54 protein-coding genes, 3 tRNA genes and 1 pseudogene (2 of these 58 cut by a window edge) are annotated in these 56,354 nt (G+C 63.5%); 36 read left to right on the forward strand and 22 right to left on the reverse strand.

Features of this window, described 5'->3' with window-relative positions:
* The 3 genes from serS to NLI84_RS00240 all read left to right on the forward strand — a co-directional run.
* Window positions 1–165, forward strand: the 3' end of a protein-coding gene (gene serS / locus NLI84_RS00230) for a serine--tRNA ligase (protein ID WP_255987323.1). The gene continues 1,122 nt to the left of window position 1, outside the view; only the last 165 of its 1,287 coding nucleotides appear in the window; its start codon lies beyond the left edge, outside the window; it ends in the stop codon at window positions 163–165.
* Between the two features lie 97 nt (window positions 166–262).
* Complete coding sequence (locus NLI84_RS00235) at window positions 263–688, forward strand: NfeD family protein (RefSeq protein WP_255987324.1); 426 nt, start codon at window positions 263–265, stop codon at window positions 686–688.
* A gap of 25 nt (window positions 689–713) precedes the next feature.
* Window positions 714–1,655, forward strand: a complete 942-nt coding sequence (locus NLI84_RS00240; protein WP_255987325.1) for an SPFH domain-containing protein — start codon at window positions 714–716, stop codon at window positions 1,653–1,655.
* A gap of 49 nt (window positions 1,656–1,704) precedes the next feature.
* Here NLI84_RS00240 and NLI84_RS00245 read toward each other — a convergent pair whose 3' ends face one another.
* The 4 genes from NLI84_RS00245 to NLI84_RS00260 form a co-directional block, all read right to left on the reverse strand.
* A complete protein-coding gene (locus tag NLI84_RS00245) occupies window positions 1,705–2,004 on the reverse strand; it encodes a PilZ domain-containing protein (protein ID WP_255987326.1) in 300 nt (99 codons plus the stop codon).
* A 160-nt stretch (window positions 2,005–2,164) separates the two neighbouring features.
* Complete coding sequence (gspE, locus tag NLI84_RS00250; RefSeq protein ID WP_255987328.1) at window positions 2,165–3,631, reverse strand: type II secretion system ATPase GspE; 1,467 nt, start codon at window positions 3,629–3,631, stop codon at window positions 2,165–2,167.
* The gene (gene gspD / locus NLI84_RS00255) at window positions 3,628–5,754 is read right to left on the reverse strand and encodes a type II secretion system secretin GspD (protein ID WP_284699760.1); all 2,127 of its coding nucleotides are present in this window, start codon (window positions 5,752–5,754) and stop codon (window positions 3,628–3,630) included. The genes gspE and gspD overlap by 4 nt, the downstream gene beginning before the upstream one ends.
* A gap of 11 nt (window positions 5,755–5,765) precedes the next feature.
* Window positions 5,766–6,629, reverse strand: a complete 864-nt coding sequence (locus NLI84_RS00260; protein ID WP_255987331.1) for a type II secretion system protein N — start codon at window positions 6,627–6,629, stop codon at window positions 5,766–5,768.
* A 173-nt stretch (window positions 6,630–6,802) separates the two neighbouring features.
* Here NLI84_RS00260 and NLI84_RS00265 point away from each other — a divergent pair.
* The 5 genes and pseudogenes from NLI84_RS00265 to NLI84_RS19195 form a co-directional block, all read left to right on the forward strand.
* A tRNA-Val gene (locus tag NLI84_RS00265) sits at window positions 6,803–6,878 on the forward strand.
* Between the two features lie 37 nt (window positions 6,879–6,915).
* Window positions 6,916–6,992: transfer RNA gene (locus tag NLI84_RS00270), tRNA-Asp, on the forward strand.
* A 215-nt stretch (window positions 6,993–7,207) separates the two neighbouring features.
* The gene (locus NLI84_RS00275) at window positions 7,208–8,470 is read left to right on the forward strand and encodes a PAS domain-containing protein (RefSeq protein ID WP_255987332.1); all 1,263 of its coding nucleotides are present in this window, start codon (window positions 7,208–7,210) and stop codon (window positions 8,468–8,470) included.
* 68 nt (window positions 8,471–8,538) lie between these two features.
* Complete coding sequence (hrpA, locus tag NLI84_RS00280) at window positions 8,539–12,429, forward strand: ATP-dependent RNA helicase HrpA (protein ID WP_255987333.1); 3,891 nt, start codon at window positions 8,539–8,541, stop codon at window positions 12,427–12,429.
* Window positions 12,430–13,163: 734 nt separating this feature from the next.
* A pseudogene (locus NLI84_RS19195) lies at window positions 13,164–13,250 on the forward strand (PEP-CTERM sorting domain-containing protein); the annotation flags it as partial.
* Between the two features lie 45 nt (window positions 13,251–13,295).
* Here the strand turns inward: NLI84_RS19195 and NLI84_RS00290 are convergent.
* The 5 genes from NLI84_RS00290 to NLI84_RS00310 form a co-directional block, all read right to left on the reverse strand.
* Window positions 13,296–13,613 (reverse strand): YkgJ family cysteine cluster protein, encoded by a 318-nt coding sequence (locus tag NLI84_RS00290; RefSeq protein WP_255987336.1) that lies wholly within the window; start codon window positions 13,611–13,613, stop codon window positions 13,296–13,298.
* A 74-nt stretch (window positions 13,614–13,687) separates the two neighbouring features.
* The gene (locus tag NLI84_RS00295; RefSeq protein ID WP_255987337.1) at window positions 13,688–14,518 is read right to left on the reverse strand and encodes a sulfurtransferase; all 831 of its coding nucleotides are present in this window, start codon (window positions 14,516–14,518) and stop codon (window positions 13,688–13,690) included.
* A 22-nt stretch (window positions 14,519–14,540) separates the two neighbouring features.
* Entirely contained in the window at window positions 14,541–14,930 is a 390-nt protein-coding gene (locus NLI84_RS00300; RefSeq protein WP_255987338.1) for a hypothetical protein, read from the reverse strand.
* 82 nt (window positions 14,931–15,012) lie between these two features.
* The gene (locus tag NLI84_RS00305) at window positions 15,013–16,191 is read right to left on the reverse strand and encodes an acetyl-CoA C-acetyltransferase (protein WP_255987339.1); all 1,179 of its coding nucleotides are present in this window, start codon (window positions 16,189–16,191) and stop codon (window positions 15,013–15,015) included.
* Window positions 16,192–16,305: 114 nt separating this feature from the next.
* Window positions 16,306–18,021, reverse strand: coding sequence for a PHA/PHB synthase family protein (locus NLI84_RS00310; RefSeq protein WP_255987341.1), 1,716 nt, complete (start codon window positions 18,019–18,021; stop codon window positions 16,306–16,308).
* A gap of 273 nt (window positions 18,022–18,294) precedes the next feature.
* Here NLI84_RS00310 and pbpG point away from each other — a divergent pair, with 273 nt between their 5' ends.
* Window positions 18,295–19,284, forward strand: a complete 990-nt coding sequence (pbpG, locus tag NLI84_RS00315) for a D-alanyl-D-alanine endopeptidase (protein ID WP_255987342.1) — start codon at window positions 18,295–18,297, stop codon at window positions 19,282–19,284.
* 51 nt (window positions 19,285–19,335) lie between these two features.
* Here the strand turns inward: pbpG and NLI84_RS00320 are convergent, their stop codons facing one another.
* Both NLI84_RS00320 and trxC read right to left on the reverse strand, forming a co-directional pair.
* Window positions 19,336–19,728 (reverse strand): YbaN family protein, encoded by a 393-nt coding sequence (locus NLI84_RS00320; protein ID WP_255987344.1) that lies wholly within the window; start codon window positions 19,726–19,728, stop codon window positions 19,336–19,338.
* Window positions 19,721–20,140, reverse strand: coding sequence for a thioredoxin TrxC (gene trxC / locus NLI84_RS00325; protein WP_255987345.1), 420 nt, complete (start codon window positions 20,138–20,140; stop codon window positions 19,721–19,723). Before trxC ends, NLI84_RS00320 begins: the two co-directional genes overlap by 8 nt.
* A gap of 292 nt (window positions 20,141–20,432) precedes the next feature.
* Here trxC and NLI84_RS00330 point away from each other — a divergent pair, with 292 nt between their 5' ends.
* Genes NLI84_RS00330 through NLI84_RS00345 form a run of 4 tightly spaced genes read left to right on the forward strand, consistent with a single transcriptional unit; the run spans window position 20,433 to window position 23,292 of the window.
* Complete coding sequence (locus tag NLI84_RS00330; protein WP_255987346.1) at window positions 20,433–20,756, forward strand: ArsR/SmtB family transcription factor; 324 nt, start codon at window positions 20,433–20,435, stop codon at window positions 20,754–20,756.
* Entirely contained in the window at window positions 20,753–21,181 is a 429-nt protein-coding gene (locus tag NLI84_RS00335; RefSeq protein ID WP_255987347.1) for a YeeE/YedE family protein, read from the forward strand. The genes NLI84_RS00330 and NLI84_RS00335 overlap by 4 nt, the downstream gene beginning before the upstream one ends.
* A gap of 7 nt (window positions 21,182–21,188) precedes the next feature.
* A complete protein-coding gene (locus tag NLI84_RS00340) occupies window positions 21,189–21,608 on the forward strand; it encodes a DUF6691 family protein (RefSeq protein ID WP_255987348.1) in 420 nt (139 codons plus the stop codon).
* Between the two features lie 28 nt (window positions 21,609–21,636).
* Window positions 21,637–23,292, forward strand: a complete 1,656-nt coding sequence (locus tag NLI84_RS00345) for a SulP family inorganic anion transporter (RefSeq protein WP_255987349.1) — start codon at window positions 21,637–21,639, stop codon at window positions 23,290–23,292.
* Window positions 23,293–23,333: 41 nt separating this feature from the next.
* On the opposite strand, the gene pyk is transcribed toward NLI84_RS00345, so the two are convergent.
* Window positions 23,334–24,770, reverse strand: a complete 1,437-nt coding sequence (gene pyk / locus NLI84_RS00350; protein WP_255987350.1) for a pyruvate kinase — start codon at window positions 24,768–24,770, stop codon at window positions 23,334–23,336.
* Window positions 24,771–24,936: 166 nt separating this feature from the next.
* Window positions 24,937–25,011: transfer RNA gene (locus NLI84_RS00355), tRNA-Arg, on the reverse strand.
* Between the two features lie 497 nt (window positions 25,012–25,508).
* On the opposite strand from NLI84_RS00355, the gene NLI84_RS00360 reads away from it, so the two are divergent.
* From NLI84_RS00360 to NLI84_RS00370, 3 genes are all read left to right on the forward strand, one after another.
* On the forward strand, window positions 25,509–25,892 hold the full coding sequence (locus tag NLI84_RS00360; RefSeq protein WP_255987351.1) for a VOC family protein: 384 nt from the start codon (window positions 25,509–25,511) through the stop codon (window positions 25,890–25,892).
* A gap of 456 nt (window positions 25,893–26,348) precedes the next feature.
* Window positions 26,349–26,792, forward strand: coding sequence for a DUF1801 domain-containing protein (locus NLI84_RS00365; RefSeq protein ID WP_255987352.1), 444 nt, complete (start codon window positions 26,349–26,351; stop codon window positions 26,790–26,792).
* A 277-nt stretch (window positions 26,793–27,069) separates the two neighbouring features.
* A complete protein-coding gene (locus NLI84_RS00370) occupies window positions 27,070–28,668 on the forward strand; it encodes a carbohydrate-binding protein (protein ID WP_255987354.1) in 1,599 nt (532 codons plus the stop codon).
* A 398-nt stretch (window positions 28,669–29,066) separates the two neighbouring features.
* Here the strand turns inward: NLI84_RS00370 and NLI84_RS00375 are convergent, their stop codons facing one another.
* The 5 genes from NLI84_RS00375 to NLI84_RS00395 all read right to left on the reverse strand — a co-directional run bounded on the left by NLI84_RS00375 (window position 29,067) and on the right by NLI84_RS00395 (window position 32,582).
* Window positions 29,067–29,981, reverse strand: coding sequence for a Tim44 domain-containing protein (locus NLI84_RS00375; RefSeq protein WP_255987355.1), 915 nt, complete (start codon window positions 29,979–29,981; stop codon window positions 29,067–29,069).
* A 148-nt stretch (window positions 29,982–30,129) separates the two neighbouring features.
* Window positions 30,130–30,345: a hypothetical protein gene (locus NLI84_RS00380; protein WP_255987357.1), complete on the reverse strand. Its 216-nt coding sequence runs from the start codon at window positions 30,343–30,345 to the stop codon at window positions 30,130–30,132.
* 76 nt (window positions 30,346–30,421) lie between these two features.
* A complete protein-coding gene (locus NLI84_RS00385) occupies window positions 30,422–31,249 on the reverse strand; it encodes a carbohydrate ABC transporter permease (RefSeq protein ID WP_255987358.1) in 828 nt (275 codons plus the stop codon).
* Entirely contained in the window at window positions 31,246–31,698 is a 453-nt protein-coding gene (locus tag NLI84_RS00390; protein ID WP_255987360.1) for a GNAT family N-acetyltransferase, read from the reverse strand. The genes NLI84_RS00385 and NLI84_RS00390 overlap by 4 nt, the downstream gene beginning before the upstream one ends.
* Window positions 31,695–32,582 carry a carbohydrate ABC transporter permease gene (locus tag NLI84_RS00395; RefSeq protein WP_255987361.1) on the reverse strand — a complete coding sequence of 296 codons (888 nt, stop codon included), beginning with the start codon at window positions 32,580–32,582 and terminating at the stop codon, window positions 31,695–31,697. Before NLI84_RS00395 ends, NLI84_RS00390 begins: the two co-directional genes overlap by 4 nt.
* 240 nt (window positions 32,583–32,822) lie before the next feature.
* Here NLI84_RS00395 and NLI84_RS00400 point away from each other — a divergent pair, with 240 nt between their 5' ends.
* The 14 genes from NLI84_RS00400 to NLI84_RS00465 all read left to right on the forward strand — a co-directional run bounded on the left by NLI84_RS00400 (window position 32,823) and on the right by NLI84_RS00465 (window position 45,488).
* A complete protein-coding gene (locus NLI84_RS00400) occupies window positions 32,823–33,722 on the forward strand; it encodes a polysaccharide deacetylase family protein (protein WP_255987362.1) in 900 nt (299 codons plus the stop codon).
* Between the two features lie 258 nt (window positions 33,723–33,980).
* On the forward strand, window positions 33,981–34,451 hold the full coding sequence (locus NLI84_RS00405) for a hypothetical protein (protein WP_255987363.1): 471 nt from the start codon (window positions 33,981–33,983) through the stop codon (window positions 34,449–34,451).
* A gap of 75 nt (window positions 34,452–34,526) precedes the next feature.
* Complete coding sequence (locus NLI84_RS00410) at window positions 34,527–34,844, forward strand: MafI2 family immunity protein (protein ID WP_255987364.1); 318 nt, start codon at window positions 34,527–34,529, stop codon at window positions 34,842–34,844.
* Window positions 34,845–34,905: 61 nt separating this feature from the next.
* Complete coding sequence (locus NLI84_RS00415) at window positions 34,906–35,541, forward strand: RusA family crossover junction endodeoxyribonuclease (RefSeq protein WP_255987365.1); 636 nt, start codon at window positions 34,906–34,908, stop codon at window positions 35,539–35,541.
* Between the two features lie 138 nt (window positions 35,542–35,679).
* Window positions 35,680–36,117 carry a nucleoside deaminase gene (locus NLI84_RS00420; protein WP_255987366.1) on the forward strand — a complete coding sequence of 146 codons (438 nt, stop codon included), beginning with the start codon at window positions 35,680–35,682 and terminating at the stop codon, window positions 36,115–36,117.
* A 153-nt stretch (window positions 36,118–36,270) separates the two neighbouring features.
* Complete coding sequence (locus NLI84_RS00425) at window positions 36,271–36,642, forward strand: MAPEG family protein (protein WP_255987368.1); 372 nt, start codon at window positions 36,271–36,273, stop codon at window positions 36,640–36,642.
* Window positions 36,643–37,106: 464 nt separating this feature from the next.
* Window positions 37,107–39,311 carry a type VI secretion system Vgr family protein gene (locus NLI84_RS00430; RefSeq protein ID WP_255987370.1) on the forward strand — a complete coding sequence of 735 codons (2,205 nt, stop codon included), beginning with the start codon at window positions 37,107–37,109 and terminating at the stop codon, window positions 39,309–39,311.
* Between the two features lie 6 nt (window positions 39,312–39,317).
* Entirely contained in the window at window positions 39,318–40,733 is a 1,416-nt protein-coding gene (locus NLI84_RS00435; RefSeq protein ID WP_255987372.1) for a DUF2169 family type VI secretion system accessory protein, read from the forward strand.
* Window positions 40,734–40,738: 5 nt separating this feature from the next.
* Window positions 40,739–41,095, forward strand: coding sequence for a DUF4150 domain-containing protein (locus tag NLI84_RS00440; protein WP_255987373.1), 357 nt, complete (start codon window positions 40,739–40,741; stop codon window positions 41,093–41,095).
* The gene (locus NLI84_RS00445; RefSeq protein ID WP_255987374.1) at window positions 41,092–42,060 is read left to right on the forward strand and encodes a hypothetical protein; all 969 of its coding nucleotides are present in this window, start codon (window positions 41,092–41,094) and stop codon (window positions 42,058–42,060) included. The genes NLI84_RS00440 and NLI84_RS00445 overlap by 4 nt, the downstream gene beginning before the upstream one ends.
* Window positions 42,061–42,085: 25 nt before the next feature.
* Window positions 42,086–42,538: a hypothetical protein gene (locus tag NLI84_RS00450; protein WP_255987375.1), complete on the forward strand. Its 453-nt coding sequence runs from the start codon at window positions 42,086–42,088 to the stop codon at window positions 42,536–42,538.
* 19 nt (window positions 42,539–42,557) lie between these two features.
* Window positions 42,558–43,514 (forward strand): hypothetical protein, encoded by a 957-nt coding sequence (locus NLI84_RS00455; RefSeq protein WP_255987376.1) that lies wholly within the window; start codon window positions 42,558–42,560, stop codon window positions 43,512–43,514.
* Between the two features lie 12 nt (window positions 43,515–43,526).
* Complete coding sequence (locus tag NLI84_RS00460; protein WP_255987378.1) at window positions 43,527–44,033, forward strand: outer membrane protein assembly factor BamE; 507 nt, start codon at window positions 43,527–43,529, stop codon at window positions 44,031–44,033.
* Window positions 44,034–44,147: 114 nt separating this feature from the next.
* Window positions 44,148–45,488 (forward strand): hypothetical protein, encoded by a 1,341-nt coding sequence (locus NLI84_RS00465; RefSeq protein ID WP_255987379.1) that lies wholly within the window; start codon window positions 44,148–44,150, stop codon window positions 45,486–45,488.
* Between the two features lie 34 nt (window positions 45,489–45,522).
* Here the strand turns inward: NLI84_RS00465 and NLI84_RS00470 are convergent, their stop codons facing one another.
* Together NLI84_RS00470 and NLI84_RS00475 are read right to left on the reverse strand one after the other, a co-directional pair.
* Window positions 45,523–45,711: a hypothetical protein gene (locus NLI84_RS00470; RefSeq protein WP_255987380.1), complete on the reverse strand. Its 189-nt coding sequence runs from the start codon at window positions 45,709–45,711 to the stop codon at window positions 45,523–45,525.
* A 147-nt stretch (window positions 45,712–45,858) separates the two neighbouring features.
* A complete protein-coding gene (locus tag NLI84_RS00475) occupies window positions 45,859–46,767 on the reverse strand; it encodes a LysR family transcriptional regulator ArgP (protein ID WP_255987381.1) in 909 nt (302 codons plus the stop codon).
* Between the two features lie 151 nt (window positions 46,768–46,918).
* Between NLI84_RS00475 and NLI84_RS00480 the strand changes: the two genes are divergently transcribed.
* From NLI84_RS00480 to NLI84_RS00495, 4 genes are all read left to right on the forward strand, one after another.
* The gene (locus NLI84_RS00480; protein WP_255987383.1) at window positions 46,919–47,473 is read left to right on the forward strand and encodes a LysE/ArgO family amino acid transporter; all 555 of its coding nucleotides are present in this window, start codon (window positions 46,919–46,921) and stop codon (window positions 47,471–47,473) included.
* 106 nt (window positions 47,474–47,579) lie between these two features.
* The gene (locus NLI84_RS00485) at window positions 47,580–49,055 is read left to right on the forward strand and encodes a TIGR04222 domain-containing membrane protein (RefSeq protein WP_255987385.1); all 1,476 of its coding nucleotides are present in this window, start codon (window positions 47,580–47,582) and stop codon (window positions 49,053–49,055) included.
* A gap of 97 nt (window positions 49,056–49,152) precedes the next feature.
* Complete coding sequence (locus NLI84_RS00490) at window positions 49,153–50,664, forward strand: helicase HerA-like domain-containing protein (protein WP_255987387.1); 1,512 nt, start codon at window positions 49,153–49,155, stop codon at window positions 50,662–50,664.
* A gap of 16 nt (window positions 50,665–50,680) precedes the next feature.
* On the forward strand, window positions 50,681–51,004 hold the full coding sequence (locus NLI84_RS00495; RefSeq protein WP_255987389.1) for a hypothetical protein: 324 nt from the start codon (window positions 50,681–50,683) through the stop codon (window positions 51,002–51,004).
* Window positions 51,005–51,141: 137 nt separating this feature from the next.
* Here the strand turns inward: NLI84_RS00495 and NLI84_RS00500 are convergent, their stop codons facing one another.
* Both NLI84_RS00500 and NLI84_RS00505 read right to left on the reverse strand, forming a co-directional pair.
* Window positions 51,142–51,858, reverse strand: coding sequence for a transporter substrate-binding domain-containing protein (locus NLI84_RS00500; RefSeq protein WP_255987391.1), 717 nt, complete (start codon window positions 51,856–51,858; stop codon window positions 51,142–51,144).
* A 69-nt stretch (window positions 51,859–51,927) separates the two neighbouring features.
* The gene (locus tag NLI84_RS00505) at window positions 51,928–52,587 is read right to left on the reverse strand and encodes a phosphatase PAP2 family protein (protein ID WP_255987393.1); all 660 of its coding nucleotides are present in this window, start codon (window positions 52,585–52,587) and stop codon (window positions 51,928–51,930) included.
* Between the two features lie 153 nt (window positions 52,588–52,740).
* Between NLI84_RS00505 and NLI84_RS00510 the strand changes: the two genes are divergently transcribed.
* Entirely contained in the window at window positions 52,741–53,685 is a 945-nt protein-coding gene (locus tag NLI84_RS00510; protein ID WP_255987395.1) for a DMT family transporter, read from the forward strand.
* A gap of 89 nt (window positions 53,686–53,774) precedes the next feature.
* A protein-coding gene (locus NLI84_RS00515; protein ID WP_255987396.1) for a DUF8508 domain-containing protein crosses the window boundary here: on the forward strand, window positions 53,775–56,354 show its 5' portion. It continues 117 nt past the right edge of the window; 2,580 of the gene's 2,697 nt are visible here — the first part of the coding sequence; it begins with the start codon at window positions 53,775–53,777; its stop codon lies beyond the right edge, outside the window.

Genomic DNA, 56,354 nt, shown 5'->3' on the forward strand with positions numbered 1-56,354 from the left:
GAGAACGGCAAGAACGAACTCGTCCATACGCTCAACGGCTCCGGCCTTGCCGTCGGCCGCACGCTGGTCGCCGTACTGGAGAACTACCAGAACGCCGATGGCTCGATTACCGTGCCCGCGGCCCTGCGCCCTTATCTCGGCGGACTGGCCACGCTGCAAGCATGATCGCAGCGATGCCGGATACAGGAAGCGCGCCTTGGGGCGCGCTTTTTTTGCCATTGATCGGCTATGCTTACGTGCTAGGCCACGTGGAGCGAACTACATGACTGAACTCAGTACCTGGCTGGTGCTGGCGTTGTTCCTGGTCGGGCTGGAGATCGTCTCGGGTACCTTCTATCTCCTGGCCATCGCTGCGGGCTTTCTGGCCGGTGCACTTGCGGCCTGGCTGCGCATGCCGCTCGCCGGGCAATTCGTAATCGCCGCGCTGTGCGCGCTCGCCGCCGTTGCCGCGCTACGTCGCTGGAAAGACCGGCAACAGCAACTCACCCGGGCCGAGCCCGCCTACGATATCGGCCAGCGAGTCGAAGTCGAAACCTGGAAGGACGACACGCACGTGCGCGTGCGCTATCGCGGCTCGCACTGGGACGGTGAACTCGCCATCGCCGCAGTGCCACGCCCCACCGTACTCTATATCGTGGCGCTACGCGGCACCACGCTGCAGCTCTCCCCCCTCCCACCCGCCCACTAAGCGACGACCACCACGGAAACCCGCCATGACCTTTGCCATTACGCTGCTCGTCATCGTCATTATCTTCGTCGCCAAAACGCTGAAGATCGTGCCGCAACAAAACGCCTGGGTGCGTGAACGCCTCGGCAAGTTTCATGACGTGCTGGAACCTGGCCTGCGCATCGTCATCCCCTTTGTCGATCGCGTCGCCTACAGGCACAGCCTGAAGGAAATTCCGATGGATGTGCCGAGCCAAGTCTGCATCACGCGCGACAACACGCAGCTGCAGGTCGACGGCATCCTCTATTTCCAGGTGATCGACCCCAAGCTCGCCTCTTACGGCGCCAGCGACTACGTGATGGCGATCACCCAGCTGGCGCAGACCACCTTGCGCTCGGTGATCGGCAAGCTGGAGCTCGACAAGACCTTCGAGGAGCGCGACGAGATCAACCGCGCCGTCGTCTCGGCGCTCGACGAGGCCGCGGCCAGCTGGGGCGTGAAGGTGTTGCGCTACGAGATCAAGGATCTGACGCCACCGGCCGAAATCCTGCGTTCGATGCAGGCACAGATTACCGCCGAGCGCGAGAAGCGCGCGCGGATCGCCCAATCGGAAGGCCTGCGCCAGGAGCAGATCAACATCGCCAGCGGTGATCGCGAAGCGGCCATCCAGCGCTCGCAAGGCGAGATGCAGGCGGCGATCAACGAATCGTCGGGCGATCAGCAGGCGGCGATCAACCGCGCGACCGGCGAGGCCGAGGCGCTACGCCTCGTCGCCCACGCCAATGCCGAAGCCATTGCCGCGGTAGCTGCCGCCATCGCGCATCAGAACGGCATGGAAGCGGTCAACCTCAAGGTCGCCGAGCAATACGTTGCCGCCTTCGCCAACCTCGCCAAGACCAACAACACCATGCTGCTGCCGACCAACGCCGCCGATATCGCCGGCCTCGTCGCCACCGCCACCTCGGTGATCCGCCAGCAACCGAAGTGAGCGTTATCAGCATGAAAAACCCGGCGCGTGCCGGGTTTTTTTATTGGGTTCAGCCCAGAATCTCGACGATGGCGAGTCCCAGTTCATAGAGCTTGTCGCGCTCGATCTCGTGGCAACGTCTCACGCGTACTCGGGCCGACAGTGGAGACTGGCCCGCAGGCGGCATCACGTAGACCTCGAACTCCTCGTCGGGGCGCGGCACGAACAAGGTGCGTATCGTCATGCCGGTCACGGATAGATCGGTGCAGATGCCGTAGTGCGAAGGACCGTGGTCACGCGTGCGGATCTTGACCTTGCAATCGACGGGAATACGCAGCGCGGCGCGCTGCTCATGCTTCGGCAACGGCATGATGTAATCCGTTAGCGTTCTCTTATGTTATCGGCTCAACCATACCTGTTTCAGCCAGCACTTGCACGGAACAGTCGACGAGAGCACCGGCCAGCCCCCGGGATGCCAGCAAGCCGGCGCGTACGGGTCCGGCTGGCGGAAACGGCTTGCGCAGCAACGCTCACGCGTCTCGCGTCACCCGCCACACCTCTTCCAGCGTGGTCTCGCCAGCCAGCACCCGCCGCACACCATCCTGGCGCAGGCTACGCATGCCATGGCTCAGTGCGTGCTGCTTGATCTGCTGCTCCGGCACCTGATTGTGAATCATCGTGCGCAGCGTCTCATCGACGGTCAAGAGCTCGTAGATGCCGGTACGGCCACGATAGCCACTGCCCAGGCATTGCGGACAGCCGACGGAGCGATACACGCTCGCACCGGGCGGTAGATCCAGCTCCTGCTGTTCGGTCGCATCGGGCACGTAGGCCTCGCGGCAATCGGCACAGGCCTGACGCGCCAGCCGCTGCGCGAGCACGCCCAAGAGGGACGACGCCAACAGGAAGGGCTCGATGCCCATGTCGGTCAACCGCGTCACGGCGCTGGCGGCATCGTTGGTGTGCAGGGTGGCCAGCACCAGATGGCCGGTGAGCGAAGCCTGCACCGCAATCTGCGCGGTTTCCAGGTCGCGGATCTCACCGATCATGATCACGTCCGGATCCTGGCGCAGGATGGCGCGCAGCGCTCGGGCAAAGCTCATGTCGATGCGCGGGTTGACCTGGGTCTGGCCGACGCCGTCGAGGTCGTACTCGATCGGGTCTTCCACCGTCATGATGTTGCTGCCGCTCGCATCCATGCGCGACAGCGCGGCGTAAAGCGTGGTGGTCTTGCCCGAGCCGGTCGGCCCGGTCACGAGTATGATGCCGTGCGGCTGCGCCAACAGCGTCTCCAGCCGCGTCAGCGTGTCGCCGATCATGCCCAGCTTCTCAAGATTGAGCCGGCCCGCGGATTTATCGAGCAGACGCAACACCGCGCGCTCGCCGTGGCCGGTGGGCAAGGTCGACACCCGCACGTCGACCGGGCGCCCCGCCACGCGCAAGGTGATGCGGCCATCCTGCGGCAGCCGCTTCTCGGCAATGTCGAGCCCGGCCATCACCTTGATCCGCGACACCAGCGCGGCGTGCAGCGCGCGCTTGGGTTCGATCACGTCGCGCAACTGGCCGTCGACGCGAAAACGCACCACCGAACGCGTCTCGAACGGCTCGATATGCAAGTCGGAAGCGTTCTCGCGCAACGCCTCGGTGAGCAAGGCGTTGATCAGGCGGATGATGGGCGCGTCGTCCGCCGCCTCCATCAGATCCTCGATTTCGGGAATATCCTGCGCCAGGCGCGACAGGTCGATATCGCCCTCGATATCGTCGACCACCGTGGCGCTGGCGCGCTCGCCGTCGCTGAACAATGCAGAGACGCGCGCGTCGTATTCCGCCGCCTCGACCATGGCGACATTGAGCGGCTTGCCGGCGGCGCGCCGCAACTCGGCCAACGCCGTGAGGTCCGCGCCGCGCCTCATCAGCACATCAACCGCCTCGTCCCCCTGCCGCAGGTCGACAACACCACGATCGCGCGCGTAGTGGTAGGGAACCAGGCGGCTCATGGCTGTGCCGGTGCCGGGTTGGCCGCGTCGGCCGGCGGCTGCAGCGCGGGCGCTGGATGCAGCTCGGGTGGCTTGGCCGGGAAAGTACCGGCGGACGGCAGGTTCTCGGGCAAGTTCACTTGGGGCAAATCGGGCAGGAACAGGTGCTGCGGAATCACGAAACCTTCCTGCTGCGACTTGAGGTACTGATAGCGCGAATTGGACAGCGTCTCGCTCGCCTTGCCGTCGCGCAGGATATAGGGTCGCAGGAAGATCATCAGATTGGTTTTCTGCCAGTCGCGCGATTCATAACGGAACAGGCTGCCAAACAGCGGCACGTCGCCCAGCCCCGGCACCTTGCCCTGGCTGTTGGCAAGCTTGTCCTCGATCAGGCCGCCGAGCACCAGCACCTGGCCATCGTCGACCAGCACCTTGGATTCGATGGTGCGTTTCTTGGTCGCGATCCCGGAACCGGAAGTGTTCACCGATTCGTCGATGCTCGACACCTCCTGGTACACGTTCATGGTGATGGTGCCGCCTTCGGATACCTGCGGCTTCACCTTGAGCGTGATGCCGATGTCCTCGCGATCGACCGTGGTGAACGGGTTGGGGTTGCTGCCGGTCGACGACTGCGTACCGGTGATGATGGGAATGTTCTGCCCCACCATGATCTTGGCTTCCTCATTGTCGAGCGTGATCAGGTTGGGCGTCGAGAGGATGTTGGCGTTGCCGGTGCGCTGCAGCGCCGAGGCCAGCACGCCCAGCGACGGCGTCTCGCCCTTGAGCGGGTTGGCATTGAGCACGCCGACGTTGAAGCCGCTCGGCACCGAGGGGCTGCCCGCCAGGATGGCGTTGGCGATGTTGGCGAGGTTGTTGGCCGCCGACGCTGGCGCCAGCGCCGACAGGCCGACGCCGACGATATCGGAGCCGCCGGCCAGGATCCACTGGATACCGAATTCGCCGACCTTGCCGACGTTGACCTCGGCAATCATCGCCTCGACATAGACCTGCGCGCGGCGCATATCGAGCTTGTCGATCACCGAGCGCAGATTGTTATAGATGTTGTCCGGCGCCGTGATGATCAGCGAGTTGGTCATCGGGTCGGCCTGGATCAGCACCGTGGTGCCGCCGATCTGCACGCTGGCGCCGGTCGCCGTGGGCGCGCTGCTGGCACTGGTGGTCGTGGTCGTGCTGCTGGAGCTACCAGTCGACGAGGGCGACGTGTTGGGCGATAACCCGCTGCTCGAAGCCACGCCGCTGTCCTGGCCGGTGAGTATGCCCTTGAGCGTCGCCGCCAGCTTCACGGCCTCGGCATTCTTCAGATAGACCACGTTGATGTTGCCGCCGCTGGCGCCCGGCTGGTCCAGCGTTTCGACCAGGCGCCGGATCTGCTGCGCATGCACCGCCGTCTCGCTGCGCACCAGGAGACTGTTGCTGCGCACATCCGGCACCACGGCGCTGCGGCGTACACCTTCTGCCGCGGGGGCGCCCGCGTTCACGCCAGTGACGTTTACCTCCGGCATCAGCCGGCCCACGGTCTGCGCCACGTCGACGGCGGACGCGTGCTGCAGGCGAATCGGGAACACGTCCGAGCTCGGCGGCACGTCGATGCTGTCGATGATGCGATTCAGTCGCCGGATGTTGTCGGCGTAATCGGTGATCACCAGCGTGTTGCCCGCCGGATACGCCGAAATCGCATTGTTCGGCGTGATCAGCGGGCGCAGGATGGGCACCAGCTGGGTGGCCGATTCGAACTTCAGCGGGTACACCTGGGTGATGATGCGATCTCCGGCCACCGTGCTGCCAGGCCGGGTCGTCGCGCTGTAGTTCTGCTTGGCATCGGCCTCGGGCACCACCTTGATGGCGCCGCCCGATTCCACTACGGCAAAACCCTGCTGGCGCAAGGCCGAGAGCAGGATGGGGAACACCTCGGATTTCTTCACCGGGTGGGTCGAAACGATATTGACGGTGCCCTTCACCCGCGGGTCGAGCACGAAGTTCTTGCCCGAGATCAGCCCGACTGCCTTGATCGTCGATTCGAGATCGGCATTGACGAAATTGAGCGTCACCTCGTCGTCGGCCGCGGGAGTGGGCATCGCGGCAAACAGAGCCAGGGCGAGCACAAGGGGGCGCAATCGGGTCATCGGAGTCGCGTTCACGGTTGGATTTGATATTGCAGGTTGACGAGACTGCCATTGCGCAGCACTTGCAGTGTTACCTGGCTGAGCTGGCTGAACTGACTGTAAACCAGTGACATGTCGGACACATCGGCGAGCATGCGGCCATTGGCCTGTTTGAGCACGTCGCCATTTTGCAATTGCAGCAGGCTGGCAAATGGCTGGGTCGATGCATCGGTGATACGGATGCCACCGCCTTGCACGGCGGCGAGCCCCTTGTTCCAGTCGGCGATATTGAGCCCCTGCATGGCATCGGCCATCACCCCACGCGTCACCGTGAGCTTGGGGCCGACCACCGCGCTGGTAGCCAGCTGGCCCTGCCGCGCCGCCAGCGTGGCCGCTTCGGCATTCCCGATCGCATCACCGGCAGTGCCCTCTACCGCGGGCGCGCTGCTCCCCTGGTCACGACCTTCGAGCACGATTTCCTCGCTACGCCCGCCATTGTCGACACGGGCCCGATCACGCTCGACGGCAAGCAGCTTCACCCCAGGCTGCAGCTCGTCACCGGGGCGCGCGGCCAATGGCGTTGCGCCGGCCCCGGTGAAGATGGCGGCACTATAGCCTTCCCCACCGGCAATCACCGCCACCAGCTTGATCGACAACGTCGTGGCAATCGCCTGCTGCGTCTGCGCGCGACCGAACCAGCCGGTCGCATTGCTCCACGCGCCATTGCGCGCAGCCGGCGGCTCCATCGGTTGGGCCAGCCTCAGATCCGGTGTCGCGGGCGCGGCTATGCGCCACAACAGCCCGGCCAGCAGCCAGGCCAGTGCCACGACGAGGATCAGCTCGGCCACGGTCACCAGCGTGCTGTTGCGTATGCGCAAGAAGGTGGGAACGCTCACAGAAACAGGGCCGATATTCAGGTACGGGAAAGCGGACTTTATACCTCAAGCCACGCCGCATTGACTACCAGCGCCCCCTTGCCGACGACCGCTACGGCACGGTCGAAAAAAAATTCCGCCATGGCGTTGACACCCCCTGGGACGCATGATTAAATGCGCCCTCTTTCGACGGCGGGTGGTTAGCTCAGTTGGTAGAGCGTCTGCCTTACACGCAGAATGTCGGCGGTTCGATCCCGTCACCACCCACCAGCAACGCCTGTTGTTGAGTGCGTCGAAAGTCCGCTGCGGAGCGGTAGTTCAGTTGGTTAGAATACCGGCCTGTCACGCCGGGGGTCGCGGGTTCGAGTCCCGTCCGCTCCGCCAGCATCCTCTTCCCCCCCATCTTCCTTCCTGTCCGTGATCAGCGCACCCGCTTAGATCAAGACCTGCCGTCGTCTGTGCTTGATATTGCGCGCGGCTTACAGCCCGCAATACACCCGTATCGCTTGCGGATCAAATACAACGTATGCATCGCCAAGCAACGGTTACCCGGCTAAACTTAGCCCTCATCATTGCCGTAAACCGAAGCCACCGCAGGCATGACGCCCACATCCTCGCCACCTCGCATCGATACCGCCTTGCTTGGCCTTGCGCTGCTCACCTGCATCATGGCCGCCATCGCGCTGCAGTGGTGGGCCGCGGACCGCATCGGCAACGGCATCTGGTTCGTCCACGCCTGGATCGCGCTGGCCGTGATCGGACTGATCTATGTGGCTTGGCGCCGCGCGCCCTTGCCCGAACCTACCCAAGCCGACTCCGCGGTGACGCAGGCGGTCGTTGAAGACGCGGTGGCGCACTGCCTCCCCGACATTGTCTGGCGCATCGACTATGCCACCCGGGCCGTCACCGCGCTCAACACCAACGATGTCCCCGGCCACCCTTGCGTCTCCGAAGCCGGCGCCAAGCTCTCAGCCCTGCTGCCGGCGCGCGTGTCGCGCCAATACCTCGAAGCGCTGATCACGGTGCAGAGCACGCAGGCGCCGCAGCAGTTCGAATACCGCTTAGCCGCGAGCGAGCAGGATGATCAACGAGCGTTCGAGGCGCGACTGCTGCCGCTGTCCGGCAAGGAGTGCCTTGCGCTGATCCGCGACGTGTCGGACATGAAGGCCACCGAGGAGGCGCTCTTCAATCAGCAATTGTTCGTGCACCAAATCATCGATTCCAGTCCCAGCCTGATCTTCGTGCGCGACAAGCATGGCCGCTTCCTGCTGGTGAACCGCGCCACGCAAAGTGCGCTGGGGCACGACCTCCTGGTGCAGTCGCATACCGGCTTCGCCGAGCAGCAACTGCCGTTCACCAGCGGCGATGCCGACGTGCTCGACAAGGGCGAAACGGTGCGCATCGTCGACCATTACACGCTGGCCAATGGCCGCACGCATTGGTTCGACATCATCAAGCAGCCGCTGATCCGTGATGGTGAGATCTATATCCTGTCGATCGCGATGGATATCTCGCACGTGAAGGCCGCGGAAGCCGCGCTGGCTGGCAGCGACCCCCTGTCTGGCGAAGTGGCCGACGCGCTGCCGCAGCCCTTCATGCTGGTACGCGACGGTGTGATCGAATTCGCCAATCTCGCAGCCTGCCTGCTGCTCAATGCTCCGCCCTCCGCGGTGCTCGGCCGGCCGTTATCGGCCTTTGCCAGCAATGCCATCGCGCTACTCTCGTGCAGCGACTTCGAAGCGCATCCGTTCGAGCTGCAACGTGGCGCGAGCCACCCCTGCTGGGCACGCCGCGTGCAGCACGGCGCGGGCCACGCGCAGCTCATCATTTTCGACACCTCGCGCGAGACCCAGGCCGCCTAAACCGGCCATTTTCCCCGCCATGTTAGAATCCGGCCGCCTAGCGGCCGTTTTCCATTCAGCACAGCTCGATGACCCAGACTCCCACGCTCGCCCATTTGCAACAACAGCTAGACCTCGTTCCCGCCCGCGCCCGCTGGGCGCTGGAGCGCAAGGTCCGCACGCTGGCCGAGCGCCTGGCGCAAGGCAAACCCTCGGATCGGATGGTGAGCGAATTGCAGGCGGAACTCGACGCAGCCGCCGCCAGCATCGCGCGCCGCCGCGAGCGGCTGCCGCGCCCCGAGTTTGACGACAACCTGCCGGTCAACCAGAAGCGCGACGAGATCGCCGCCGCCATCGCCGCCAACCAGGTGGTCATCATCTGCGGCGAGACCGGCTCGGGCAAGACGACGCAGCTGCCCAAGATCTGCCTCGAACTCGGTCGTGGTGTCACCGGCCTGATTGGCCACACCCAGCCGCGGCGCCTTGCCGCCCGCTCTGTGGCCAGCCGTATTGCGCAGGAACTGAAAAGCGAGCTGGGCGAGTGGGTCGGCTACAAGGTGCGCTTCACCGAGAAATCCTCCGGCGAGGGCTACATCAAGCTGATGACGGATGGCATCCTGCTCGCCGAGACGCTATCGGATCGTTATCTCGCCAACTACGACACGATCATCGTCGACGAGGCGCACGAGCGCAGCCTCAACATCGATTTTCTGCTCGGCTACCTCAAGCAGCTGCTGCCGCGCCGGCCGGATCTCAAGGTGATCGTCACTTCGGCGACCATCGATGCCGAGCGCTTCTCCAAACATTTCGACGGCGCGCCGGTGCTGGAAGTGTCCGGCCGTACCTATCCGGTCGAGGTGCGCTACGCGCCGATTCAGGCGCGCGACGAGGACGATGCCGAGCTCGAGATGGAAGAAGCCATCGTTCGCGAAACCGAGCACCTGTGGCGGCATGACGGCCCCGGCGACGTGCTGGTGTTCCTGCCCGGCGAGCGCGAAATCCGCGAAACGGCCGAGGAGTTCCGCAAGGCCAAGCTAAGGGATGCCGAGGTGATCCCGCTGTTCGCCCGGCTGTCGAACGAGGATCAGCAGCGCATCTTCCGCCAGAGCAACGGCCGCCGCGTGGTGCTGGCCACCAACGTCGCCGAGACCTCCCTCACCGTGCCCGGCATCCGCTACGTGATCGACAGCGGCCAGGCGCGCATCAACCGCTACAGCCCGCGCGCCAAGGTCGAGCAATTGCTGGTCGAGAAGATCAGCCAGGCCAGCGCCCGCCAGCGTGCCGGCCGTTGCGGCCGGGTTTCCGCCGGCGTTTGCGTGCGCTTGTACGACGAGGACGATTTCAACAATCGCCCCGCCTTCACTGACCCCGAGATCATCCGCTCCAGCCTCGCCGCCGTCATCCTGCGCATGGCCGCACTTAAGCTCGGCCGGGTCGACGCGTTTCCCTTTATCGAGGCGCCGTCGAGCCGGCTGATCGCCGACGGCTACGCCCAGTTGCGCGAGCTCGGCGCCGTCGATGACGCGGACGAGCTCACCCGCATTGGCTCGCAGCTGGCACGGCTGCCGGTCGATCCGCGTCTGGGCCGCATGCTGCTGGCCGGCCACGACAACGGCTGCCTCAAGGAGATCCTGGTCATCGCCGCCGGGCTGTCGGTGCAGGACCCGCGCGAGCGCCCGTTCGAAGCACGCGACGCCGCCACACGCGCGCATGCGCGCTTCACCGACGAGAAGTCGGATTTCCTCTCCTACCTGCACCTGTGGACTTTCTTCGAGGAGGCGCTGGCGGGCAAGAGCTCCAACCGCCAGCTGGTGAACCTGTGCCACGAGCACTTCCTCTCCTACCTGCGGCTACGCGAATGGCGCGACCTGCACCGCCAGCTCGCCGATATTGTCGACGATCTGGAGTGGAAACCCGGTAGCGCCGCCGGCACCTACGAGCAAATCCATAAGGCACTGCTCACCGGCCTCTTGGGCAACTTGGGGATGAAGCAGCCGGAAAATGACGAGTACCTCGGCGCGCGCGCCATCAAGTTCAACATCTTCCCAGGCTCGGGCCTGAAGAAGGCACGGCCAAAGTGGATCGTCGCCGGCGAAATCGTCGAGACCAGCAAGCTCTATGGCCGAGCGGTCGCTGCGATCGAGCCCGAATGGGTCGAGCGGCTCGCCGAGCACCTGGTGAAGAAGCAGTATTTCGATCCGCACTGGGAGAAGGACAGCGCGCAGGTGGTGGCGAGCGAGCGCGTCACGCTGTACGGCCTGCCCATCGTCAACCGGCGCCGCGTGCACTACGGCAAGATCAATCCGGCCGAGGCGCGCGGAATCTTCATCCGCGAGGCGCTGGTCAAGTTCAACTACAAGAGCAGCGCCAAGTTCTTCGATCACAACCTCGAATTGCTGCTGGAAATCGAGGAGCTGGAACACAAGGCGCGGCGCCAGGACATCGTGGTCGATGAAGAAGCGCTCTACGCCTTCTTCGACGCGCTGATTCCGGCCGACGTGGTCAATGGTGCCGGCTTCGAGGCCTGGCGCAAGAAGGCCGAGCAGGCAGAGCCACAGTTGTTGTTCCTGTCGCGCGACTACGTAATGAGCCACTCGGGCAGTCGCGTCACCGAGGAGCAGTTTCCGCCGTTCTTCCGCCTGGCCGAATCCAAGCTGCCGCTGTCATACCGCTTCGAGCCCGGTCATCCGCTCGACGGCGTGACCATCACGCTGCCGCTGCACCAGTTGAACCGGGTCAATCACGCCGTGTTCGACTGGCTGGTGCCCGGCATGCAGCGCGAGAAGATCACGCTATTGGTGAAATCGCTGCCCAAGGCCATCCGCCGGCTATGCGTGCCGGTACCCGAGTTCGCCACCCGCATGCTGACCGAGCTCGAACGCGCCGACCACGAGGCGCCACTGCTGCCGCAACTGGCGCAGGCCATCACCCGGGGCGTCGGCCAACCGGTGAGCGCCGATGAGCTTGATGCCTCGGAATTGCCGCTGCATTTGCAAATGAACTACCGCGTCATCGATGACGGCGGCCAGGAGCTTGCCAGTGGTCGCGACCTGATCGCCATCCGCGCCCAGCTGGGCGAAGCGGCACAACTGACCTTCCGCGACGAGGCCGAGGATCAGGGCATAGAGCGCGATGGCATCACCGCCTGGGATTTCGGCGATCTGCCCGAGCAACTGACGATCAAGCGCCAGGGCCGCAAGCTCACCGGCTATCCGGCCCTGGTCGACGAAGGGGAATCGTGTGCAATCCGCCTGTTCGATACCGCACACGCGGCGGACGAGGCGCATCGCGCAGGGGTGGTGCGGCTCTTGCGCATCGAGCTCAAGGACCATGTGAAGCAGCTGGAAAAATCGGTGCCGAACTTCCAGCAGCTGGCCATTCAGCTGCGTACGCTCGGCAACGCCGACATGCTGATGGACGACATCGTCGCCACCATCTGCAACCGCGCTTTCATCGGCGACGATGCACTGCCACGCAAGAAAAAGGCCTTCGACGAGCAGAAGAGCCGCGCCAAGGTACGGTTGCCGAGCGTGCGCGACGCCGTGGTCCGCGCACTGACCGAAGCCGTCGCCGAGTACACACCGATTGCCCAGGTGCTCGCCAAACCCGGCCCCTTGCAGCACGAACTCAAGGCCCAGCTATCGCAACTGGTATTCAATGGTTTCCTCGCCGCCACCACCTGGGAGCAGTTGCCGCGACTGCCGGTCTACCTGAAAGCCATGCGCGTGCGGCTCGACAAGCGGGTGCAGAACCCGGCGCGCGATACCCAGCGCGGAAGCGAGGTCGCCACGCTGTGGCAACGCTGGCAGGACGAGCTCACGCGCTGGCAGCGCGAAGGCCGCGATACGACGCCGCTGTTGCCGTTCCGCTGGATGGTGGAGGAGCTGCGTGTCTCGCTGTTCGCCCAGGAACTGCGCACGCCCTACCCCATCTCGCTCAAGCGCCTGGACAAAACCTGGGCTGAACTGACGCGGCGTTGATCCTCCACCCCGCAGCTGTGGCAAGAGCTGACAATAATGATGACATCAGCACGATGACCCACCGCTCACCCCTCCTATACGGCCGCCCAGCAGCAAAAACTGTAAGCCAACAAAATTCACATTGCGCACCGCACAAATTGCTGCATTTTCAGCATTAAACCGCTATTTATCAGATAATTAGCACGGTCATCCGATTTCCAACGCATTGAAATTGTATCGTCACCAAAGACCGGATAGCATCCGACTGGCACAGAGTTCTTTCTGTGTTCTTAATATTCGGTTAATTAGAAATTCATAATACAAGGAGTGTTTCCATGCGCTTTAAACCTACACTGCTCGGCCTGGTAATCGGCGCGATGCTGGCAGCCGGCGGCGCCCAAGCCTCGCTGATCTCTTCCGGCACGCAAAGCTACGGTCAAGACTATCTGCTGACCTACGGTGATTCGTTTACATCGTCGGAGAGCACCACCAGCGCGGTGCTCGACGTGTTGTTCACCCCGACCGTCCAAGGCAGCGTCAACACCCTGCTGTTCGGCCTGTACGACCACAACGACAATGACTTCTTGGTGTTCGAAGGCTTCGGCGGCAACCTGGGCTTTACCAAGGATGGCAACCGCAAGACCGGGTTCGCCTACAGCTTTAACGACCTGACCATCACCAGCGGTCACAACTACACCTTTGGCGTGCTGGGCCTCGGCAACCAATACTCGGGCGACTTCAGCTACACGCTGACCAACCCGGTACCGGAACCCGAAACCTATGCACTGATGGGCCTGGGCCTTGCTGCCCTGATCGCTCGTCGCCGCAAAGCCAGCAAATAATAGGTAGCGCAGCAACGAAAACCGCGCCTTCGGGCGCGGTTTTTTTCATGGTGCCGGCAATGCTGGCAAGCCATGCAGCGACCTCGCCTGATTACAGCGCGCGTCGCCCACATCGAACTCGTGACAAGTGCTCGAGCGTTGTGCATAGATGCTGCAGCCCACCTGTTCGCCCACGCGGCCTTGCAATGCGACGCAATGCACGGGCTTGTGATCGGTACCCCGCATCGCCACATGCCATGGCGTGATCGGCACCACCATGGCTTGCGGAACGGTGCCGCCGGGTGCGGCATCGGTCTCGCCCCAGTAGAAGGACACGCGAAAGCTGGCGCAACAGGCGCCGCAATTGAGGCAGGGATTGCTCATGACTCCCAGACGCCACCGCCGGCGCCAAGCATGCTGGTCAGAGGTTAACAAAGCGGCATGGCGAGCACGCACGGTCAGCGATCCACGGGGCGATCCGGATCGCTGCACCATTCGCTCCACGACCCTGGGTAGAGCCGCCCGCCTTCCAGATTGGCCACAGCCAGCGCCAGCAGGTTATGGCACGCCGTAACGCCGGAGCCACACTGGTGGACCACCATGGCCGGATCGCGCCCTGCCAGCAACGCCAGCCACTCGTCTCGCAGCTGCGACGCCGGCTTGAAACGGCCGCCTTCCAGGTTGAGCTGGAAGAAGCGATTGAGTGCACCCGGAATATGGCCGCCAACCGCATCCAGCGTCTCGCCGACGCCGGCATAGCGCTCGGCGCTACGCGCGTCGACCAGTGTGAACTGTGCCGTATCAAGATTGGCGAGCACCGCGCTGGCATCGACATGCACGTCCGGATGCAACGCCGGCACATAGGTGCCTGCCCCGCGTTGCGCCGCTGTGTTCGTGAGCACCCCACCGGCCGCTCGCCAGGCGGCGATCCCGCCGTCGAGCACCGCCACCTGCCCGCGGTGCCCCAGCCAGCGCAGCAGCCACCAGCAACGCGCGGCAAACATGCCACCAGCATCGTCGTAGGCGACGATATGACTATCCGCTGTGATGCCCTGCTCGCCCAGCCACACCGCGAGCCCCTCCGGATCGGGCAGCGGATGGCGGCCGTTGCGCCCGGTCCTGGGCCCGGACAAAACATGGTCTAGATGCGCAAAAACAGCACCGGGCAAATGCCCTTCGGCGTAGGCCCGCGCACCCGCGTCCGGGTCAGCCAGGCTGTGGCGGCAATCGATGAAGACGATACGTTCAGCCGCAGCAAGGGCTTCGGTTACGGTGATCAGCGGTGACATCGTTAGTCTTCCTTCCTTCAAATCAGCACGCATAGAAGAAAATCACGGCCAGCACAGCCAGATCGACCACGCCGTGCAGCACCAGCGTTGAAGCCAGGCGAAAGCGGATGCCGCCATCGGCGAGCTCCGTACGCAGCAAGGGGCTGCGCAAGGCCGTATCGGCAGCGGCAAGGCGCATCTCGTCGCGCACGGCGCTCGCCAGCCGCGTCGCATGCCAGATCACACCGAGGTTCGCTGCAAAGAATGCGGCAGCGGCAAGGGCGAGTGCAATGCATCTGCCCATGCCCCATTCGGGCTGCTTAACCAGCAGCCAGCCTGCCATCGCCAGTACCACCACCGACCAGAAATTCCAGTAGGCGTTGATCCGCGATTCCAGTTTCTCGTGCAGATCGAAGAGTTCTCGCAGCTCCATGGCGCCCCCTCGGGGTATCGACTTCGGGCCGGTTCCAAGTAAAACGCCCTCCAGCGGAGGGCGTCCCGATCATCATGCGGGATCAGCGCTCAACGGCGAGCGCGACGCCCATGCCACCGCCAATGCACAGCGTGGCGAGACCGCGCTTGGCATCGCGACGCTGCATCTCGTGCAGCAACGTAACCAGCACCCGAGCACCCGATGCGCCGATCGGGTGGCCCAGCGCAATCGCGCCGCCATTCACATTGACCCGGTTCCAGTCCCAGTTCAGTTCGCGCGCCACGCCCAGTGCCTGGGCGGCGAAGGCTTCGTTGGCCTCGATCAGGTCGAGCTGGTCCAGCGACCAGCCGGCCCGCGCCAGCGCGCGTTGGGTGGCCGGCACCGGCCCCATGCCCATGATGGTCGGATCGACCCCGGCCGAGGCGGCGCCGCGGATGGTCGCCAGTGGCGTGAGGCCTAGCGCGCGCGCCTTGTCGGCGCTCATCAGGAGCACGGCGGCGGCGCCATCGTTGATACCCGAAGCGTTGCCCGCGGTGACCGAGCCTTCCTTGTCGAAGGCCGGGCGCAACTTGGCAAGGCCGTCCATCGAGGCATTGGTCTTGATGAACTCGTCGGCGGCGAACACCAGCGGATCACCCTTCTTCTGCGGAATGCTCACCGGCACGATTTCATTGGCGAAACGGCCGGCGGCCTGGGCGGCGGCGGCCTTCTGCTGCGAGGCCAGCGCCAGCTCGTCCTGCTCGGTCCGGCTGATGTTGTACTTCTTGGCGATATTCTCGGCCGTGACGCCCATGTGATAGTTGTTGTACGCATCGGTCAGGCCGTCGTAGACCATGGAATCGATGAGCTGTGCATTGCCCATGCGGAAACCATCGCGGCTGCCGTTCAAGAGGTGCGGCGTGGCGCTCATGTTTTCCTGGCCGCCGGCAATCACGATCTCGTTGTCACCCGACAGGATCGATTGCACGCCAAGCGCAACGGCCTTGAGGCCGGAGCCGCACACCTGGTTGATGGTAAGGCCGGGAATGGCATCGGGCAGGCCCGCGCGGCGCAGCGCCTGGCGGGCCGGATTCTGGCCAAGACCGGCGCTCAGCACGTTGCCGAGTATCACTTCACTGACCGCATCACCGGCCACGCCGGTCTTCTCGAGGAGAGCCTTGATCACGATGGCGCCGAGCTCCGGGGCCGAAACCTTGGCGAGCGCGCCACCGAAGTTGCCGATTGCCGTGCGCTGCGCGGCGACGATTACCACATCAGTCATTGTCTTTCTCTCCGAAGTCGGGCGTTAAGCCCAGTAGGGTGCCCGCCGTCGCCGGCATGGCTTTATCTTAGGCCCGGGATGGCGCGAGTCGTTCCGCCACCGCCAGGCGGGGCATCAAACCAGCTTTTCCTGCACGTAGCGCCCAGGCGCCGGCTCGACCACCGGGAAACCGGCCGCACCCAGCGTCTTCTTCGCCGCAACCTGCTTGCCCGATTGTGGCGCCAGCCAGGCGTGCCAGTCCTGCCACCAGCTGCCTGGACGCGATTCGGCAGCGGCGAACCATTCTTGCGCATCCGGCACCAGGGTCTCGTTTACCCAATAGTTGCGCTTGTTGCTGGTGACCGGATTGATGGTGCCGGCGATATGGCCGGAGGCACCAAGCACGAAGCGCAGCGGCCCCTGGAACAGGTGGGTGGTGCCGTAGGCCGATTGCCAGGGCACGATATGGTCCTCGCGCGCGGCAAACACGTAGGTGGGCACTTCGATGGTGGTGAGATCGATATCGACGCCGCATAGCGCAAAGCTGTTCGGTTTCACCAGGTTGTTCTTCAGATACATGTTCTCGAGGAAGAACGTGTGCATGGGCAGCGCCAGATTGGCCGAATCATTGTTCCAATACAGCAGATCGAACGGTGGCGGCGTCTTGCCCTTGAGGTAGTTGTTGACGACGTAGTTCCAGATCAGGTCGTTGGCGCGCAGCGCGGCGAAGGTGCGTGCCAACTCCTTGCCGGAAATCACGCCGCCGGTGGCCAGCTGCGGCTCGCGCGAGCGGATCACGTTCCAGTCGATGAAGTGCTTGATGTCACCCGGCTCGGTGTGATCGAGCATCACCGTCATCAGCGTGAGCGACTTGAACCAATCGAGCTCGCGGTCCTGCATCACTGGCAGTGCGGTGGCGACGAGCTCACCGCCAACGCAGAACGACAGCACGTTCATCTGCGGCTTTTTGCTGATGGCGCGTACCACCTCGCCCGCCTTGATCACGCCGTGCTCGACGTAATCGTCCCAGGTCAGCTTGCCCAGTTCCGGCGTGATCGATTTCCACGAAACGAGAAAGGTGGTGTAACCCTGCTCGACGATCCAGCGCACCATGGAGTTCTCGGGCTGCAGATCCATGATGTAGTACTTGTTCACGCACGGCGGCACGATCAGGAGCGGCACCTCGTACACCTTGGCGGTGGAGGGCGTGTACTGCAGCAGTTGAAAGAGTTCGTTCTCGAACACCACCGCACCCGGCGTCACCGCGAGGTTCTCGCCCACAGCGAAATGGCTCTCGTCGGTCTGGGTGATGCTGCCCTTTTGTACATCGGCCAGCAGCTTCTTCACGCCCTCGTGCAGGCTCTCGCCCTGGGTTTCCGACGCGAGCCTCATCACTTCGGGATTGGTCAGTGCAAAATTGGCCGGGCTGATCGCATCGAGATACTGGCGGGTGAAGAAGGCAGCGCGTTCGCGCGCCACCTCGTCCGGATGTACCGTCTCCAGCGAATCGAGCAACCAGCGTGCGGTCAGTAGATAACTTTGTTTGATGAAGGAGTACGGTGGCTCGTCCCATTCGGGCGCGTTGAAACGGCGATCGCCCTTCTCCGGCTCGATCAGCTGTTGCTGCGGCTTCACGCCGACCAAGCCCAGCCACAGGTCGAGTTGCTGCTGGTAAAAGCTCGCCTGCTTCTCCAGCCATTGCGGCTGGGTCTCCAGCCAGCCAGACAAGCCGCTTGCCGGTTCGCTGGCCACGCCAGACGTTGCGCCATGCGCGGCCCACTGCTGCCACCATAAGCGATTGGCGTCGTTCAACTGTTGCATCAATGTATCGAGGGATGGGGGGTTGATCACGACTCACTCCGGTAGACAAGCAGGGCAAACACTTTGGTAGTGCATACATAAAACCAACAAACGACAATTGGGAAAAGCACTTAAATTGTGCGACGCAGCATACAAAAATCCCAGTTTTGGCGCAAGCGCAGCGAAATAATCGTAGAAACCGCATGCACAATCACACGGTTCTTATTGATTAGACATGACTTTTTAAATAATCTTGTTATAAAATCAGCAGTAACTGATACACCAAACCGCGCTACAGCATTCGACGAGGCGGGAGAAACAACAATGCGAAACTGGATCAATGCCTTAAGCCTGGCGCTCCTTGCCGTCTGTTTCAGCGCGCCAGCGCTGTCTGCGGGCAAATCGCAGGACAGCAAACAGGCCAGCGCCAAGCACGGCAAGAAGGCGGCACAACGCAAGAGCAATCTGTCGCGCGTTGCCACGACCAACGCCCGCAGGCAGGTCAACGTGGCCCGCGCCATGGCAGCGCCGACCATCGCCGAACACCCGGGCGTGCAGTCAGCTGGCGTGCTGGTGCTCAATGAGAAGAGCGGCGAGGTGGTTTACGAGAAGAACGCCGATTCGATCGCGCCGATCGCCTCGATCACCAAGCTGATGACCGCCATGGTAGTGCTCGATGCGCATCTGCCGATGAACGAGCTCTTGACCATTGGACCGGAAGACGTCGATACGCTGAAGAACACCAGCTCGCGCCTGGGTGTCGGCACCCAGCTCACGCGCGCAGAGATGCTGCTGCTGGCGCTGATGTCGTCGGAAAACCGAGCGGCCTCGGCGCTATCGCGTCATTACCCGGGCGGGCAGCTCGCCTTCCTGCGGCAGATGAACGAGAAATCCCGCGAGCTGGGCCTGGTGCGCACCCGCTTTCTCGACCCCACCGGCCTCGCCCCCAACAATGTGTCGACCGCGCGCGAGCTCGCCAAGCTGGTCAGCGCTGCGCACCGCTATCCGGAAATCCACCATTTCAGTACCGCCAGCGAATACGCCTTCGTCTCCAACGTATCGGGCCGTGAGCTGCAATTTCGCAACACCAACCCGCTGGTGCGCGAACATGACTGGACCATAGGTCTGTCCAAGACCGGTTACACCAGCGAGGCCGGGCGCTGTCTGGTGATGCAGGCAACCATCAACGGCTCGCCGGTGGTGATGGTGCTGCTCGATTCGGAAGGCAAGTTCACCCGTATCGGCGATGCGACCCGCGTGCGCAAGTGGCTGGAAACCAGTCCCTATGCCCAGTTGCACGCCAGCACCTACTAGGCCGCACATCTAGCACCCATACAACGGCGCCGCATGGCGCCGTTGTCGTTTTCAGCGCGGCGCCGTCGGCAAACGCGCCATCCAGATGAACAGTGGCAGCCACAAGGCAAACACCAGCAGCACCGGCCAGCCATGGTCGCGCAGCATCCACGCCGACCAGGCGAAACTGGCGCTCATCAGCAGCAACGCCCAGCGCTTGGCGCGCGCGGGCAATGCGCGCTGTTGCCGCCACAGGCGGATCGCCGGGCCCAATCGCGGATGATCGAGCAGCCACGCTTCCAGCCGCGGCGAGGAGCGCGCAAAGCAGGCGGCAGCCAGCAACACGAAGGGCGTGGTCGGCAACAAGGGCAGCACGACCCCCGCCGCCCCCAGCATCAGCGCCGCGATCCCCGCGCATAGCCACAGGCTGCGCACTATCCCGCGCTGGCGTAGCCGCTCAGACAAATTGCATCAACCAGGCCTTGAACTGGCCCGAAGGCAGCGCGCCGGCCATCCGTTCCAGCTCATTGCCGCCATCGAATACCGCAATGGTCGGAATGCTGCGGATCTTGTACTGCGCCGCCAGCGCCTGCTCAGCCTCGGTATCGATCTTGACGAACAGTGCCTTGCCGGCAAATGCCTCGGCGGCCGACGCAAATGCCGGTGCAAAAGTCTGGCAAGGCCCGCACCAAGTCGCCCAGAAATCGACGACCACCGGCACCTTGCTGTGACGCAGCAGCTCGGCGAAGTTGTCCGCGGTTCCTGCTATCGGGCCATTCAGCAAGGGCTGATGGCAGGCGCCGCAACTGGGCGCTTCGGCCAGCCGGACGGGCTCGATACGGTTGCCGGTGTGGCAATGGGGGCAGGAAACGATCATGACTAGGCTTTTCCGAACTGGTTGAGCGGGATTTTCAGGTAGCGCACGCCGTTCTGCTCCGGCGCAGGCCGCTTTCCTGCCCGGATGTTGACCTGCAGCGACGGCAGAATCAACTGCGGCATGGCTAGCCCGGCATCGCGCGCAATGCGCGTTGCACTGAGATCGGCTCGCAGCGTCGCTGCGTTGTATCGAAGAGCGCGGCGATTTGCGGCTGCGCTAAGGGGGGTCCAGCAGTGGACCCCAAGACATTATATTTTTTCATATAATGTTTCAAAACAACCCTGGTACTGCCATGCTTGCCCCCAAAGCCAACCAGCCATTGCGCATCGCCGCCGGTCGCGTTGCCGCGCTGATGAAAACGCTGGCCAACGAAGATCGTCTGTTGCTGCTATGCCAGTTGGTCGATAGCGAACTGTGCGTGTCGGATTTCACCGCGCGCACCGGTCTTGTCCAACCCACGCTGTCGCAGCAGCTCGGGGTGTTGCGCAACGACGGTCTGGTCACCACCCGCCGTGACGGCAAGCGCATCTACTACCGACTGGAAAGCCCAGAAGTCATCCGCATATTGCAGTTGCTGTCCGAACTGTATTGCCCCACCCCAGGAGCACCATCGTGACGCTGGACTGGCAGCACTTCACCCCTTGGGCCGCGCTCAGCGGCGGCTTGTTGATCGGCATCGCCGCGGGTGCCTTTGCACTGTTGGCCGGGCGGATCGCCGGCATCAGCGGCATCGTCGGGGGCCTGCTGCAACCCGGCACTGTACGCCAGGGCTGGCGTTGGGCCTTCGTCGCCGGCCTGCTTGCCGCGCCACTCGGCTGGCTAGTCGTTGCCGGACGCCCGACGATCACCGTCGCCGCTTCGCCGCTGCTACTGGTCTTGGCCGGTTTGCTGGTCGGGCTGGGCACCCGTTATGCCAACGGTTGCACCAGCGGCCACGGCGTCTGCGGACTATCCCGGCTGTCGCTGCGTTCGCTCGCGGCGGTACTGGTGTTCATGGCAACGGGGTTTGCCACCGTGTTCGCACTGCGGCACCTGCTGTGAGGCTGCCATGCTGAACCTCGTTTCCGTCGCTTGCGGCCTCGTATTCGGCTTGGGGCTGATCGCATCCGGCATGGCCAATCCAGCCAAGGTGCTGGGTTTTCTCGATCTGACCGGCCACTGGGATCCCAGCCTTGCGCTCGTCATGGGTGGTGCGATCGCCGGCGCATCCCCCTTTTTTGCGCTGGCGCGGCGGCGGCGCACCACGCTGATTACCCACGAGGCGATGGTGCTGCCGCGCGGGCAACTGATCGATCGCCGGCTGCTACTCGGCAGCGCCGCCTTCGGCATAGGCTGGGGGCTGGCCGGCATCTGCCCCGGGCCCGGCCTCGTTGGCGTAGTGCTGGCGCCTGCCGGCTTCCTGCCCTTCGTCGCAGCGATGCTGGTCGGCTTCTGGCTGTTCGGCCGGCTGGAGCGCGCGCGTGGGTGAATGGCGGTGGTTACCGATAGCCCGCTGGTTGCCGCGCTACCGCCGCGCAGATTTCTTCGGCGACCTTGGCGCCAGCTTGATCGTCAGCCTGTTGCTGATCCCACAGAGCATGGCCTACGCCTTGCTCGCCGGGTTGCCGGCCGAGGTGGGGCTCTACGCCAGTACGTTGCCCCTATTGGCGTACGCGCTATTCGGCCATGGCATGACGCAATCGGTCGGCCCGATGGCACTGACCTCGCTGATGACGGCCGACGCCTTGGCCACCGCGGTCGCAGGCGGTCACGATGCGCTCGCAGCCGCCTGCGTACTGGCCCTGCTCAGCGGCACCATGCTGATGGTCTTCGGCCTGCTGCGGCTGGGCCGGATCACGCGCCTGCTGTCCTTGCCAGTGGTGAGCGGCTTTACCAGCGGCACGGCCATCCTGATCGCGCTGGGCCAGCTGGGACCGTTGCTAGGCGTGCGACTGGCGGGTGAACAGGCTCCGGCGCTGCTGGCGCAACTACCCTGGGCCCTGCGGGATGCCACTGGCAGCGTACTGGGGTTTGGCTTGGCGGCCCTCATCGGTTTCTGGCTGGTCGGGGACGTATTGGTCGCGCAGCTGCAACGCACGCGCCTTAATGCACGCACAGCCTTGTTGCTCGGCCGAGTCGCGCCGGTGGCGCTGCTGGTCGCGTTGACCGCGCTGGCTACGTCACGCGGCGGCCTGGCTACCATCGGCGCGCTACCGCAACTGCAACTGGCCTGGTCGTGGCCCGATGCGTCGCTGGAGCTGGTCGCCGCATTGTGGCTGCCCGCGCTGCTGATCGGCCTCGTCGGCTATCTGCAGAGCCTGACCATCGCCCGGACATTGGCCGCGCAACGACGCGAAACCGTCGACGCCGACCAGGAGTTGCTGGCCTTGGGTGCCGCCAACCTGGCTGCGGGCAGCATCGGCGGCATGCCGGTCAGCGGCGGCTTCTCGCGTACCGCCGTCAATGCCGGCGCCGGGGCGCGCACGCCGCTCGCAGGCGTCTACACCGCCTGCTGGATCGTCCTGGCGGGCGCTTGGCTCACCCCGTGGCTGGCCCTGCTGCCCAAGGCCGCGCTCGCCGCCACCATCGTGCTCGCCGCGCTCAAGCTGATCGACTGGCGCCAGCTGCGGGCGAGCTGGCGTTACGACAAGCGCGACGGCGCGGCGCTGCTGGCCACGCTGGCGGTCACCCTGCTGTTCGGCGCCATGCCGGGCATTGCCAGCGGCGTACTGCTGTCGCTGGCGCTCTATATCCAGCGCACCAGCCAGCCGCAGATCGTCACCCTGGGCCGTCTGCCCGGTAGCGAGCATTTTCGCAACGTCGAGCGCTTCAGCACCGAAACCTGGCCGCAACTGACGCTGCTACGGATCGACGAAAACCTGTACTTCGGCAACGCCCTCGCGGTCGAGGAAGGCGTGCTGGCCAGAGCAACGCGGGAGACCCGCGATCTCGTGCTGGTGCTCTCGGGGGTCGCCAGCATCGATTACAGCGCAGCCGGCATGCTGGCCGAGCTCGACCGCCTGCTCGCCGAGCAGGGCGTGCGCCTTTACCTTGCCGAACTCAAGATGGCGCTGCACGAGCAACTGGCCAGCAATGGCCTGCTGCAGCCCCTGCTGGCGCGCAGCTTCCTCAACCCGCACCAGGCGGTAGAGGCGCTGCTCACGCCGCCATGAAAAAGCCCGGCCTAAGCCGGGCTCTCGGGTACGCACCGCGTTTAGCGCGCCTTGCGATCGCCGATCTTCACGATCTTCAGGCTGTTGGTGCCGCCGCCCATGCCGACCACGTCGCCATAGGTGAAGATCACCACGTCGCCGTTCTGCACGATGCCCAGGCGCAGCATCTCGACTTCAGCGCGAACCAGCAGATTTTCGCGGTCGGCGTTCTCGTGCGCCAGCATCACCGGGTAAACGTCGCGGAACAGCGCCAGGCGGTTGTAGGTGTCGGCTTCCGGCGTCAGCGCGTACACCGGCACGCCGGAGACAAAGCGGCTGATCCACAGCGCGGACGAACCCGACTGGGTCAGCGCGGCAATCGCGCGCACCTTCAGATGCGTTGCGGCAAACAATGCCGCCATCGAAATGCTCTGGTCGATGCGATGAAAATCGCCTTGCGCCAGCACTTCGTCGCTTACCTTGCTGTCGACCGATTTCTCGGCCTCGAGACAGACGCGCACCATGGCCTCGACCGTTTCAATCGGGAATTTGCCGCTGGCCGATTCGGCCGACAGCATCACCGCGTCGGTGCCATCGAGCACGGCGTTGGCGACGTCGGACACTTCGGCGCGGGTTGGCACCGGGCTCGTGATCATCGATTCCATCATCTGCGTGGCGGTGATGGTCAGCTTGTTCTTGCGGCCGGCGGCCTTGATCATCTTCTTCTGCAGCGCCGGCACCGCCGCATCGCCCACTTCAACGGCCAGATCGCCCCGGGCAACCATGATGCCATCGGAAGCGTCGAGGATTTCCTCAAGGTTGGCCACGGCTTCGGTACGCTCGATCTTGGCGATCAGCAGCGCCTTGCTGCCGGCCGCGCGCAACAGCGTGCGCGCCATGTACATGTCGGCACCGGACTTGGGGAACGAGACGGCTACATAGTCGGCGTGCAGCTTGGCCGCCGTCTTGATGTCTTCCATGTCCTTGGCGGTCAGCGCCGGCGCGGTCAGGCCACCGCCTTGCTGGTTGATGCCCTTGTTGTTGGACAGGATGCCGCCCACCTTGACCACCACGTGGATTTCGCTGCCGAGCACCTCGGTCACTTCGAACACCAGGCGGCCATCGTCCAGCAACAGGATGGCGCCGGTATCGACGTCGTTCGGCAGCTCCTTGTAATCGAGGCCGACGCGCTCCTGGTTACCCATGGTGCAGTTGGCGTCGAGGATGAACTTGTCGCCATTCTTCAATTCGATCTTGTTCTTCTCGAACTTGCCGACGCGGATCTTGGGGCCTTGCAGGTCAACCAGCACCGCCACCGGCCGCAACGACTTAGCGGCAAGCTCACGCACCAGCGCGGCGCGATCGATGTGATCCTGCGCGGTACCGTGCGAGAAATTGAGGCGGACCATGTTCACGCCGGCGGCAAGCAGGCGCTCCAGCGTGGCTGCATCGCTGGTGGCTGGGCCCAGCGTGGCGACGATCTTGGTGCTGCGTAACATAGGAACTGCTCCTGTCTTGGAATACTGTTGGTTATGCTTTTATACGGCAGAGACGAGACACACCGCCCGGGGTGCGCAGGGGACACACCGCGGCAGGCGCGGCGTACAGAAGAACACGGCGGATAAATCCGGTGTATGTCGTCATGAGTTGGCGCGTGCGCCGGTTTGGCACCCCCGACAGGAATCGAACCTGTAACTAGCCCTTAGGAGGGGCTCGTTATATCCATTTAACTACAGGGGCAACAACCCAAGCCACGCGGCTTGATTTGTTTGATCTTCAACGGCTTGCCTTCCCAACCCAAGGCTGCGCAGTTAGCGCCTTGTCCTTCGGTTTGCATGAGCTTGAGCCGTTGTTTTCCGATCGGTGCTGCCGATAAGCAACGCGAGTCTGTCGCAGCGGCATCAATAGCACTCGAATACGGCGGCATTATACCGATCTACTGCGGCTGGCGGGCCACCGTACGTGCGAAGAAACAGGAAAAACTGATCTTGGACAGATCACGTGTCTGTCGCCTATCGCAGCGCAGCCGGATAGGCGAACCGTAGCGAGCCCCAGCGGCCTGCGCCGCGCCGGTCAAATGGCCAGCGCAACCGGGTGGCAAAGCCACCAGTCTGGGCGCAAGCTGCCGCAGCACACGCTACATTAAAGCGTTTGTCACCCCGGGACCGCAATGCGTGGTGCTGCCTCTTGCCTTGCCCTGCGCTCGTGCTCCCCCTTCCCACCCTCGGATGCCTGCCATGCCCACCTTCAAACCCGAGCACTACAACAGCGTATCGCCCTATCTGATCGTCGCGAACGCTGCCGCGACGATCCTTTTCCTGCAACAGGCGTTCGACGGTGTGGCGCTGCGCCAGTATCCGGGCGAAGCCGGGCGGATCATGCATGCCGAGGTACGGCTCGACGACACGGTGATCATGCTGGCAGATGCGCACCCGGATTGGCCAGCGGTACTGGCCCATGTCCACATCTACGTGCCCGACGTGGATGCCACCTACCAGCGTGCCCTGGCTGCCGGCGCGACGTCGGTGCAGGAACCTGTGCAGAAAGCCGACGAGGACAAGCGCGGCGGGGTGAAGGATGCAGGCGGGACCACGTGGTGGATTGCCACCCGAATCGGGTAATCCTTCGCAGGCGCGCGTCGCAGCTCGGCTGCTAGGCTGGCTTTGGTCATTTGCGCTAAGGAACCGCCATGCTGTTGCGTCTGCCACTGCTCAGCGGCGTGCTGCTGCACCTTTATTCCCTGTTGTTTCTGGCGTCGGGCGGGCCGAACCTATTTATCGCAACGCTATTTGCCTGGTCCTGCCTGCCGTATGCCGTATGCCGTTGCGGCCTTGCTGCCCAAGCTACGCCTGCCCCCTGCGATCGGCGCCGGCTACGCTATGGCGGCACTGACGGGCGACCTGTACATGCACTACGCGGCGTTCCTCCGGCCCCGGTCCTCAACCGCCGCGCTCGGTCTGCTGCTGATGCCGCTCTGGAACCTTGTGCTGATCGGCCCGATCGGAGCGGCAAGCGCGTGGGGATGGCAGCGCCTGCGTATCCTTTGCTCTCCCCCACGGTAACGAGGAGGCTACATCATGGCTGGTAGATCGCCCAAGCCCGCGGGAAAATCTGCTACCCCGATACTCCTGTCGGGTGGCAATCCGCAAATCGCCAAGGCCGACGGCGATGCGCCGGTGCAGGCCTACATCGCCGCGATGCCGGGCTGGAAGCACGACGTCGGTCGCCAACTCGACGCGCTGATCGAACGCACGGTGCCCAATGTGCAAAAAGCGGTGCGCTGGAACACGCCGTTCTACGGCATCGCCGGCGAGGGCTGGTTTCTGGCCTACCACTGCCTCAGCAAATACGTGAAAGTCGCTTTTTTGAATGGCACATTGCTGCAGCCCATGCCTCCGATCGCCTCCAGGCAGGAAGGCACTCGCTACTTCCATATCCACGAAGACGACCAACTCGACGAAACCTCGCTCGCCAGCTGGATCAGGCAGGCGGCATCGCAGCCAGGCGAGCGCTGTTTCTGAATTGCCATGCGCGCGCGCCCAATTGCAGCAAGGCGGGCTGGATAGCGACAGCGCCGATGCGTAAACCCCGCAACCGATCAACCGGAAAAAGCCGCCGGCCAGCCCCTGAGCGACCATGGCCAGCCCGTGTTTGCTGCCAGGTGTGATTCGGACAAAACGATAGGTCGGATATGAACATTGGATCTGGCACCGACCCGGATTAGGCTGCACGCTCAGGCAATTGGCGCGAGCGCAGACGCGCCCAGCCGACTCTCGATAACGACAAAGGATGGATGAGATGCAACGAACATTCGCACTCGGTGCGCTGGTCATGGCTGCGGTCGCAGCCTATGCCCAGGCAGCCTACCCGGCCTGGGCCGAAGGCAACACCTATGTGGCTGGCAGCTACGTGAGCTACAACGGTCGCGACTACCAGGCGCAGATTACCCACACCGCGTACGTAGGTGCGGGCTGGAACCCGGCGGTGACCAACACGCTGTGGCGCGACCTGGGCCCATCGAGCGGTAATCCGCAACCCACCGCAACGCCGACACCGCGCCCCACCGCCACCCCGCAGCCAACCGCCACGCCGCGCCCGGCCACCCCGACTCCGGTCGGCCAGTGCAGCTACGTGGTCTGGCAAGCCGGCGTGAACTACACGCTGGGCACCGTGGTGCAATACCAGGGCGCGTACTACCGGGTGAAGGCGGTGACCGCCAACGGCACCGACGGCACCATTCCGACCATCAGCACCTGGTATTGGGAGCCGACCACCTGCTCGGGCACCGCCACCCCGACGCCGCGCCCCACCGCCACCCCGTTACCCACCACCACGCCCACCCCGCGTCCGGCCACGCCGACCCCCGTGCCGCAGTGCAGCTATGTGGTCTGGCAATCGGGCGTGAACTACTCGCTCGGCACCGTGGTGCTGTACCAGGGCAGCTATTACCGGGTGAAGGCCGTCGGCGCCAATGGCAGCGACGCCACCATCCCGACCATCAGCACCTATTACTGGGAACCGACCACCTGCTCCGGCACCGCTACGCCGACACCGACCCCGGCAGGCCCGACCCCGACGCCAACCCCAGGCACGGCCAAGAAGATCGTCGGCGGCTACTGGCCGTACTGGCCGGGCTCACAGATCCGTATCCGCGACGTGCCGACGGGCTACAACCTGATCTATCTATTCGCGGCCACCCCGGTGGGCGGCTCGCCCGGTACCACGGGCGCAGTGCAATGGAACACGCCGGGTGACGGCCGTGGCGCAGCCACCAACCTGAAGGCGGACATCCAGTACGCCCGCAGCACGCAGGGCCGCAAGATCATCCTGTCCGTCGGCGGCGCCGGCAACGGCATGAGCTTCCCGAACCGGGCCAAGTCGCAGGCCTTCGTCGACAGCGTGACCGGCATCTACAACCAGCTCGGTGGCTTCGATGGCTTGGACTGGAACACCTTCGAGGCCGACCAGACGCCGGATACCTCGGAAATGGTCTGGATCAGCCAGCAGCTGAAGGCACGGTATCCGGGCTTCCTGATCTCGGCACCGCCCGCACCGTGGAATGCCCGCGACAAGACCTTCTGCCGCGACATGCTGGTGGCCGGTGTGCTCGACTACTGCGCACCGCAGTACTACGACGGCCCTAACCTCGCCGAAGTCAGCTACGTGGTGAACAACGTCAACGAGTGGGTCGCGCTACTGGGTGCGGAACACGTGGTGGTCGGCTTCGGCGTGTGGAACCAGACCAACTACATGAGCATCGACCAGGCGATTTCCGCGTGGAACCAGATCAAGGCCAGCCATCCGGCTATCCGCGGCACCTTCAACTGGCAGATCGGCACCGATGAAACCCAGGGTTGGCCGTACGCCACGCGCATGCCGGCGCTGGTCAATCCCTGATCACCCTGTTGCTTGAGGGTGGCACCGTAGGGCCTCGCTTCGGCGAGGCCCTTTTTATGTGCTTGCCCGGATGCACGCAAGGTAGCCATCGAAGATAGTGGCGCCGAGCGCACGCAACCGCACCGGCGCGGCCCACAAAGCCCTTGGGCGATCTCGCACTCAGTTGCCGTACACCTTCTAGTGCGAGCGACAGCCAGGAGTCCTGGTTTATCGCTTTTCAGGACGTTACGCGCGGCCTGCCAGAACGCTACACGGGATCTAGTCAGCCGCCCTTGGTGCTGCGACGCCAAGGTGCGCCATCGATCGCCACCCTGTCTGCGCTGAACGCAGCTTATAGGCCCCACAAAACAAAACCGGAAGGCTAGGCCTTCCGGTTTTGTTTGAGTCAGCAGAACCGATCAAGCGTTCTGCTGGATCCCTGCCACCACCCAGCCGGTCCGGCCATCGAGCGGCTTGGTCAAATGCCAGGTTTCGTCGACATTCACCGGTGCGGCACCAGCTTCCTCGCGCACAAGCCCGGTGAAACGCACGCTGGTCACATAGCGGCTACTTTCCTGCGTCGCTTCGAGCACCTGGGCGTTGATACTCACCACTTCGGTGGTCTGCGGCGCGCTACCGCGCTCGGCCAGTTGCAGCTTCACTTCGGCGTACATCTCGGGTGAAGTGAACTCGCGCAGATCGTCGAGATTGCCCGCGTCGAACGCGGCCTGCAGGCGGATGAAGTTGAGCTTGGCTTCACGCTCGAAACCGGTCACATCGAATCCCGGCGGCAGGCTGGGAGCCGTGACGGGCTGGGCCGACGATTGCCACACGCTGTTGCTCGCGGCACCTGGCATGACCGGCTCGTTCACACGGGCGGCGGGCTCGAACGAGCGCGGCTGAGGCGCCGGCTGTTGTTGCCACGACGGCACGCCGTTGCCAGCACCCGCGTAGGCCGTGGCCGGCGCCTTCGGTCGCATACGGTTCATGATGAAACGGATCGCGACAAAAGCCGCCAGTGCCAAGAGCGCGATCATCACGAAGTTGGCCATGCCCGCGCCCATGCCGAGGTGCGAAAACAGTGCGGCCAGACCCAGGCCTGCGGCGAGGCCGGCGATGGGGCCCATCCAGCTGTTCTTGCGCGGCGCGGCGCCCTGCATCGGCTGCTGCTTGGCCGGCGCCTGATCGACGCTGCGTTGCGGCGCGGCGTTACGATCGACCGAGCGCTGCATGCCGGACGATCTGCCGCCGCCAAAGCGCTTGGCTTCGGCGTCGTCGGCCATGGCGCCAAAGCCGATGAACACGGCAAAAACGGCAACCAGAAAACGTTTCATCAAAACCCCCGATAGTGAATGTGCGGCACACCTTGCGCACCGCCAGCATGGACCGGCGGCACGCGATTTGGTTCACGCGCTCGCAAGCGTACAACATGGTCACGAACGTGCGCATTTCAAGCGTCGCGTCAACGCGGCGCGTGGCGGCTCAATCCGCCTTGCGGGTGTTGTCCGGGTCGTACAGCATGCCGGTATCGTGATCGAACGGCTTTTGCAGCGTCACATCGACGCGGTGCACGCCGGGCAACGCGCCCGGTGCTGCCAGCACCTGGCCACGCGGCGAGTGGTGCGGATGCAGATCGGCGTGCGCTGGAAACACGCCACGAAACGTTTCCGGATGCCTGAGGGCGGTGGCGAGGCTCATGGCGCAATGCTCCTTGCTTGGGAACAAGGCTGGGACTCGCGTGCGTGGCGCGGCGTTCAGCGCAACCGACAGCAGGTCAGCCGCGCAGCGGCAAGGCCTGCGGCTGCAGGAACAGCCGTTGCGTGGCGACGAACAGGACGATCACTGGCACCACCGCCATCACCACCGCCGCCATCACCAGGCTGGTCGACACCGCGAACGGCCCGGTCAGGTCGTTGAACACGCCCACCGAAATCGGCAGCTTGCTGCGGGTGTAGAACACCACCGCCGGCCACAGGTAGTCGTTCCAGGCGGTGACCAGCGTGAAGATCGCCAGCGTACCGATGGCAGGCAGATTGAGCGGCACCGCCACCCGCCACAGCAGCCGCCATTCGCTGGCGCCGTCGACGCGGGCGGCGTCGATCACCTCCTCTGGCACTTGCTCGAAGCTTTGCTTCATCAGGAATACGCCAAAGGCGCTGGCCAGATTGGGCAACACCGCCCCCAAGTAGGTATCGACCAGGCCCAGCCGCGAGATGGTGACGAAGTTGGGCACGATGGCCACTTCGGACGGCAAGGTCAGCGTCAGCAGCATCACCGCGAACAACGCGCGCCGCCCGGGGAAATCGAGCTGCGCCAAGGCGTAGCCGCAGGGAATGGTCAGCGCCAGCACGCCGGCCACGGTAATGGCCGACAACAGCAAGGAATTTCCCACATAGGTGAAGAACGGCATCTCCGCGAACACGCGGCGGAACCACCCGGTACCGGGCGCGTTCGGTACAAAGGAGGCCGGGAAATGCCAGATCGCGGAAGGATCACTCGACAGCCCGACCGACAGCGCCCAGAGGAAGGGAAACAGCGTGAACAGCGCAAACAGGCTCATCGCACCGTAGCGGCCGCCCCAGCTGGCGATCTGCCGATTCATATCGCCCCCTTCAGATCCAGCGCGCGAATGATTTCATGCCCGTCGCGATCGATTTCGACAAAGCCCAGCGCGGCATACAGCGCCGCCGCCGCCGCGTTGCTGGCGCGGTGCCCGAGCAGTACGCGGCGGCAACCGGGCCGGACAGCCAGCCTCGCCGTCAGCGCCTGCATCGCCGCACGGCCGTAGCCCCGCCGCTGGAAGCGCGCATCGATCATCAGCGCGATCAGCCAGTGCTCCGCCGTTGCCTCGTCCTCGCCCAGCACGGCAAAACCGACCGCGGTCCCCTCGGCCTCGACGGCCCACAGCTCGAAACTGGGCTCGAAACGCGACTCAGCGATCCATTCCAGCACCGAGAAAGGGAACAGCACCTGTTGCTCGGCGCTGACCCGCAACGCCGCGCAAGCGTGCCAGTTGTGTCGCGTCACCGGCTGCAGGCTCACCGCGCTCATGCGGCCCTCCGGAACGGGCTGTGGCGCCCCATCACCCGCAGCTGCACCAGCGCCACGGCGAGGCAGACCAGCGTGAACAGCAGCGCCGCAGCGCCGGCGGCGCCGAAGTTGAAGCCGGAGAACGCCATGTTGTAGACAAAGTAGAGCGCGGTCACGGTATCGCCCGAGCCGCCGGTGAGCACCATCACCTCCTGGAAGGTCTTGAGCGCGGCAATGGTGGAGAGCAGCGTGCACAGCACGATCACCGGCGCCAGCATGGGCAGCGAGATATGGATAAAGCGCGCGCGCGGGCCGGCGCCATCGAGCACTGCGGCTTCGGTCAGCTCGCGCGGGATTGCTGCAAGGCCCACCAGATACAGCACCATGTAGTAGCCGACGTTCTTCCAGAACGCGAACAGCATCACCGCGACCAGCGCCGGGCCCGACTGCTCCAGCCATTGCGGGCCCTGCCTCGGCTCGAACACGCCAATGGCGGTAAGCGCCCAGTTGAGCATGCCGTCGTAGTGGAACACGTAGCGCCAGACGATGGCGGCGATCGATAGCGTGATCACCACCGGCAGGTAGAAGGTGGCGCGGAAGAAGGTGATGCCAGGCAGCTTGCGATGCACCAGCAGCGCGAGGCCCAGCGCGCCTGCCTGGATGATGGGCACCGTCAGCAGCATCAACAGCGAGTTGGCGACGGAAAGCCGAAAGGTGGCGGATTTATAAAGCGTGACAAAGTTGGCGAAATCATTCCACGCCGTGGCGCGCTCGGCGATGAAATAGTCCTGGAACGCCAACCAGCCGTTGAACAGCATGGGCCAGAGCGTGAACACCACGAACACCAGCGCGCACGGCGCAACGAACAGCCAGCCAGTGAGTGCTCGCACGCCGGGCTTGGCCATCAGCCGCCCCTTGGCCGCAACGCCGTGTACGCACCGCTGGCCTTGCCAGCGTGCCGCCGCCAGGTTCCGGCCCCTGCGAGATTCATCGTGTTTTCCGTTGCCATGCCGGCAACGATAGCGCGAAGTGGATCATCTTTTTTTGCCTGAATTGTGTTGATGCCATGTCTGGCGCGCATACCAGGATTGCACGTGTTGCAATCTTGAACTGGGCATACTGCTGCAGAAAAAAAAGGGGGCGCCATGCATTGGCGACGCGCAGTGATCACCATCCTGACCATCCTCGTGCTGGCACTCGCCGCGGCCGGCTGGTGGCGCTACGGCTACGTGCCGGCGCCGCCCGCCCCTTCGGCCATCCCCGAAGCCACACTCAAGGCTCGACAATACGTGCGCACCCCGTTCACGCCGCACTGGGATCAGGTGCCACTGGCCGAATTCGAGCGCCAAGCCAAGCGCTTCCCCGGCCAGCTGTGGCTGGAAGGAAGAACCCACCGCAAGCTGATCGCGCTTACCTTCGACGACGGCCCCACCTACAACACACCGCGCCTCTTGGACGTGCTGGCCCGGCACAAGGTCAAGGCCACCTTCTTCTGGCTGGGCCGGGAAATGATGCGCTTCCCCGAGGCCGTGCGCCGCGCTGCACGCGAGGGGCATCTGCTCGGCAACCACACCTGGGATCACCCGGATATCAGCGGGCTGGATGAAACCACGCTGTGGGATGAACAAATCGGCGCGACGCAAGCGGTGTTCAAGCAGATCCTCGGCACCACGCCACACCTGATGCGCCCGCCCTATGGCCGTATCGCCGACTGGCAGGTCGAGTTCATGCGCCGGCAAGGCCTGCGCGTGATCCAGTGGTCGGTCGATGCGCAGGACTGGAACCGTGCCCGCATGGCCTTCGGCAGCCACTTGATCGAGCGCGACGTGCAGGACTACATCCACCCCGAAGCCATCGTGCTGATGCACGACGGCGGCGGTCCGCGCGAAGACACCGTCGCCGCAGTCGACCGGCTGATCCCCTGGCTGCGCGCGGCAGGCTATGAGTTCGTCACCATCGACCAGTTGCTCGATACGCACCCCTACACCGGGCCAGGCCAGCCACGGCCGTTGCCGGAGCTAGCGGTCGACGGGTTCGTGGGCTGATTGCCAGGAGCGGCAGCGCGGCAATCTCGGTGCGGTTCCGCACCCGCTCCAGCCGGCACGGTGGCCTTGTTGCGAAAGCATCCATGTCGCGTTTGCCCTTTACTTAAGGGCGCCTACAATTCGCCAGAGCGCAGGAAACCCGGAACTGGCAAGGATTCACGGCCGAAAGGTTAGAGGGGAAACCCACCCTAAAACTTACTCAACACACCTTTTAGGGTGTCTACTTACAAGTTATGCAAAGTGCACACGCAGGGAAATATGGAACAGCTTGATATATCCACATCAGCAATCGTAAAAGTAGCGCTATCTGGAATCTTCATATATCTCATAGCGCCAATTTTATTACTCCTTAGAGACATGATCCTGCTTAAGATAATAGAAAAATTTATCCTGACAGGATCATTACATTTTGATATTGGACTCTGCGAGTCAGACAGATGGTACTTGAACAACAAATACCAAAAGAAAAGACGAATGAAAATTCTAGTTTCAGGGGGCGCGCCTCAATTTGAAATCGACGGCGAGCAAGTCTCGGCAGAAGATTATGAAAATTATGAATCCGGCTTAAATATGCATTTAAACAGATTTAACCTGCTCGACGCAAAAATAAACTCTCGTCAAAATCTGGTATTTTGGTTAACCAAGCACTGCAAGCAAGACGGCTTCACAAATCCTATACCTTCATTGCGAGATGAAGCATATAAAAATGTAGAGCGAAAGAACGCATAACAAGCGGTTCAAGCCGCTCGCTGCGCGAGCTCGGGACCGGCTAAGGCCGGCCCCTTAACCTGAACGTTAGGCCGTATGAGCGACATCGCTACCCGCCAAATGCTGCTTCTTTCTCTCCAGCGTGCGTTGCTCGGAGAGGTGCATCCAGTTCTGCGGCAAGCCTCGATTGAGGCCGACCCAACGTCACAGGTGGTCCGCTTGCGCTTTGAGTACGATGGCAATCCATCAGATGCCGCACGAGAGAGTTGCTCCAGCGCTGCAACTGAGGTCATCGCTGACTTTCCGACACCCTGGCAATTAGACGAGCAGCATCTTTCTGCTCCGGCTCCTGGCCCCCTGTCGCCCCTTGGCTTTGTTGCGTACCGGCGTGCGGAGGCCCAGGATGCGGCCTAACAATTCATTCAAGCCGAAGCCGCTTCGCGGCTCGGCTTAACTCAGGCGTTAGGCGGCACGCATGGAGCAACCATCTCCCTTCGGTGAACTGACGATTGCCCTAGATCTGGCTCCAGTCTCTCAACAAGCGAGAGCCGAGAGCAAATTGGCATTTCAAGCCAAGCTACAGGAAATCACCTCACGGTATGCCTTCCTTCTTGGAGGAGACATATCGGTATCTGTCGAGTGGTCAGTTGCGGAGCAGGATCGCTATGAAACCGACAGAGCCCCGGATGTAGACAACATTCTTAAGCCACTCCTAGACGCTCTGGTGGGCCCCAACGGCCTACTCATAGATGACAACCAGGTCCAGCACGTTTCTTGTCACTGGATCGACTCCTACTCGAGAGAAGAAAGAGTGTCGATCACTGTGCGCCACTCACCGGATGAATGGCTAAAGAAGGAAGGCCTGTTCTTCGTTCAACTAGATGGCGGCCTATGTATCCCTCTCTCTCGAATGATGCAGCACGAGCTCCAAAAGAAAATCGTCGACCTGTACAAGAACGCACTCGCCCTCAGAAACAAGGCTATCGCAGATGGAATTGACTACTACCAAGCTCAATACGCAATGCCAGTGCAAAGAGTCTTTCATCGAACCAGGCTAGGTGCATTCGAAGTCATCAGGGTTGAAGAATTCAATGGATCGAGTGCCGCCTAACCCTTCCATCGAGAGGACGTGGCCCGGCAAGCCGGGCGCCGCCTCTCATGTCAAACGTTCGGCGTCACACGCAGCCACGGGATGTCGGCTAAGTAGACGAATCCACATATCAGCGGCGCAATAATCCTGGGGGTGTCGATGGACAAATATCTTGATGCGGCAGTAGTCGAAGCGGCAGCCGGCTTGGCTGAGGGCGGCATCCCGATTGGCTCCGTTCTGGTTCACGAAGGCCAGATCATCGGCCGGGGACATAACCGCCGCGTGCAACGTGGCAGCGTGGTTCTGCACGCAGAGATGGACGCATTCGAGAACGCGGGGCGGCTATCTGCCGCGGTGTATCGCCAAAGCACCTTGTATACGACGCTGTCGCCCTGCGCGATGTGCTCGGGCGCGATTTTGCTATATGGCATCAATCGCGTAGTGATCGGCGAGAACGTGACCTTCCTCGGCGAGGAAGAGCTGCTACGCAGCCGCGGCGTGACGGTAGAGGTGCGGCAGGACACGCGTTGCATAGAAATGATGCGGCAGTTCATTCACCAGCACCCGGGGCTCTGGAACGAAGATATCGGCGTGTGATGAGGTGGTGTGGCGGCACGACCCTCGCGCCTCGGATTGGACAGCAATGATGGGCACACAACCACCAGGTGATGCCCAAGCCAAGCTGTGCTAAAAACGTCCGCGCTTTCTGTCCCCTCGCAAAACCCATCGCACTCACCAAATGGAGTTCCCGTGCCGCTGACCGTCGCTGAATACTGCATCCTCATTGCCTGCCTGCTACCCATTGCCTGCGCCTGGATCGCCAAATCCAGGGGCTTTGACAACCACAACCCGCGGCAATCAGAAGCGGGCCTTTCAGGCTTGCTGGGGCGAGCCCATGCAGCGCAACTGAACGGTTATGAATCGCTGCCCATCTTCATCGCCGGCGTGCTGGTGGCCGAGCGGGCGCATCACGCGCAGCCGGTCATCGACGGGCTGGCAATGGCTTTTATCGCTGCCAGGGTTGGGTATATCGGCGCTTATCTCGCCGATTTGGCGTCGCTCAGGTCTATCGTGTGGCTGGCCGGAATTGGCTGCTGCATTGCGATGTTTCTGGTGGGGTAGGCCCGTTGCACAACGCCGCTGATAAATTGAGGCCCCCTGCCCCAAACGGATTTATGCCATGCACGCCGTCACCGGTGTGCCCAGCTGCGTGCCACGGTTGCGTCGGATTGGACCAGACCTGCAGCGAGCCGCGTCCCTTGAGCGCGGCATCGTATTCGGCATAGTGGTGGTTTTGTATTGGGCTGGACGGGTTTGCGCATGTGCGACGTTTATCGGCAGGGTTCCGGCACGGGGCGTTATGCGACATAGCCGCTCGGTGAGGAACAACGTGGGGTTGCCGGCACTGCAGCGGCAGAAATATTCCAACGTCGGACCACTGATCCCCGGATTTCAACCGCTGAAGGACCGCTATTGATGGCCTAAAGACAAGCCTGCTAGCATCGACTTGCTGACAATAAAAATCAGCCAATTGTGATATCTGCATAAGAATATCCCCATATTCCCGATTGCTCAGCAGGACGCCCATGTTCGACGCCCTTAACGCTGCGCAGCTGCTTCAAGGGCTGCTGGAAACCCAACACAACCGGCTGCTCACGCTGGCGTTCCCCAAGGATGATGGTCCTGCTGCCACGCTGATCCCCAACCGGCTCGATGCCGATGAAGGGCTGTCGCGCGATTTCCGCTACGTGGTGGAAGTGCTGTCCGACGACTCGGCCATCGCGCTCAAGGATGTGATGGGCAAGATGGTCACGCTGGAACTGGTGCGCGAGGATGGCAGCACCCGTTACTTCAACGGCTACGTGTTCGAGTTCCGTTATGTGCGCAATGAAGGCGGCTACGCGGTCTACGAGATGTTGCTGTTGCCGTGGCTGGCGTTCCTGCGGCTGCGCCACGACAACTACCTGTTTCACGGCAAGGCACTGCGCGAGCAGACCGAGCTGATCTTTGCCGATTATCCCGCCTACCTCGACTGGGAAAGCCGTGTCAGTGGTGCCGATCCGGTGATGACCGACGCCTGCCAGTTCGATGAATCCGATTACAACTACCTGCACCGGCGCTGGGAAGTGCAAGGTTGGCATTACTGGTACGAGCATGCCGCCGACGGCCACCGTCTGATCGTTTCGGACGATTCGACCATGGCGCCGCCGGTGGCGGGCGCCAACGGGGTGCTGAGCTGGTCCGACGAAGCCCATGGCCTGGATCGGGATGGCATCGCCCAGTTTGCCCAGGTGCGACAGATCGTCTCCGGCAAGATCGCCTCGGTCAGCTTCGACTTCAAGAACCCCAAGCCGCAGCAAGTGCTCGACAATACGCTGAACCGGCAGGGCGAAGTACCGGAGATCGAGGTCTACGAATACGCCGGGGCCTACGGCTTCAAGCACCCGGACGACGGCGAGCAGCTGGTGCGCCAGCGGATGGAAGAAATCGAATCCACCGGTAAGCGCTTTGAAGGCGGCGGCAACCATCGCCAGGTGCAGGCCGGCCACACCTTCACCCTCGGCGGCGCATACGATACCTCGGCCCTCGGCGCCGACCCGCAGGATCGCGAGTTCCTGATTACCGAAGTGCGCCATACGGTCGAGAACAACTACCTGATGGCAGGCCAGCAACCCGCGCTCTACCGCAGCCAGTTCGCCTGCCAGCGCAAGACGGTACCGTGGCTACCGGGGCGTGGCTTCAACAGCACCATGCCGCGGATTTATGGCTTGCAGACTGCGCTGGTGGTCGGCCCACCCGGTGAAGAAATTTATTGCGACGAGTACGGCCGGGTGCGCGTGCAGTTCCACTGGGACCGAGAAGGCGCTTACGACGAGAAATCCTCCGCCTGGATCCGCGTGGCCACCAGCTGGTCCGGCCCCAACTTCGGCAGCGTGTCGGTCCCGCGCATCGGCAGCGAAGTGGTGGTGCAGTTTCTCGACGGCAACCCGGATCGCCCGCTGATCACCGCGATGGTGCCCAACGCCGCCACCATGCCGCCGTGGGAGCTGCCGGCCAACAAGACCCAGAGCGGCCTGCTCAGCCGCTCCAGCCCCGGTGGCGTGTATGACAATGCCAACGCCATCCGCTTCGAGGACAAGAAGGGCCAGGAAGAGCTGTGGCTGCACGCCGAGAAAGACCAGCGCGTGGAAGTGGAAAACGACGAATCGCACTGGGTGGGGCACGACCGCAGCAAGACCGTGGACCACGACGAAACCGTCCATGTGAAGCACGACCGCACCGAGACGGTGGACAACAACGAGACCATCACCGTCCACAACAACCGCAGCGAGCGGGTGGACGTGAACGAAACCATCAGCATCGGCGCCAACCGCAGCGAGGATGTGGGTCAGAACGAAACCATCAGCATCGGCGTGAACCGCACCAAGTCGGTGGGCGCCAGCGAGAACGTCAGCATCGGCCGCAACCAGAGCGTCACGGTGGGCTTGAACAAGACCGAGACGGTGACCATAGCCAAGGCGCTGACGGTGGGTGCCGGTTACGCGGTCACCGTGGGCGGCGCGATGAACACCGCCGTGGGGCTGGCGCAGTTCGAGGAGGTGGGGCTGAACAAGACGGTGATGGTGGGCAAGACCCTCAGCATCACCGCGGGCGACGAGATCACCCTGCAGTGCGGCAAGAGCCTGCTGCGGATGGACAAGGCCGGCAACATCACCATCACCGGCACCCGATTCGAGTTCGAAGCCTCCGGCCCGGTGCAGATCACCGGCAAGGACATCGACCTGAATTGATGCCCGATGGAGTTCCGTAACCTCACCCCGTTCGATGTGCTGTGCTACAGCGCGCTCGACGTTGCCGACACCGAATACAAAGTGGTGGCCATGAAGGTGGGCTACCGCCTGGTGGCCGATGGTCCGGTCGGCCACTATCGCGCCGAAGTCATCGCCGACGAGCCGCTGCCGCTATGCGTCGAAGACACCTTCTTTGGCGTAATGAACCAGAGCAGCGAATCGGCCGAGAGTGATCTCGCCCCCTACAAGCCGCGTTGCGACGTTATCCTGCAAGGCCAGGCGCATGCGCCGGCAGGGCGAGCCGTGCGGCAGCTGCCGGTGCGGCTGCAACTGCGTGCTGCAGATCAGCCCCGCCCCGCCCCCCCTCAACCGCAGTCCTTCAATCCCTTGATGGGTCTGACCGCCCTGCAGCGGCAACAGTGGGAAGCCGCTTGCACCTGGGCGCATAGCCACCCCATCGCCGGGCCGGTGTTGCTCGACAAGACGCTGAACGTGACCGGCCCGCGCCAGTTCATCCGGCGCAGCTTCATTCGCCGCAGCCTGGGCATGCTGGTTCGGGTGGCCAGCCTCAACCTGATCCAGCCCAATCTTTGGAAGCTCACCGCCCCGCAGCGCTTCACCACCCAGCCGCTGCGCTACGAATACGCCTACGGTGGGCAGAACCGCATCGAGGCGAACGACCGGCGAGCTGCCAAGCGGATCAAGGCCAAATACCGGCTCACCCCGGCACAGCGCGCCGACCACCCCGAGCAGGAACAGCCCCCCGTCGCGCACACCGTGTGCGACACCAACCCGGTCGGCATCGGCTTTGCCCAAGCGTGGTGGCTCAAGGCCAAACGCATCAAGACCCTGCCGGCGCCGCAGATCGAACACCCGCAACACCCGATGAGCGCCAAGCTGTTCTGGCGCGCACTGCGCGGCAAGCTCAAGCCGGCACAGGCGCAGGCACTGCAACCGCAAGGCTTCGGCCTGATCGGCCGCCCCTGGCTGCCGCGCCGCACGCTTGCCGGCACCTATGACCAGCAATGGCTGGACGAGCGCCATCCCCTGCTCCCCGCAGACTTCGATTTTGGCTACTGGAACGCCGCGCCGGTGGACCAGCAGATCGCCTATCCGCCACCGGATGCGCATATCGAAGTTGAGCACGCCACCCCTGAGGGCAAGCTCGTCACCCGCTTGCCGGGGCATCGGGCCTTCATCATCACGCGCTTTTTGAATGGCGTGATCCTGCCGCTGCCGATGCGCATGGACACGCTGATCATTGATGGCGATGCCCTCACCCTGACCATCACCTGGCGCTTTCATGTGCCGGCCAGTGCGCCGATCCGGGTGCTGGAAGCCGATTTCGAAATTGATCCCGCTGCGCCACTGATCAAGTGGCAGCCCGCAACCGCAGCGGCCACACAGCCCGAGCTGGGGTGATACCTATGGCAAACAATATAACGGCCCGCAAAAACGGCAGCTGGAAAGTGGTGGGCATGGTGCCGGATGTCTGCAAAACCCCCATGGGCAACAGCACCCCACCCATACCCTATCCGGTGATCGCCAATCTGGGCGACGCCGCACAGGTAATCCCGAGTGTGAAGGCCAATTCGGACCCGGTGGTGGTCTACGACAAGAGCAAGGTGCCCAAGACCATAGGGGATGCTGCCGGCTCAGCCAAAGGCATCAAGAGCGGCACGGTGGGCGCCAATTGCTATCCCAAGGACCACAGCAGCACGGTGCGCGCCAAGGGGCGATTCATCATTCGTCACGATGACGAGTGGGAGATGAACGCCCCATGAGCAAGAAAGGCAACACCACGGGTAAAACGGTGGGCCAGCCCGGTGGCGTGCCCACGCCGCTCGATCAGGAAAAACCCACCCTCAAGATCGAAACACCGGAAGAGGCCAGCGTAGGCACCCAGGTGCTCGATGGCTTGCAAATCGGGCTGGATGTAGTAGGTTTGATCCCGGGTTTCGGTGAGGTTGCCGATCTGGCCAACGCCGGGATCAGCGCCGCCCGTGGCGATTTTATTGGCGCCGGCTTGTCGCTGGCAGCTGCAATCCCCTTCGTGGGTTGGGGTGCGACGGGCGCCAAGGCCGTGAAGCGCGGCGTGGACGTGGCGGACGCCGCCAACGACGCACGCAAGGCCAAGGAAGCGGCTGATGCCGCCGCCAAAGTCGCCAAGGAAAAAGCCGAACGGGAGGCCAGGGAAAAGGCAGAGAAAGAAGCCGCGGAAGCTGCGGCAAAAGCCGAGAAGGAAGCAGCTGAAACGGCCGCAGGGAAAGGTGGCAAGGGCAAGGATGGCAACAAGACCAAGCCAAAGAAAAAAATGAAGTGTGGTGAGTACGGGAAGTATGGTGATCTCAAGAAGAAAACGGGAGATGGGAAATTCGATCGGGATCATATTCCGTCGAAGGCCGCATTGAAGGCACGCGCAGAGGCGCTAAAAGGCGATACTCTCACCAAGGCGGAAAAGACTGCGATTGATAATGCTGCGGATGCAATAGCCATTCCACGACAAGCGCATATAGACATAAGTCCTACATATGGTCAGACCGCGGCAAACGCTGCGAAAGATGCGGGAGATTTGGCTGGCTCCGCCCGTCGCGATGTAGAAGCAATGCTTGGGAAGATTGATGAATATGACGCTGACGGTGGGTGCAAAAAGGCATACCAAAAAGCCGCCAAGCGAGTATTGAAAAAGAACAACGCAGAGTTTGACAAGTGGCTGGCTGATGTTATGAAGACCACCAAGAAAAAATGACTGAAAGGAAAAACCAATGCTAAATGTGAATGACATCCTCTCCCTGCTTGGCAAGTCGGAAAACGATGAGCAGGTCAAACAGTTGCTGTCCAAGCTTGGCATTCAATTGCCGCTTGATCGGCTACCGCGTGGCGAAGATCAAGCCAACTACGAGATTGAGAATCAACCGCTTGAGCTCTGTTTTGTTTCGGCAGACTCCCTGTACCCTGATGACGATAGTTTCAAGGAGGGCGAGTTGGTTCTAAAGACAGTTTTTGTCGAGCATAGAGGTGACGTTCAAGGCGACGACCCGCTCTTGCCTTTCGGCTTGCGCCTCGATCTGTCGCGCAGTGCGGCTCGAAAAGCATTTGGTTCACCCGCCTGGAGCAGCCCTGTAATGAATAACGACCGCTGGATTTTTGATGGCGTTAAGACGCTTGTCTGCTTCAATGACGATGAATCCGGGGTGCGCCAGATTGCCTTCAGTCCGAATGCATGAGCTAACCGAGCATTTTTGAATGATACGAGCAGGCGATATTACCGGTCTATTTGGCTCCCTGGTCAGCGCTGACTGCATTGAGGTGCTGTTTGATTCTCTTCGTACGGCCAACCGACCGTCGTTAACCGGAAGTGATCGGCATGCCTATCACGACTGGGTTCTGGTTCGTCGCAAAGGCATCGAGCTCGGTTTCGCAGATTCGGAATACCATAATGCAGCACCCCGCGCATGTTGGGGGCGTGGCGACCTTATATTGTCTCAAACCTATTTCTATAGCGGCCTTGGCGACATTCAGGCATATGCTGGAGAATTGCCATTGGGCTTGATTTTCAGCGATGGCCGTGATGCAACACGGACCAAGCTGGCCGCTTTTGAATCGTCTCGACACTCTTATCGCAACGACACTTGGGACGCAGAAGGTTACCGCTTGAGCGTGACCTATACGGCGGATGGGCAAGCCATTGATCGGGTCGCATGTCGACAAATGGCAGCCCCGATTCTACGGGCACAGGAAATGCAGTGGCCCGAGCTTTCAGCGCTAACTTCTGCGTTTGGTGAAAAACAATCCGATCGAGCATTCGCCTCATTGTGGGGCGATGTGCTGGACGCTGAAAAATTGCAGGAAGCACAATCTGAGGGAGAAATTGACTTTACGGACACTTTCGGGGCAACCATTAGCCTCGTAGGTGGGGCATTCCGCTCTATCACCTTGCATCGCAATCGCGATATGGAGTCGGCAGGCTGGGATGGGGCTCTGCCTCAAGGTCTTGATTTTGAGGATGATCCCGAGGCGCTTTTCCGCAAGATTCCAGACCAGCCAGTCCAGCAATCCGATTCCGCCTTGACGGGCCACGCCGTCTGGCATTTTGCCGACTACACACTGCACGTGCTCTACAGCAACCTCGATAATCGACTGCTACGCGTCAAGTTAATCGCTCCAGGAACATGGAAATGCATCGCTGATGGAGATGCGTAAAGGATTAATTCTTTGTCTCAGGGCAGAGAAGCAAGTGCGAATAAGGTGAATGCGAATGAAATACTGGCGCCGCTAGGGCAGCCTGTCTCCAATCAAGATATTGTCCAGCTGCTGCAAGCAGGCTGGCTCATGGGGGCGCGTCCAAAACCGAAGCGCGGTGAAACGGATATCAACATTCACTTGGAGGGCTCCGGCCTTGAACTGGGGTTTTCACTGGCCGAATCCTTACCGTCGCGCTGGGGTGGTGCCCGTTCGGAAGGGATGCTGATTTTCGACGTCGTGTTCTTTTCACCCACTGGCGCACCCTCGGCGGCCCTGTGTCGCGATCTGCCTCGCGGCCTGCAGTTCTCGACCTCCCGCTCACAGGCCCGAGCTAGTCTGGGGACGCCGGAATGGAGCAGCCCGGTTGCTGTCATCCATAACGACCGCTGGCGCATGGGCGATAGAATGATAACCGTTGATTTTGATGACGACGAAGCGGCCATCGAACAGGTGGTGGTGCAATTGGCAACAGCTTGAATCTGCAAGCTGGCCTGACCAAGCTGGGGCCGCACTCCGCCGTGGCCGGCGGCGGCGCGGCGACCGAATACGGCGATATCTAAAGAACCAGCACCGAGGAAAATGGCTGCAGAAATGATTTGCGACAAAGCGCGTTACGAGCAGTTTTTCAAAGGATACACCGTCTACGACTGCGCCATCGGCTACGACAACACGCGCTATTGCTTCATCCTGGTCGAGACCACCGACTCCCCGCACTGCGATCCGCTGCCTCGCACCCGATTCCTGTTCGCGCGCATGGAACGCCCGATGGAACGGCGTTTCTATTATCAGGAGGCAGATTATTTCAACTTCACGCGGGTGGCCTTTTCCGATGCGGGTGGCAAGTCGGAGTTCGTGGCGGTGGATATGGGGAGGCATGTTTTCCGGTATGACGCGCCTGCCGCAAATGTAGAGCAGGACATCCCGCCCCAGATTCCCGATTCCGAATACTGGTGGTCGCCAACCAAGGTGACTCGGGTTGCCGGGCGGCTGACGGTAGCCGGCACGGCACGGCAGTTACGCATCCGGGCTGGCGCCGATGACTGGCGGCCTTTTTCCACCTCACCGCCCATACCCGAGCGGCTTGCAAAGGAAGGTAAAGGCGTACTGGAAACTGGTTTTGAGGATGTAGCCGGGTTTGCCGAAGACGATCTCTACGCCGTCGGCGGTACCGGCGACGTCTGGCATTTCGACGGCAAGGCCTGGCGACAGATCGATTTCCCATCCAACGAATTGCTCTACACCGTGTGCTGCGCCGGTGATAGCAACGTCTACATCAGCGGCAATGGCGGCTCGCTGTGGGTGGGGCGCAATGACCGCTGGAAGCGATTGCTGGAAGGCGGCTACAGCCTGCCGTTCAAGGACACGGCGTGGTTCGCTGGCCGGCTGTGGTGCGGCTCGGACTACGGGTTGTGGGTATTGCAGGACGGCAAGCTGATTACCCCGCCGGATCAGCCACCGGCGGTGCGCAATGCCTGCGGGGTGATCGACATCAGCCCGGATGGCAAGGTGATGCTGACCGCCAGCCCGCACGGCGCGGTGATCTATGACGGCAAGACCTGGACCCTGCTGTTCTCTGCGTTCGCTTTTGCCGAACAATCACCGCGCGCCGCAGCGCGGCAGCAACTGGGGCGCGGCCAGGAACGACTGACCGACGACGACGGCATGCAGGCACTGCTGGACGTGATCGGCAACGACGGCCCCGACGCCGCGCTGGCGGCGCTGGGCCAGCCCGAAACGCTGGATCTGGCCGCACTGCGCGAGCACAGCTGGCTGTTGCTGGTGAACGCGATCAGCGCCCAGGGCGCCTGGGATGGCTACGACGCGGTAGCCCGGCGCCTGATCGAACTGGGCGCGAACGCGGATGCAGCCGACCCCGAAACCGGCATGACCGTGCGCGCGATCGCACAGGCGATGAATGTGTCGCTGACATGAGGAGCGCCGTTCTTTCGTTGCGCCGCACAGGGGATCAATGATGCAGGCCGCGATCCCCGCCCACATCGAACCGCTGCTCATCCGCCACGCCGAGGACGCCGCATTCTATTGGGCGCAACTGGACGGCGCGGCGCGGGCATTCAATCTCTACCCCGAGCGGTACACGCATTTCAACCGCCTGCTCGATGCGCACCTTGAGGGCTTGCTGATCGCCGAGGAGCACGGCGTCGCGCCCGCGCTGAAGGCACTGGAACGCTGGGGTCAGCCGGGTGAGGCCTTCGTCGCGGCATGGTTGAGCCGCTTTGCGAGGTGCTGGCTGGTGCTCACCCGTGCCAGCGTGCCATCGAGATCGAAGCAGGCGAGTTTCCAGTCAGTCATCGTCGCGCTCCCCCATCCCCGGCAATACCCCTCTTGCTCCGGCCACGATCCGCCGGAACAGCGCATCCACCTGAGGTGGCTGGATCTGCCAGGCGTGCCAGTAGAGTGGCACGTCGTGCGGGTTGCCAGGTAACAGATCGATCAGCTCACCGCGTGCCATCTGGCCTTGTACTGCCAACTCGGGCACCAGCACGTAGCCGAAATCGAGCAGCGCGAAATCGACGAAAGCTTGCGACGACGGCATCAGATGGCAGGGGAAGTGGCCTTCCAGGATGCCGAAGTGCTGCCGCAAATAGTCGCCGGACATCGCGTCCTTGCGGTTGTACAGCAGCGCGGGCGCGTCCAGCATGGCCTCGCGGGTGACACCGCTGGCGAAATGGCGATCACGAAAGCGCGGCGTGGCCACGCACAGGTAACGCAGCAGCCCCAGTGGCTCGGCCACACAGCCACGCATGGCGCTGGCCCGGGCGGACACGCACGCCAGCACCTCGCCGCGCGCCAACAGCTCGTGCGTGTAATCCTCGTTGTCCACCTGCATGTCGATCAGGAACGGCGTGCCGGCCACGGCCTGCGCCAGCACTGGCGGTACCCAGCTGTGCAGGCTGTCCGCGTTCACCGCGATCGGTAGCCGCGATGGGCCGGATTCGTCGCCCGCCAGCGCGCGCTGCGCTTCCTCTTCCAGCAGGCGGATGCGTTCCAGGTAGCGCAGCAAGGTCTGGCCCGCCGCCGTCGCGACGCAAGGCCGGCCGCGCGTGAGCAGGGTCTGGCCCAGCTGGGTTTCCAGCGCGCGTACCCGCTGCGATACGGCGGACTGGGTCAGCGCCAACACGCCGGCAGCGCGCTCGAAGCTGCCTTCACGCGCGATGGTCACGAAGGCCGCGACGGCCCGGGCATCGAACATGATCATTCACAAAATTTATGCAACCTGAAATAGATTAATAAAAATCGTCACCATCCGCCACACCCCTCAAGCTGCATGCCATCGAACCAAGGGATAGAAGGCGATGCAGGCGGCGTATTGGCAGGGATTGGTGTTGTGCGCTGGATTGATCATGGCCATCGGCGCACAGAACGCACACGTGCTGCGCATGGGGCTGACGCGCCAGCATGCACTACTCACCGCCAGCATCTGCGCGCTGTGTGATGCGCTCTTGATCGCAGCCGGCCTGCTAGGGTTGGGGGCGCTGTTCGCGCATAACCCGGCCTTGATGGCCGGGGCGCGCTGGGGCGGCGCCGCCTATCTCGTGTGGTTCGCCTGGCGTGCGCTGCGCGCCGCGCTGCAGCCGGGCACGCTGGAGACGCAGGGAAACGCCATGCTCGACGCCCGCCAGGCACTGCTCGCCGCGCTCGGCTTCAGCCTGCTCAATCCGCATGTCTACCTTGATACGGTATTGCTGCTCGGCAGCGTTGGCGCGCAGCACGCGGGCAACGCGCGCTGGTGGTTCGGCGCCGGTGCCGTCACCGCGTCGCTCGCTTGGTTCTTCTCGCTGGCGCTGTCGGCACACGCACTGTCGCCCTGGCTGCAGCGGCGCTGGGTGTGGCGGGTGGTCGATCTCGCCACCGCAGCGGTGATGCTGGCCTTGGCAATCAAATTGGTCCGGGCCTGATCCGCGGCGCCCACGCGGGCGCCGTCGTTTGCGGTCTGTCTGTTTTCGGAAATACAGGGGCATACGGGATAATGGCGGCTCATTCGTTGCAGCAGACCCGTCTCCAATGCCCTTGAGCCCCGAACAACGCGACATCTGGCATCGTCTCGAATCCTATATGCCGGGCGGGTATCAGTCCGACAACCTGTTCGTGGGAAAGCTGGCCGAGCAGCAAGGCTGGCCGTATGCGGAAGCGATGGCGGCGCTCGACGAATATCGGCGCTTTGTCTTGCTGGCGGCCACCTCGGACAAGGAGCTGGCACCCTCTGTTCGTGTCGATGCGGTCTGGCATCTGCATTTGCTGCACACGCACGACTATTGGGAGCATTTTTGCCCCAATGTGCTGGGGCGAACCTTGCACCACCGCCCCTATCAGCCCGAAGAAATACCGCGCCTGGGCTACCGGCCGTACAGCACGACATTGCAGCGCTATCGCGAAGCGTTCGACAGCGAGCCACCCAGCGATATCTGGCCGGCACGTCTACCCTCCAACGTCACAGCCACGCCCGATGCCGCACTGCCTGAACGGCCCGTGCCGTGGGCGGACCGGATCAATCTGCCGCTTTGTATCGCCATCGCGCTGATTGCAGCCTGCTGGCTGATCGGGCTGCTGACTGGGGTCGGCCTTGCGGCGATGTCCGGCCCGCGTTTCATGTCGCTGGCCCTCCCCATCTGGTTGAGCGTGTGGCTGGCCTATCGCGCCAACCTGCGCTTCTGGGCCTGGCTGGACAGACGCGATCCGATTCCCGCCACCACCCGGCTGCCGCTGCACGACCTGGCCTATCTGGCGGACGGCGCAAGACGCCAGTTCCGATATGCGCTGGCCATCCTCGCGCAGCGGAAGGCTATTGGCATCATCGGCAAGGGTTATCTGAGCAAGCACCAGCCGGAGCCTGCCCTGCCCCATCCCCTGCTGGCCGAATTCCACCATTTGCTGCTGCCTGGAGATTCGCCATCGCGCGCGTTCACACGCAGCGCCGCGCTGGCCAGGCATAGCGAGGCGCGCCTGGCCGCTGCCGGCCTGAGGCTGCCGCGCAAGACGCTCGCACGGCGCCAGCGTGCCATACAGCTCTTGTTGCTCGCGCTCTTGCTGCTCGGCGTCATCCGGATCAGCGTCGGTCTCGAAACCGGGCACGCCGTGTTCGGCATGACCGTCATCTGGTTGATGGGGCTGGTTTATTTCAGCAACCGCCTGTATTGGGATCGCCGCGCCGCGCAAATCACCGAATCGGGTCAACAGGTGCTCGACGACGCGCTACAGCAATGGCGCGAACGAGCCGGCGGGCAAACCGATATCGGACATACTCTGCAAGCAGTGGCTCTGCTGGGCGCCTTGTCCTTGTTTGGCCGTGAGCTCGAGAACTGGGCCGAGCGCGCGCACTTTCACGACGATCCCGAGCAGACCTGGGTGAGCTCTGAAACCAGCGGCAGCAGCGGTGATGGTGGATCGGATGGCAGTTCAGCCGATGGCGGATCGTCAGATGGTGGCAGTAGCTGTGGCGGCGGGGGATGTGGCGGATGCGGTGGCGGCGGCGGGGATTGAGCGCGCCCGGCGCCGGGCAGGTCTGGGGCCGTGCTGGCTAGTCGTATTTCGATGGAGGCAGCTACACTCTAGGGGCCGCCCTAACCAGGAAGCTCATATGGCCGAACCACTCGTCATCGCCAAAACCGGCGATCTGGAACTTGCCCTGCTACCCGCCCTGGCCAACCGCCACGGTCTGATTGCTGGCGCCACCGGCACCGGCAAGACCGTGACGCTGCAAAAGCTCGCCGAATCGTTTTCCCGCATCGGCGTGCCGGTGTTCCTGGCGGACGTAAAGGGTGACCTCTCCGGCGTAGGCGCGGCCGGCGCCGAATCGCCCAAGCTCAAGGCCCGGCTCGATGAGCTTGGCCTCACGCTGACCTATGCCGCTTGCCCCACCGTGTTCTGGGATGTGTTCGGCGAACAGGGCCATCCGGTGCGCGCCACGGTCAGCGACATGGGCCCCTTGCTGCTCTCGCGCCTTTTGAACCTGAACGACACACAGGAAGGCGTACTGCAGCTGGTATTCAAGATCGCCGACGACCAGGGCCTGCTTCTGCTGGACCTGAAAGACCTGCGCGCCATGGTCCAGCACGTGGGCGACAACGCCAAGGAATTCACCACCGAATACGGCAATGTCTCGGCGGCCTCCATCGGCGCCATCCAGCGCGGCCTGTTGGCACTGGAGGCGCAGGGGGGCGACAGCTTCTTCGGCGAACCGATGCTCGACATCGCCGACCTGATGCAGACCGATAACGGTCACGGCGTGATCAATGTGCTGGCCGCCAGCAAGCTCTACCAGTCGCCGCAGCTCTATTCGACCTTCCTCTTATGGCTGCTGGCCGAATTGTTCGAGCAGTTGCCCGAGGTGGGTGATCTCGACAAGCCCAAGCTGGTGTTCTTCTTCGACGAGGCCCATCTGCTGTTCGCCGACGCGCCCAAGGCGCTCATCGAGAAGGTGGAGCAGGTGGTACGGCTGATCCGCTCCAAGGGCGTCGGCGTGTATTTCGTCACGCAGAACCCGCTCGACGTTCCCGAAACAGTGCTGGGCCAGCTCGGCAACCGGGTGCAGCACGCGCTGCGCGCCTTCACCCCGCGTGATCAGAAGGCGGTGAAGACGGCGGCCGAGACCATGCGCGCCAACCCCAAGCTCGATGTGGAAACGGCGATCACCGAGCTGGGCGTCGGCGAGGCGCTGATCTCGCTGCTCGATGCCAAGGGCACGCCTGGCATCGTCGAGCGCGCCTTCGTCATCGCCCCCGGCTGCCGCATCGGCCCGCTCGCCGAGGCCGAGCGCACCGCGAGCATCCAGGGCTCCACGCTGTACGGCCATTACGAAAAGGCGGTCGATCGCGAATCGGCCTACGAGCGGCTGCGGGTGAAGGTGGAAATCCAGGGCGACACGCCCGCTCCGGCCGGCACGCCCGAGCCGCAACAGCAGGAATCGGGCGGCGGCTTCTTTGGCATGATAGGCGAAGTGCTGTTCGGCAAGACCGGGCCACGCGGGGGCAAGAGCGAGGGCATGGTGCAGTCGGCCGCCAAGAGCATGGCGCGCCAGGTGGGTAACGAGCTGGGCCGGCAGATCCTGCGGGGCGTGCTCGGCTCGATCTCGGGCGGGCGCAAGCGTTGATACCGAGTAGCGCCGCGTGAATCTTTATGAAGTGATCCGCTGGGGCAACGATGCGGACGATCCGTTTCGCGGCGGGCCGAACGGCGACGACACCTGCTTCCTGGTGCGGGCGGAGACGCACGAGGAAGCCGCGTCGCTCGCCGACGCTACGCTGGCAAATACCCGCAGCACGCAGGTCGTCGGCTGGGCGCAGGCGGTGTACCTGCTCGGCGTCGATACCGGAACGGGCACCGATGCACGCATCCTGCGCGGGCCATACCTGCAGCATGCCTACCTGCACGGCTGGCGCTGCTGGTACCGCGAAACGCGCGATGCACAGTGGGAGGCGCAGCGCGACTAGGCGGAGCTCGGCAGCCCACAAAAGCCTCGGCGATATCGTGCATGATGCCCAAGTCGTGCAGCCTGCGTTTGGCGCTTCTTGCCAGAACCGCCACACCGGGTTTTGTCCGCCGCTCAAGGGCCTCGCCGGTCGCGACCTCAATGCTGGTATCGCCGGATCAGCTCACCAAGCTTGCCTTCACGCCCCAGCGCGTCGATCGCGTCGTTCACGGCGCGCAGCGTTGCTGCGTCACCGCGGTGCAACACGATGCTGACGGGCGTGCCGGGATCACCCGTATCGATGGTGCGCACCGCAACGCCTCGCGCGCCCGCGAGGTAGCGCCCCACTTCCTCCGGCGCGATCACCGCAGCGACCTTGCCTGCGGCCAGCAGCTCGAACGATGCCGCCTTGCTCCCGGTCTGCATGATGCGCACCGACAGCTGCTGCGCCTTGAGTGCTTCCTCGGCAAACGATTGTCGGTCGCCGGCGATGACCTTGCCTTTGAGATCGGCCAGCGTGCGCAAGCTACCTTGTGCCGGAACGAACACCAGGCTGCGCCGCGCAAAATACGGCTGGGAGAAGACAAAGCGGCGGGCACGCTCAACGCTGAGCTCCGCCCCGCACAGGCCATCGAGCCTGCCGACATGGAATGCCATCCGGCTGGTCAGCTCGTCGAAGTTGTCCTGGGTGAAGTGCAATTCGTGACCGACGCGGGCAAATACCAGCCGCGCCACGTCGACATCGAGCCCGGCCGGTTGGCCTTGGGCATCGCGGTACTGATAGGGTGGATAACCGTCCGCCACGCCACAAACAAACGGCGCCGCTGCAACCCAGCTGCTGGCCAGAGCCGCCAATACCGCCATCCTCACCCGCATCCACACTCCCGTTTTCGTGTTGGGTGCAGGCACTATAGGTGGCACCGCCAAGTACTGCCTCAATGCAACCTACCTCACAGGTACGCCGTTTTCGGGGTCACGCCGCGGCCAGGCCAGCTCCCGGCTGTAGGGGCGAGCGTTCCCCGACATCGCCAAGGCGACGTCGACCACCAGATAGTGCGGATAGTACAGACGCAGCGGCAGGCTCACGAAGCTGCCCGCCAGCATAAGGCTGAAATAGCCGGCGGCCAGCCAGCCTGGCTGGCGCCACGATAGCGCCAGCGGCCACCGAACGCCGCGCAGGAACACAATCGCCACCAGCCAGCCCTGCACCAAACCGATCACCACTTCGGATGGCGTGTGCTGGTTGAGCTTGAGCCGCGAGATCGCAACCAGTACCGACCACACGACGGCAAGCGTCATGGCGACGTGCCGCTGCGCGCGCGGCGCGTGCTGCCACAGCAGCGCGGCCAGCACCGGGTAGATGGCTGCGGCGTTCGCCGCGTGGCCGCTGGTGCCGGCAAAATCGAGCGCCGCCACGCCGATGCCCCAGCCGATGAAGGCAAGCTTGGTCGCCAGCGTGAGCGCCATGCTCGCCGCAAGCAGCATGGTCCAGCGCAGCGCATCGCGGGTCGCGCCACCGAAGGCCATTGCGCAGGCCATGATGGCGGCGAGCGGCAACAACCACAAGGCATGAGCGGACAGCGAGACCCCGACCCAAGGTGACATGACGGCTCCAGATGTTGAAATAGCGGCTGCGCAGCTAGACCGGCCTGCCTGGGCAAGGTTCATGTCGGCCCGGTGAGCGCCGCCACGCTCGGGAAAACCCGCATCCTGCGCGCCGCGCCGTCACCGCACAATACGCGGTCATACAGGAGCTCGATGATGTGGACAGGTATCGCGGCTGGCCTTGCCGCCGGCGCCCTCTGGGGCTTTGCCTTCATCGCCCCGGCCGCCCTGCCCGGCCAGTCGCCGCTGGCGGTCGCCATCGGCCGCTACCTGGTCTACGCGGCGCTGTGCGCACTGCTGCTGGCACGTGAATGGCGCCGCGTGCGAGCGCTGATCAGCGGCAGGCTGGTGCGCGATGCCATCGTGCTCGGCCTGATCGGCAACGCTTTTTACTACTGCCTGCTGACGCTGGCGGTGCGCTACGCCAACAGCGCGGTCGCCAGCCTGATCATCGGCACCATCCCGCTGTGGCTGGCGCTGATCGATCTTGCACACACGCCGCGCTCCGCTGCCCAGCGCCACGCGCTGACGCTGGCGCTGCTGCTGCCCTTGTCGCTGGTGGCCACGGGCCTCGTGCTGATCAACTGGGCCGGGCTCAGCCAGCTGCAGGCGCCGCAAGGTTTTCTCATCGGTGTACTGCTTGCCGTGATCGCCGCCGCCAGCTGGACCGCCTTCGCCGTGTTCAATGCCCGGGTGGTGCGCACGCTGCCGACGGGATTCGGCAACAGCAACTGGACCAACCTACTCGGCATCGGCTCGGCGCTGGGCTTTTTGCCGCTGCTGCCCTTCGCCGGCCTTGCCGGTGGTATTCCGTACACGCTCACGCCGGCGCTGATCGCCTGGAGCCTGTTGCTGGGCATCGGCAGCTCGTGGGTCGGCAGCTGGCTATGGAATCTCGCCAGCCAGCGTCTGCCGGTGGGCCTCGTTGGTCAGCTCATCGTCGCCGAGACGGTGTTCGCGCTGATCTATGGCTTCGTGCTGGGTTGGCGCTGGCCAAGCGGGCTGGAATTGGCCGCCATCGGGCTGTTCGTCGCCGGCGTGATGCTGGGCATCCGCGCATTCAGCCGCGCCCACGCCCACACCGAACCGGTGCACTGACACGCCCCCTTGCAACAAATCCTTCCCCAGCGCGTCATGCTGGCGCGCTAGCCTTGCGATCCATCTACAACGCAAGGATGGATACCGCCATGAACCTCAAACCGATGGTCCTCGCCTGCGCGCTGGCGCTGAGCCTGCCCGCCCATGCCGGTGTGGTGATCAGCCAGGTTTATGGCGGCGGCGGAAATAGCGGCGCGCCGTACACGCACGATTTCATCGAGGTCTACAACGCCGGCAGCGAAGTGGCGATACTCGACGGCTGGAGCGTGCAATACGCAAGCAGCTCGGGCACCAGCTGGCAGCGCACCCATCTCACCGGCACGCTGCAGCCGGGCCAGTACTACCTGGTGCAGCAGGCGGTCGGCGCCAACACCGGCGCCACCCCGCTGCCTACGCCCGATGCGATCGGCACCATCGCCATGAGCGCCAGCGCCGGCAAAGTGGCACTGGTGAAATCGACCACCGCGCTTGCCTGCGGCAGCGCCTGCTCGACAGACGCCAACGTCGCGGACTTCATCGGCTTCGGCAGCGCCAGCGATGCCGAGACGGCGCCGATCACCGCGCTCAACAATGCCAGTTCCGCACTGCGTCGCGCCGGGGGCTGCACCGACAGCGGCAACAACGCGGCGGATTTCGAAGTGGCCGCACCGCAACCGCGCAACGGCGCGACCATCACCCCACCGTGCAGCAGCAGCCCGACTCCCACACCGACTCCAACGCCCACGCCGGGCAACACCCGCATCCACGACATCCAGGGCACGGCGCATCGCTCGCCGCTCACCGGCCAGACTGTGTCTGGCGTGCCCGGCATCGTCACCCTGGTGGTCACCAACGGCTTCTATTTCCAGGATCCGCAGCCCGATGCCGACCCGCGCACATCCGAAGGCCTGCTGGTCTACACCGGCAGCGCGCCGACAGTGGCAGTCGGCGATAGCGTACTGGTATCCGGGCGCGTCGCGGAATTCCGCCCTGGCGGCAGCGGTGGCGCCACCAACCTGACCATTACCGAGCTCACCAGCCCGCAGGTCAGCAAGCTCGCCAGCAACCAGCCGCTGCCAGCGCCGGTCCAACTGACCAACCCGCCAACCGAGCGCATCTGGCAAGGCCAGCCTGGTGACATCGAAACCGCTGCGGCGCTCGATCTAGCCAATGGCATCGATTACTTTGAGGCGCTGGAAGGCATGCGCATCCAGCTGGACAACGCCGTCGCCACTGGCCCGACCAACAGCTACGACGAAGTCTCGCTGCTGGCGAACGCCGGCCAGGGCGCGGGGCTGCGCACGCCGCGCGGCGGCATCATCGTGCGCGCCGGCGATTTCAATCCTGAGCGGGTGATTTTCGATGCCGGCAGCATCACCCCGCCCAAGCTCAACGTGGGCGACGGCTTTGCCCGCGCCGTTGGCGTGCTCGACTACAACTTCGGCAACTACAAGCTGCTGGCGACCGAACTCTCGCCTGTGGTCAACGGCGGCGTCACGCCAGAGATCACCCGCCCGGCGCGGCGCGAGGAACTGTCGGTCGCCTCGTTCAACGTCGAGAACCTCTCGCCCAAGGACGACCAGGCCAAGTTCCAGCAACTGGCAGTGCAGATCGTCACCCATCTGCAAGCGCCCGACCTGATCGGCCTGATGGAAGTGCAGGACAACAACGGACCGGACAACGATGCCGTGGTCTCGGCCAATGAAACGCTGAACCGCCTCGTCGCCGCCATCGCCGCGGCCGGCGGCCCGGCCTACGCCTGGCGAGCGATCGATCCGGTGGATGACCAGGACGGCGGCCAGCCCGGCGGCAATATCCGCGTTGCCTTCCTCTACAACCCAAACCGCATCGAGTTCGGCGACAAGCCGGGCGGTGGCACCACGGTGGCCGTCGGCGTTACCGATTGCGGCAACCGCGTTTGCCTCACGCACAGCCCGGGGCGCATCGCGCCGACCGATGCGGCCTTTGCCAACAGCCGCAAGCCGCTGGTGGCCGAATTCCGCTACGCCGGCCAGACGCTGTTCGTGATCGCCAACCACTGGAACTCCAAGGGCGGCGACGAGCCGCTGTTCGGCCGCAACCAGCCGCCATTGCGGGTTTCGGAAACGCAGCGGCAGCAGCAAGCCGAACTTGTCGCCGGCTTCGTGCGCGAACTCACGCGCCACGATGCGAACGCCAAGATCATCGTGCTGGGCGACCTGAACGACTTTCCGTTCTCGAACCCGGTGAACACACTGAAGGCAGCCGGCCTCATCGATCTGGTCGAACTGCTGCCGGAGAACGAGCGCTACACCTATGTGTTTGAGGGCAACAGCCAGGCGCTCGACCATATCCTTGCCAGCGCCAACCTCGCCGTGCGCGCCGATTACGACGTGGTGCACGTCAACGCCGAATTCCACGAGCAGACCAGCGATCACGATCCGGAAGTGGCACGCTTTGCCATCGGCCCCACGGTACCTGGCTGCTACGCAGCCTGGACGGCCAGCACCGTGTATAGCGCCGGCCAGCGCGCGAGCGTCGGCAGCATCAACTTCGAGGCCAGGTGGTGGACGCGTGGTGAAAATCCGAGCCGCGCCAGCCAGTGGGAAGCCTGGCGCTCGCTTGGCGTGTGCAGCACCGCCATCGCCGCCGATACCCCACCTCAGCTCCAGCCGTCGCCCACCATCACGCCGTGGCAAGCAGATGGCCGC

It is taken from the genome of Chitinolyticbacter albus (assembly GCF_024437655.1).
Taxonomy (GTDB): Bacteria; Pseudomonadota; Gammaproteobacteria; order Burkholderiales; family Chitinibacteraceae; genus Chitinolyticbacter; species Chitinolyticbacter albus.

Excerpts from the sequence above, each read along its gene's own strand:
- NLI84_RS00235 (WP_255987324.1), top strand. The coding sequence starts at position 263 with ATGACTGAACTCAGTACCTGGCTGGTGCTGGCGTTGTTCCTGGTCGGG.
- NLI84_RS00240 (WP_255987325.1), top strand. The coding sequence starts at position 714 with ATGACCTTTGCCATTACGCTGCTCGTCATCGTCATTATCTTCGTCGCC.
- NLI84_RS00245 (WP_255987326.1), bottom strand. The coding sequence starts at position 2,004 with ATGCCGTTGCCGAAGCATGAGCAGCGCGCCGCGCTGCGTATTCCCGTC.
- gspE (WP_255987328.1), bottom strand. The coding sequence starts at position 3,631 with ATGAGCCGCCTGGTTCCCTACCACTACGCGCGCGATCGTGGTGTTGTC.
- gspD (WP_284699760.1), bottom strand. The coding sequence starts at position 5,754 with ATGACCCGATTGCGCCCCCTTGTGCTCGCCCTGGCTCTGTTTGCCGCG.
- NLI84_RS00275 (WP_255987332.1), top strand. The coding sequence starts at position 7,208 with ATGACGCCCACATCCTCGCCACCTCGCATCGATACCGCCTTGCTTGGC.
- hrpA (WP_255987333.1), top strand. The coding sequence starts at position 8,539 with ATGACCCAGACTCCCACGCTCGCCCATTTGCAACAACAGCTAGACCTC.
- NLI84_RS00290 (WP_255987336.1), bottom strand. The coding sequence starts at position 13,613 with ATGAGCAATCCCTGCCTCAATTGCGGCGCCTGTTGCGCCAGCTTTCGC.
- NLI84_RS00295 (WP_255987337.1), bottom strand. The coding sequence starts at position 14,518 with ATGTCACCGCTGATCACCGTAACCGAAGCCCTTGCTGCGGCTGAACGT.
- NLI84_RS00300 (WP_255987338.1), bottom strand. The coding sequence starts at position 14,930 with ATGGAGCTGCGAGAACTCTTCGATCTGCACGAGAAACTGGAATCGCGG.
- NLI84_RS00305 (WP_255987339.1), bottom strand. The coding sequence starts at position 16,191 with ATGACTGATGTGGTAATCGTCGCCGCGCAGCGCACGGCAATCGGCAAC.
- pbpG (WP_255987342.1), top strand. The coding sequence starts at position 18,295 with ATGCGAAACTGGATCAATGCCTTAAGCCTGGCGCTCCTTGCCGTCTGT.
- trxC (WP_255987345.1), bottom strand. The coding sequence starts at position 20,140 with ATGATCGTTTCCTGCCCCCATTGCCACACCGGCAACCGTATCGAGCCC.
- NLI84_RS00330 (WP_255987346.1), top strand. The coding sequence starts at position 20,433 with ATGCTTGCCCCCAAAGCCAACCAGCCATTGCGCATCGCCGCCGGTCGC.
- NLI84_RS00340 (WP_255987348.1), top strand. The coding sequence starts at position 21,189 with ATGCTGAACCTCGTTTCCGTCGCTTGCGGCCTCGTATTCGGCTTGGGG.
- pyk (WP_255987350.1), bottom strand. The coding sequence starts at position 24,770 with ATGTTACGCAGCACCAAGATCGTCGCCACGCTGGGCCCAGCCACCAGC.
- NLI84_RS00360 (WP_255987351.1), top strand. The coding sequence starts at position 25,509 with ATGCCCACCTTCAAACCCGAGCACTACAACAGCGTATCGCCCTATCTG.
- NLI84_RS00365 (WP_255987352.1), top strand. The coding sequence starts at position 26,349 with ATGGCTGGTAGATCGCCCAAGCCCGCGGGAAAATCTGCTACCCCGATA.
- NLI84_RS00370 (WP_255987354.1), top strand. The coding sequence starts at position 27,070 with ATGCAACGAACATTCGCACTCGGTGCGCTGGTCATGGCTGCGGTCGCA.
- NLI84_RS00375 (WP_255987355.1), bottom strand. The coding sequence starts at position 29,981 with ATGAAACGTTTTCTGGTTGCCGTTTTTGCCGTGTTCATCGGCTTTGGC.
- NLI84_RS00380 (WP_255987357.1), bottom strand. The coding sequence starts at position 30,345 with ATGAGCCTCGCCACCGCCCTCAGGCATCCGGAAACGTTTCGTGGCGTG.
- NLI84_RS00385 (WP_255987358.1), bottom strand. The coding sequence starts at position 31,249 with ATGAATCGGCAGATCGCCAGCTGGGGCGGCCGCTACGGTGCGATGAGC.
- NLI84_RS00390 (WP_255987360.1), bottom strand. The coding sequence starts at position 31,698 with ATGAGCGCGGTGAGCCTGCAGCCGGTGACGCGACACAACTGGCACGCT.
- NLI84_RS00395 (WP_255987361.1), bottom strand. The coding sequence starts at position 32,582 with ATGGCCAAGCCCGGCGTGCGAGCACTCACTGGCTGGCTGTTCGTTGCG.
- NLI84_RS00400 (WP_255987362.1), top strand. The coding sequence starts at position 32,823 with ATGCATTGGCGACGCGCAGTGATCACCATCCTGACCATCCTCGTGCTG.
- NLI84_RS00405 (WP_255987363.1), top strand. The coding sequence starts at position 33,981 with ATGGAACAGCTTGATATATCCACATCAGCAATCGTAAAAGTAGCGCTA.
- NLI84_RS00410 (WP_255987364.1), top strand. The coding sequence starts at position 34,527 with ATGAGCGACATCGCTACCCGCCAAATGCTGCTTCTTTCTCTCCAGCGT.
- NLI84_RS00415 (WP_255987365.1), top strand. The coding sequence starts at position 34,906 with ATGGAGCAACCATCTCCCTTCGGTGAACTGACGATTGCCCTAGATCTG.
- NLI84_RS00420 (WP_255987366.1), top strand. The coding sequence starts at position 35,680 with ATGGACAAATATCTTGATGCGGCAGTAGTCGAAGCGGCAGCCGGCTTG.
- NLI84_RS00430 (WP_255987370.1), top strand. The coding sequence starts at position 37,107 with ATGTTCGACGCCCTTAACGCTGCGCAGCTGCTTCAAGGGCTGCTGGAA.
- NLI84_RS00435 (WP_255987372.1), top strand. The coding sequence starts at position 39,318 with ATGGAGTTCCGTAACCTCACCCCGTTCGATGTGCTGTGCTACAGCGCG.
- NLI84_RS00440 (WP_255987373.1), top strand. The coding sequence starts at position 40,739 with ATGGCAAACAATATAACGGCCCGCAAAAACGGCAGCTGGAAAGTGGTG.
- NLI84_RS00445 (WP_255987374.1), top strand. The coding sequence starts at position 41,092 with ATGAGCAAGAAAGGCAACACCACGGGTAAAACGGTGGGCCAGCCCGGT.
- NLI84_RS00455 (WP_255987376.1), top strand. The coding sequence starts at position 42,558 with ATGATACGAGCAGGCGATATTACCGGTCTATTTGGCTCCCTGGTCAGC.
- NLI84_RS00465 (WP_255987379.1), top strand. The coding sequence starts at position 44,148 with ATGATTTGCGACAAAGCGCGTTACGAGCAGTTTTTCAAAGGATACACC.
- NLI84_RS00475 (WP_255987381.1), bottom strand. The coding sequence starts at position 46,767 with ATGTTCGATGCCCGGGCCGTCGCGGCCTTCGTGACCATCGCGCGTGAA.
- NLI84_RS00480 (WP_255987383.1), top strand. The coding sequence starts at position 46,919 with ATGGCCATCGGCGCACAGAACGCACACGTGCTGCGCATGGGGCTGACG.
- NLI84_RS00485 (WP_255987385.1), top strand. The coding sequence starts at position 47,580 with ATGCCCTTGAGCCCCGAACAACGCGACATCTGGCATCGTCTCGAATCC.
- NLI84_RS00490 (WP_255987387.1), top strand. The coding sequence starts at position 49,153 with ATGGCCGAACCACTCGTCATCGCCAAAACCGGCGATCTGGAACTTGCC.
- NLI84_RS00500 (WP_255987391.1), bottom strand. The coding sequence starts at position 51,858 with ATGCGGGTGAGGATGGCGGTATTGGCGGCTCTGGCCAGCAGCTGGGTT.
- NLI84_RS00505 (WP_255987393.1), bottom strand. The coding sequence starts at position 52,587 with ATGTCACCTTGGGTCGGGGTCTCGCTGTCCGCTCATGCCTTGTGGTTG.
- NLI84_RS00510 (WP_255987395.1), top strand. The coding sequence starts at position 52,741 with ATGATGTGGACAGGTATCGCGGCTGGCCTTGCCGCCGGCGCCCTCTGG.